At 43.2% G+C, this 45,254-nt stretch carries 37 protein-coding genes and 1 pseudogene; 27 read left to right on the forward strand and 11 right to left on the reverse strand.

The genetic code is table 11. The features are described from left to right. Window positions 1-299: 299 nt before the first annotated feature. The 4 genes from ACOV1R_RS12375 to ACOV1R_RS12390 form a co-directional block, all read right to left on the reverse strand. The gene (locus ACOV1R_RS12375; RefSeq protein WP_003643089.1) at window positions 300-1,388 is read right to left on the reverse strand and encodes a DUF871 domain-containing protein; all 1,089 of its coding nucleotides are present in this window, start codon (window positions 1,386-1,388) and stop codon (window positions 300-302) included. Continuing rightward, window positions 1,385-2,293, reverse strand: coding sequence for an N-acetylglucosamine kinase (locus tag ACOV1R_RS12380; RefSeq protein ID WP_015379554.1), 909 nt, complete (start codon window positions 2,291-2,293; stop codon window positions 1,385-1,387). The genes ACOV1R_RS12375 and ACOV1R_RS12380 overlap by 4 nt, the downstream gene beginning before the upstream one ends. Window positions 2,294-2,304: 11 nt before the next feature. Then, window positions 2,305-3,207 carry an N-acetylmuramic acid 6-phosphate etherase gene (murQ, locus tag ACOV1R_RS12385; RefSeq protein WP_016511062.1) on the reverse strand — a complete coding sequence of 301 codons (903 nt, stop codon included), beginning with the start codon at window positions 3,205-3,207 and terminating at the stop codon, window positions 2,305-2,307. Between the two features lie 204 nt (window positions 3,208-3,411). Next, complete coding sequence (locus ACOV1R_RS12390) at window positions 3,412-4,749, reverse strand: PTS sugar transporter subunit IIC (RefSeq protein WP_128484948.1); 1,338 nt, start codon at window positions 4,747-4,749, stop codon at window positions 3,412-3,414. A 220-nt stretch (window positions 4,750-4,969) separates the two neighbouring features. On the opposite strand from ACOV1R_RS12390, the gene ACOV1R_RS12395 reads away from it, so the two are divergent. Genes ACOV1R_RS12395 through ACOV1R_RS12405 form a run of 3 tightly spaced genes read left to right on the forward strand, consistent with a single transcriptional unit; the run spans window position 4,970 to window position 6,886 of the window. Then, window positions 4,970-5,701, forward strand: a complete 732-nt coding sequence (locus tag ACOV1R_RS12395; RefSeq protein ID WP_003643084.1) for a GntR family transcriptional regulator — start codon at window positions 4,970-4,972, stop codon at window positions 5,699-5,701. A gap of 29 nt (window positions 5,702-5,730) precedes the next feature. Next, window positions 5,731-6,522: an alpha/beta hydrolase gene (locus tag ACOV1R_RS12400; RefSeq protein ID WP_003643083.1), complete on the forward strand. Its 792-nt coding sequence runs from the start codon at window positions 5,731-5,733 to the stop codon at window positions 6,520-6,522. Further along, the gene (locus ACOV1R_RS12405; RefSeq protein ID WP_015379550.1) at window positions 6,515-6,886 is read left to right on the forward strand and encodes a hypothetical protein; all 372 of its coding nucleotides are present in this window, start codon (window positions 6,515-6,517) and stop codon (window positions 6,884-6,886) included. Before ACOV1R_RS12400 ends, ACOV1R_RS12405 begins: the two co-directional genes overlap by 8 nt. 122 nt (window positions 6,887-7,008) lie before the next feature. Here ACOV1R_RS12405 and ACOV1R_RS12410 read toward each other — a convergent pair whose 3' ends face one another. Next, window positions 7,009-8,202, reverse strand: a complete 1,194-nt coding sequence (locus tag ACOV1R_RS12410; protein ID WP_033609081.1) for an MFS transporter — start codon at window positions 8,200-8,202, stop codon at window positions 7,009-7,011. Window positions 8,203-8,499: 297 nt separating this feature from the next. After that, window positions 8,500-9,405 carry a LysR family transcriptional regulator gene (locus ACOV1R_RS12415; RefSeq protein WP_003643080.1) on the reverse strand — a complete coding sequence of 302 codons (906 nt, stop codon included), beginning with the start codon at window positions 9,403-9,405 and terminating at the stop codon, window positions 8,500-8,502. 223 nt (window positions 9,406-9,628) lie between these two features. Here ACOV1R_RS12415 and ACOV1R_RS12420 point away from each other — a divergent pair, with 223 nt between their 5' ends. From ACOV1R_RS12420 to ACOV1R_RS12440, 5 genes are all read left to right on the forward strand, one after another. Beyond that, the gene (locus tag ACOV1R_RS12420; RefSeq protein ID WP_011102192.1) at window positions 9,629-10,480 is read left to right on the forward strand and encodes a sugar phosphate isomerase/epimerase family protein; all 852 of its coding nucleotides are present in this window, start codon (window positions 9,629-9,631) and stop codon (window positions 10,478-10,480) included. Window positions 10,481-10,507: 27 nt separating this feature from the next. Further along, window positions 10,508-11,347 (forward strand): SDR family NAD(P)-dependent oxidoreductase, encoded by an 840-nt coding sequence (locus ACOV1R_RS12425; RefSeq protein ID WP_003643078.1) that lies wholly within the window; start codon window positions 10,508-10,510, stop codon window positions 11,345-11,347. An 87-nt stretch (window positions 11,348-11,434) separates the two neighbouring features. Further along, window positions 11,435-12,319, forward strand: coding sequence for a shikimate dehydrogenase (locus tag ACOV1R_RS12430; RefSeq protein ID WP_003643077.1), 885 nt, complete (start codon window positions 11,435-11,437; stop codon window positions 12,317-12,319). A gap of 17 nt (window positions 12,320-12,336) precedes the next feature. Beyond that, complete coding sequence (gene aroE, locus ACOV1R_RS12435) at window positions 12,337-13,221, forward strand: shikimate dehydrogenase (protein WP_003643076.1); 885 nt, start codon at window positions 12,337-12,339, stop codon at window positions 13,219-13,221. A 1-nt stretch (window position 13,222) separates the two neighbouring features. Beyond that, on the forward strand, window positions 13,223-14,464 hold the full coding sequence (locus ACOV1R_RS12440; protein ID WP_003643564.1) for an MFS transporter: 1,242 nt from the start codon (window positions 13,223-13,225) through the stop codon (window positions 14,462-14,464). Window positions 14,465-14,497: 33 nt separating this feature from the next. Here ACOV1R_RS12440 and ACOV1R_RS12445 read toward each other — a convergent pair whose 3' ends face one another. Continuing rightward, a complete protein-coding gene (locus ACOV1R_RS12445) occupies window positions 14,498-15,427 on the reverse strand; it encodes a LysR family transcriptional regulator (protein WP_003643563.1) in 930 nt (309 codons plus the stop codon). Window positions 15,428-15,565: 138 nt separating this feature from the next. Between ACOV1R_RS12445 and ACOV1R_RS12450 the strand changes: the two genes are divergently transcribed. From ACOV1R_RS12450 to ACOV1R_RS12465, 4 genes are read left to right on the forward strand one after another with little or no spacing between them, the layout of a single operon-like run. Further along, the gene (locus tag ACOV1R_RS12450; RefSeq protein ID WP_015379545.1) at window positions 15,566-16,450 is read left to right on the forward strand and encodes a shikimate dehydrogenase; all 885 of its coding nucleotides are present in this window, start codon (window positions 15,566-15,568) and stop codon (window positions 16,448-16,450) included. Between the two features lie 23 nt (window positions 16,451-16,473). After that, window positions 16,474-17,232: a type I 3-dehydroquinate dehydratase gene (gene aroD / locus ACOV1R_RS12455; protein ID WP_003643072.1), complete on the forward strand. Its 759-nt coding sequence runs from the start codon at window positions 16,474-16,476 to the stop codon at window positions 17,230-17,232. A gap of 33 nt (window positions 17,233-17,265) precedes the next feature. Further along, a complete protein-coding gene (locus tag ACOV1R_RS12460; protein WP_003643071.1) occupies window positions 17,266-18,222 on the forward strand; it encodes an FAD:protein FMN transferase in 957 nt (318 codons plus the stop codon). Beyond that, the gene (locus tag ACOV1R_RS12465) at window positions 18,215-20,506 is read left to right on the forward strand and encodes an FAD-dependent oxidoreductase (protein WP_003643070.1); all 2,292 of its coding nucleotides are present in this window, start codon (window positions 18,215-18,217) and stop codon (window positions 20,504-20,506) included. The genes ACOV1R_RS12460 and ACOV1R_RS12465 overlap by 8 nt, the downstream gene beginning before the upstream one ends. Before the next feature lie 64 nt (window positions 20,507-20,570). On the opposite strand, the gene ACOV1R_RS12470 is transcribed toward ACOV1R_RS12465, so the two are convergent. Further along, window positions 20,571-20,939 (reverse strand): pyridoxamine 5'-phosphate oxidase family protein, encoded by a 369-nt coding sequence (locus ACOV1R_RS12470; RefSeq protein ID WP_011102185.1) that lies wholly within the window; start codon window positions 20,937-20,939, stop codon window positions 20,571-20,573. A 183-nt stretch (window positions 20,940-21,122) separates the two neighbouring features. On the opposite strand from ACOV1R_RS12470, the gene ACOV1R_RS12475 reads away from it, so the two are divergent. From ACOV1R_RS12475 to ACOV1R_RS12495, 5 genes are all read left to right on the forward strand, one after another. After that, a complete protein-coding gene (locus ACOV1R_RS12475) occupies window positions 21,123-22,145 on the forward strand; it encodes an aldo/keto reductase (RefSeq protein ID WP_003643068.1) in 1,023 nt (340 codons plus the stop codon). A 326-nt stretch (window positions 22,146-22,471) separates the two neighbouring features. Further along, complete coding sequence (locus ACOV1R_RS12480; protein WP_003643067.1) at window positions 22,472-23,467, forward strand: LacI family DNA-binding transcriptional regulator; 996 nt, start codon at window positions 22,472-22,474, stop codon at window positions 23,465-23,467. Window positions 23,468-23,589: 122 nt separating this feature from the next. Next, entirely contained in the window at window positions 23,590-24,624 is a 1,035-nt protein-coding gene (locus ACOV1R_RS12485; protein WP_003643066.1) for an aldose epimerase family protein, read from the forward strand. A gap of 327 nt (window positions 24,625-24,951) precedes the next feature. Further along, a complete protein-coding gene (locus tag ACOV1R_RS12490) occupies window positions 24,952-26,910 on the forward strand; it encodes a glycoside-pentoside-hexuronide (GPH):cation symporter (RefSeq protein ID WP_027822209.1) in 1,959 nt (652 codons plus the stop codon). A gap of 96 nt (window positions 26,911-27,006) precedes the next feature. Further along, window positions 27,007-29,223, forward strand: a complete 2,217-nt coding sequence (locus tag ACOV1R_RS12495) for an alpha-galactosidase (protein ID WP_011102184.1) — start codon at window positions 27,007-27,009, stop codon at window positions 29,221-29,223. Between the two features lie 99 nt (window positions 29,224-29,322). Here ACOV1R_RS12495 and ACOV1R_RS12500 read toward each other — a convergent pair whose 3' ends face one another. Both ACOV1R_RS12500 and ACOV1R_RS12505 read right to left on the reverse strand, forming a co-directional pair. Continuing rightward, window positions 29,323-30,282, reverse strand: a complete 960-nt coding sequence (locus ACOV1R_RS12500; RefSeq protein ID WP_011102183.1) for a beta-galactosidase small subunit — start codon at window positions 30,280-30,282, stop codon at window positions 29,323-29,325. Continuing rightward, window positions 30,266-32,146 (reverse strand): glycoside hydrolase family 2 TIM barrel-domain containing protein, encoded by a 1,881-nt coding sequence (locus ACOV1R_RS12505; protein WP_015379541.1) that lies wholly within the window; start codon window positions 32,144-32,146, stop codon window positions 30,266-30,268. The genes ACOV1R_RS12500 and ACOV1R_RS12505 overlap by 17 nt, the downstream gene beginning before the upstream one ends. A gap of 282 nt (window positions 32,147-32,428) precedes the next feature. Between ACOV1R_RS12505 and ACOV1R_RS12510 the strand changes: the two genes are divergently transcribed. The 6 genes from ACOV1R_RS12510 (at window position 32,429) to ACOV1R_RS12535 (ending at window position 38,550) form a co-directional block, all read left to right on the forward strand. Next, window positions 32,429-33,592 (forward strand): galactokinase, encoded by a 1,164-nt coding sequence (locus ACOV1R_RS12510; RefSeq protein ID WP_003643061.1) that lies wholly within the window; start codon window positions 32,429-32,431, stop codon window positions 33,590-33,592. Window positions 33,593-33,656: 64 nt separating this feature from the next. Beyond that, on the forward strand, window positions 33,657-34,661 hold the full coding sequence (galE, locus tag ACOV1R_RS12515) for a UDP-glucose 4-epimerase GalE (RefSeq protein WP_016511056.1): 1,005 nt from the start codon (window positions 33,657-33,659) through the stop codon (window positions 34,659-34,661). Next, window positions 34,661-36,124, forward strand: a complete 1,464-nt coding sequence (locus ACOV1R_RS12520; protein ID WP_003643059.1) for a UDP-glucose--hexose-1-phosphate uridylyltransferase — start codon at window positions 34,661-34,663, stop codon at window positions 36,122-36,124. The genes galE and ACOV1R_RS12520 overlap by 1 nt, the downstream gene beginning before the upstream one ends. Window positions 36,125-36,261: 137 nt before the next feature. Then, window positions 36,262-37,269, forward strand: coding sequence for a LacI family DNA-binding transcriptional regulator (locus ACOV1R_RS12525; RefSeq protein WP_072536239.1), 1,008 nt, complete (start codon window positions 36,262-36,264; stop codon window positions 37,267-37,269). Between the two features lie 238 nt (window positions 37,270-37,507). Then, on the forward strand, window positions 37,508-37,954 hold the full coding sequence (locus ACOV1R_RS12530; RefSeq protein ID WP_016511055.1) for a helix-turn-helix domain-containing protein: 447 nt from the start codon (window positions 37,508-37,510) through the stop codon (window positions 37,952-37,954). Beyond that, the gene (locus tag ACOV1R_RS12535) at window positions 37,951-38,550 is read left to right on the forward strand and encodes a Fic/DOC family protein (RefSeq protein WP_016511054.1); all 600 of its coding nucleotides are present in this window, start codon (window positions 37,951-37,953) and stop codon (window positions 38,548-38,550) included. The genes ACOV1R_RS12530 and ACOV1R_RS12535 overlap by 4 nt, the downstream gene beginning before the upstream one ends. Before the next feature lie 108 nt (window positions 38,551-38,658). On the opposite strand, the gene ACOV1R_RS12540 is transcribed toward ACOV1R_RS12535, so the two are convergent. Next, on the reverse strand, window positions 38,659-39,543 hold the full coding sequence (locus ACOV1R_RS12540) for an AraC family transcriptional regulator (RefSeq protein WP_223843861.1): 885 nt from the start codon (window positions 39,541-39,543) through the stop codon (window positions 38,659-38,661). A 235-nt stretch (window positions 39,544-39,778) separates the two neighbouring features. Between ACOV1R_RS12540 and ACOV1R_RS12545 the strand changes: the two genes are divergently transcribed. From ACOV1R_RS12545 to ACOV1R_RS12560, 4 genes and pseudogenes are all read left to right on the forward strand, one after another. Further along, window positions 39,779-41,056 carry an MFS transporter gene (locus tag ACOV1R_RS12545; RefSeq protein WP_003643054.1) on the forward strand — a complete coding sequence of 426 codons (1,278 nt, stop codon included), beginning with the start codon at window positions 39,779-39,781 and terminating at the stop codon, window positions 41,054-41,056. Between the two features lie 29 nt (window positions 41,057-41,085). Continuing rightward, window positions 41,086-42,663 (forward strand): family 78 glycoside hydrolase catalytic domain, encoded by a 1,578-nt coding sequence (locus tag ACOV1R_RS12550; protein ID WP_016511053.1) that lies wholly within the window; start codon window positions 41,086-41,088, stop codon window positions 42,661-42,663. Window positions 42,664-42,677: 14 nt separating this feature from the next. Beyond that, window positions 42,678-43,958: an MFS transporter gene (locus ACOV1R_RS12555; RefSeq protein ID WP_021357537.1), complete on the forward strand. Its 1,281-nt coding sequence runs from the start codon at window positions 42,678-42,680 to the stop codon at window positions 43,956-43,958. Window positions 43,959-44,034: 76 nt separating this feature from the next. Then, window positions 44,035-45,171 (forward strand): annotated as a pseudogene (locus ACOV1R_RS12560) (alpha-rhamnosidase); the annotation flags it as partial. Window positions 45,172-45,254: the final 83 nt, after the last annotated feature.

A 45,254-nucleotide genomic window follows, 5' to 3' on the forward strand; every position in this document is an offset into this window, starting at 1 on the left:
TAAGCTCGCTCATGTTTATCTGGCTACGGTCTACATTGCCTCAATTTGCATCTTACTTAAGTAGTTTTAAGACGGACCCTAGTTAATGATGGTGAATTTACGTGATATAAGAACTGACTTGCCGCTGGTGTGATCAACTGATGGGAAATGATACTGTTAGCATCCACCCAGTTTAAAATAGCATGTGAATTGCAGAAATTTGCTTTGATAAGTTGGATTAAACTAAAAAGGTCTATCTCGAAATTATTAAAATTTCGAGATAGACTTTTTTATAATCAGTAACATATTTTTTACTATATTCAATCCACAAACCGGAACTTACTCCAAGGCTTAATAAAGTCAAGCAGTAACAGTTCCTCAGGTGCAATCCGACCAATCCGATTCTTTCGGGGTTCACAGTGGGGTTGTAAGACGATTTGCAATTCATTTTTATAAATGCCGAAGTTGTCGTTGCCTACTAATACGTCGCCACGCTGAAATTCCACATCATTATCGTGTGGACTGTTGGGCGTTTCCTTGTAGGTCACACGGGGCATGGTTGAACGGATGACATTTGGGTTAATATCGCCACGGCGAAAATGTTGTGGGGTCAAGGCAATGGTTCTTTCGATTGCATTCGTCTGGGCTTCAAATTCAATGTGAAATTGTACTTGATACCGATTGATTGCTGATAATGCGGCCAGTTCGGCTTCACTCGCATAAGCGTTACCGATAATTACATCGTCGATTAGTCCGGAAGCGAAGAGATGCTTGGCCTGGACGGCGATTGGTAAGCGCCGATCAGCTTCTAATGTTGGCAGACCATCGTTGACGTTCCATGGCCCCATCGTACCAACCTGACTTGCCACGAAAGCGGCGGAGTGAATGCCGAACTTACGAAAACGTTCGCTACACTTAACGAAAAAGTTGTAAGGTAGTGCGGTTCCAACTTGGGGATAGAAATTATGGCAGCCATAAATAAATGGGACGTTTGCTTGGTAGCTGAGAATATTATTCAGATAATCGACGTCATTACTCATATTAAGTTCGATGATCAAGCCGTACGGATTATACGAGAGCAGCGCCTCGGTCGCGCCATCGAAACCCTCATCTAGTCGAATACCGGCGACGTGTAAATCAGCGAAAAACTTTAGATCTTTATAGGAAATTCCTAGTTGTTTAAAAATCCGTGGTGAAACGTCCAAAATCGTTTGGTAACCCAACTGATTTCCAACGTCAATGATTTTCTGGTACTTAGCTTTGGTTTCGGCGACCGTACCAGATACTTCCAGCATGCTCATAAAAATTCGAGTGAAGCCGTAGTGTTGGCCTAATTTGAGATAAGCGGCGTTTTCTTCAAAGTCGCTATGATCGGGATAAATGGATAAACCTAGTTGACGCATTGTCATGAATTAATTTCCTCCTGAGTCCACCGGTGCCAATAGATGACGGCGTGGGCGTTGTTAGTTGTAATATCGTTAAATGCAATTGTTGGTATTGACTGGTGCACTGTCGTCGTTAACGTGTCGCGGACCAGGCGATTGTGTTTTAAAACGGAACCAGAGAGGGCGACCCGTTGTGGCCGGGACTCTGCAAACCGCTGATATAAGGTAACGACTTGTTGTGCCAGTGCTTGGGCTGACGTGACTAATACCGTGATGGCTTCAGAATTTTGTTGCTCGGCCAGTTTGGCGATTAACTGTGCTAATTGAGCGTTAGTTTGTCGATCTTGAGCGTAAAATTTCTGGACGGCGGCAGCAACATCGGTAACTTTAAGTTGTGCCAATAGGGGAGCTGTTAGTTGACTAGTTTGACCGTTATCAGTCTGGGTCAGAACCAGTTTAAGTGCCCGCTTGCTAATGTCGTAGGCACTGCCTTCGTCACCTAAAACGTAACCCCAGCCGCCAACGCGCAGAAATTTCCCGGCTTGGCGGCCATAAACGACCGAACCCGTGCCGGCAATCACTAAGGCGCCGTCTGCTCCTGCAAGACCGTTCAGTAGGGCCAGTTTTGCATCGCTTATGACCTGGGTATTAGCGTGGTAACGTTGGGTGATGGTTTTTTGGACCTGATCAGCCCGGCCAGCAGTTTCAATGCCAGCAATTCCGATTAAAATCAACCCAATCTGACTAGCTGGAATTGCGGCAGTGAGCTGGTCTAAGACAGTGGTTAAGTTAGTAACGGCAGCAGAGTAGTCTAGGACAACGTTACCAGGGCCACCCGTAACGCTTTGGACCAGATGCTCGGGGGCTGTCGTCCAAGTTTGACCAACGATGTGCGTGCCACCACAGTCAACGCCAATTAAATATGTCATTTTAGACCTCCTCATTGCAGTGCGAGTGCGTCACGAACGACACCGTGTGCGCGCTGTAAACGCTGCTCGGCGTCGCTGACAGAGACGCCAGCCAAGTCCATGACAATCGCTGTCTTAACGTTTTGATGAGCTGCAGCGAATAGTTCGCTGGCTTCATCGGCAGAAACGCCGGTGGCCAGTTCGATCATGTGTTTCGCGCGAATCACGAGTTTTTCGTTAGTTGGTTTAACGTCCACCATCAAGTTATGGTAAACTTTGCCGATCTTGGCCATCGAAATTGTCGATAGCATGTTAAGAACCATCTTTTCTGCTGTGCCGGCTTTCAAACGGGTTGAACCAGCGAGAACTTCAGGGCCGGGGGTTACTTCGATGGCAACCTGAGCGTGTTGACTGATTAGTGCCTGATTATTGCAGGCTAGACTGATTGTTGCCGCACCGATTTTTTGTGCGTAGTCCAGTGCACCGATAACGTAAGGCGTGCGACCACTTGCTGCCAGGCCGACCACGGCATCATTAGCAGTTAAGGCCAGATCTTTCAAGTCTTGTGCGCCTAAATTAGGATTATCCTCAGCACCTTCAACGGCGACCGTCATAGCTTGAGCTCCGCCAGCAATGAGTCCTTGAACCATCTCTGGTTCAGTACCAAATGTTGGGACACATTCAGCAGCGTCTAAAACTCCTAGACGACCGCTAGTACCAGCGCCCATGTAAATTAAGCGGCCGTTAGCTTTAAAGGCAGTGACGATAAGGGCAATAGCAGCGGCAATTTGTGGTAGTTCGGGTGTGATGCTTTGACTGACTTTAGCGTCTTCTTGATTCATTAACTGGGCAATTGCCAGGATCGACATTTCGTCTAAGTCGTTACTGGCAGGATTACGACCCTCAGTAGTAAGTTGGTTAATATCAGATTTCAATCGTTTTCCCTCGTTTCTTAAAATATGTACAAAGAGGACTGCAGCCAATGCAGCAGTCCTCCCAGAATCATAATCATAATGGCTAATTACGGTTGGCGCTAAAGTTAGACCGATTGTCAGCAAATAAGCAATCATGTTCATTGAAAGTAGTCGTTAGTTTAAGCATACCGTAATGACAAATCCGTGTGATTTTGGTGCAATCTATTATTCGGCAACGGCTGCTGGAGCTGCTTTTTCAGCATCGGCTTTAGCAGCGTCTTGTTCAGCCTTCAATTGGTTACGATCCCAAATCTTGAAGAATGGGTAATAGATAAAGGTGGCCACAATAATATTAATAATACATAGAACGGCTGCTCGCCAGTCCCAAGCAGTGGTCATCAACGCCCCAATTGGTCCTGGTAATGTCCATGGAACTAAAGCTACCGTCCGACTAACGAGGTGTAGAACAGTTGCAGCCCAAGTGATAATCCCCATGGTTAACGGTGCGAGGACGAATGGGATTGCAAAGTATGGGTTCATGACAATTGGAACACCAAAGATAACGGGTTCGTTGATGTTGAAGATTCCTGGGATAATGGTAACCCGTCCAATTGTTTTACCGTAAGCGGACTTAGAGAAAAATGCTAATAAGATACAGAGAGACAGTGTTGCCCCAGCACCACCAATGTAGACGAACCATTGGAAAAATTGTTCAGTCATGAAGTGAGGAACCGTTGCAGCAGTTGCACCTTTGGAAATGGCAGCTAAGTTATCGTTCAGGTTTGGATACCATAATGGCCAGAAGATTGGGGTGGCTAAAGCAGCACCGTGAATCCCGAATAGCCAAACAATATCAGTTAAGAGGATTGGTACGATAACTGAAAGTAAATTGTCACGACCAAAGTAGGCTAATGGGCTGAAGACCCATTGTAGGAAAGCATTAACGTCAAAGTTCAAACCAACGTGAATGACCCAAGCACCAACGATTAAGAAAGTCGCGGGAATCAAAGCTGAGAATGAAGCTGCAACAGCCGGTGGGACTCCATCTGGTAATGTAATGACGAGGTGATGGTCGCGGCAGATCCGAGTCACTTCGGCCGTTAAAATCCCAGCGAGCATTGCTGTAAATAACCCCGCAGCCCCGAAGTGTGTTAGCGGCACCACGGTGGCAGCGGCCTTTAGTCCTAACGCTTTGAAAGCTGCTGGAGTGGTCGTAATTGGTTTAACTGCCAACAATAGAAAGACCATCACTGAGACGACCCCGGTTGAAATATGATCGAAGTGATAATCTTCAGCTAACCGACCTGCAATGGCAAACGCGGCGTAAATAGCCATAAACCCCATTGAAAAATTAATTGGAATTGCTAAACCAGTGGCATAGGGTTTAATAAAGTTTGTCCAAGCAGTAATAGGTAGTTGCGTGACGATCGTAAAGAATGAGCCAACGATGGTAACTGGAATAATGACGGCCATTCCGTCTCGAATAGCACGTAAATAACGGTTGGCTGCGATCTTACTCATGACATCAATCGTCTTATCTTTCCACGTACGTGAATTATCCATAATTCATTCATCTCCTTAACAAATTAGTAATGACAAGTTAGTGTTGAATTAAGTCCTCCCTTTTTGATTTGAGTTAACACATTAACTTGATTTCATGAGTGAGTATAGCATAATATAACAGTATAGTTAACGCTTTCATTGTTGTTAGTTAATTGACATGGGTAAATTTTGATTAAGTATAGACATTTAATGTATTAAGTTAATAATAAGGGGGGCAGCCATGAGTCGTAAAGAACCAATTTATCAAACCATTTTAAGCGCCTTGATTCTGGAATTGAACACGAACCATTTTCGAAAGAATGATCCGTTTTATAGTGAGAGTGAGCTACGGAAGAAGTATCAAGTCAGTTCCACGACAGTCGTGCGGGTACTGAATATGTTAGCCGATCAGGGTTATATCTATCGTATTCAGGGTAAGGGCAGCTTTGTTTCCAAATTTAATCGGGGGACTGCGGTACGAATTACGGATACCCATACATACGATGTTGATGAGGAACAGGTTGCAATCTTAGTGGCCAATCAGACGACGCCACTACCAACACGGGCTAAGTTTACGGCTGAATCGACAACCTGGTATTTAGAGCGATTACGCGAAATTAGACACGCACCATTTGAATTTTCGCAGTCGTGGTATTTGGCGACGCTGATTCCTGCCACAGCAATGAAGAAGTTACGGGCCGTACATTCGATTTATGCACTAATTAGGAAACATGCGCAGCTTGATTTATCACGCCAGCCCTTTGAGCAAGAATATGCGGCGACCTGCGTTCCTAATCAACGAATTGCGGATTATTTGCACGTGAGTCTGGATACGATGGTGATTAAGATCGAACGGTGGGTATTTCAAGGGGAAGAAACGCTGGAATATACCGTTAGTTACATGTTGCCTAACTATTTTGGGCTGGCGCTAACTAGTGATTCCAAGTCGGTAGATCCTAACCGAATTCGATGATCGATGCATAAAGAGAGGAGTGGCACACAATGTCAATTCATAGCAATAACTTTTATTCCAACGTGTTACGACAGTCAGTGCAAGTCCAAGTTATCTTGCCGGAACCAGTGAACGCGGTCGGACAAATTTTACCAGACTACAGTAGTGGTGAACAGCAACTTCCAACTGTGTGGCTGTTGCATGGCTTAGGTGGGGACGCAACGTCGTGGTTACGGCGAACGGAAATCGAACTACTGGCAACGCAATACCGAGTAGCGGTCGTCATGCCGGAAACGGGGCGGGGATTTTATACGAATATGGTCCATGGTCCACGCTATTGGGATTACTTGACCCACGAGTTACCAACACGAATGCGTTATATCTTTCCGTTGTCGGCACGACCGGAAGACAATTATTTGTTGGGGAACTCCATGGGTGGCTATGGGGCATTACGTTATGCCTTTACCTATCCGCAGCGGTTTGCGGCTGTCGCGGCACTATCACCGGTGACGGATCTCAAAAGGTTTCACGTGGAACAATCGGCAATTATGCCAGACCTTGAGCTGGCTTTCTCACCAGCACAGATGCAAGGGACGCCAGCGGACTTGTCTTACTTGGTACAGCAACCGACAAACTGGGGGACGTTACGTGTTCTAATGGCGACGGGTGATCAAGATATGTTACGGTCAATGGATGAAGCCTTCAAGCCAGAGTTGGCGGCTGTGTTTAAAGACCAGTTTGAATGGCAGTTACAACCGGGTCACCATGATTGGCGGCTCTGGAATCATCAATTACCATTTGCGATGCACTGGTTAATTAAGGGAGGTTGGCGCAATGTTTAATGTTAAAGATGAGCACGGCCACTATAATTTGTGGCGGCAGACGGGATTAGCTTTATTACCGCTATTATTGGCAATTATCGCATATCCATTGCTACCTAATCGTGTCTACGTGCCAACCGCTGTCACCAGTCTGACGCCGTGGGGAATCAAGAGCAATATCTTCATTTATCCCGTCTTTTGCCTGATTCTGTGGTTCTTTATCTGGCTATTTATCTTCTTCAACCGGTTATATGAAAAAAATTTCAAGGTAACCCGCCAAAAATATCGGCCAATGGAGAACTACTATGTGTGGAGCAGCTGGGTGTTGGATATTCTGGCGACTTTGATGGTGGTGGTTCAGATCTTGGTGAGTGTTAGTCGGTGAGTGGTTTGTTAGGTGTGAAGTTGGCACTATGAGATTAACGATATTATTGAATAGTAAAATGGCTACAGATTGAGCAATCAAGTTCCTCAATCTATAGCCATTTTACTAATTTTTATGCTGTTTTACATAGAAAACTTGCGATTTCGAATCATCAAAATGATAACGATTACAAGACTGAGTAGTGTCACGCCAGTATCGATTTCGAAAACATGTAGAACACTGACAGCTGTGTCATCAATGATGAAGCTAGAGACTAATGGACCTACAAAGAATGTCAGTGCAGTAGCAAAACTATAGTAGCCAGTCACCTTACCTTTCTCAGCTGGAAAGTATTGGCTTAGTAAAGTTAATCCTAATTGCCAAATACCTCCGGCTGCGAAGAAGCCAATTGCAATGGCAGTTAACCGAGCACCGTCAGCACTAGGGATAACCACCATTTGGAGTAATGCTAGGAACGAAATCAGAGTGTAAGCAAAGATCAACTTGATTGGCTTAATGCGAGTTACTAATGAGGAGGTAATAAAAACGGATACTAGTGAGGCCATTGCATACCATGAAATTAGTGATTTAGAGCTGTTTAGCCCCAACTTTAAGACGCTACTACCGAAGTTTGGTGCGTATTGAGAGAAAATGTAAAACGTAAATGAAAGTGTAAAACCAACAATTATTAGCAAACTACCATCAATTAACATAGAAGGCTGATTGCCACTAGGATTAATGGTTGTTTTAGGCTCGTCGCTAATTTTAGTGTGTTTTTGAGTTAATGTTTGTGGTGCGAAGCTGGCAAGTCCAATTAAGATGATATCTAAAACCATCACAACTACCATGACGACTAGTGTGATTTGAGCGTTTGGCTGAGCAGCAACAATGAACGGCAGGACGAATTGTGCAAGAGACATGGCCGCTTTTACTAACGAATTCATGCTAGCAGCTTGCTCTTGGAAAGCATCTGTCAGTGCTGGATAACTAGCTGTATCACCAAAGGAATTGGTTGCGCCCATAAAGAGTGCAGCGATGCAAGCACTGATGAGATTAGTACTAAAGAACAGGCCCATAAGAAATAGAATTTGTGCAATCATACCGATTAACATAGTTCCCTTACGCCCCAAGCGATCAGAAAGATAACCCGCAATGAGAATTGTCAATAAGCGGCCAATTCCAATCATTGCAATGACAGTTGAGAGCCCTTTAACATCAGTGTGCCATAGTGCTTGGAATTGAGTCCCGTATTGAGACACAATAATAGTAGCCATTCCTAAAATAGCATAATTTAAATAAATTCCGGCAGCTAATGGTAAATATGTCTTATGTTTCATGGTTATATCCTGCTTTTCTTTAAGTTCCATAGTATCACCCACCAATTCTTATTTTCACAAAGTGTGCATTTTTAAACGTTATAAGCAACAAAAATGGCATTTTTAATATCCAATATAAATGTTGAAAAATCAATCAAGTAAACGGTTTATAATTATTAATATTTTTAATTGATACTAAATTCACAATCGTTGATTCACTTCAAATTTTAACACGGTCTCGAGAAGTGTCTAATAACAAAATCGCATTCAATCGATAGCTAGAAGCTATTAATCGAATGCGATTTTATTGGTTCAGAGTTAAATATTGTTAACAGAGAGTGTTTTGCTTTGATCACGAACGAAGGTGATGAACTCTTCAACAGCGGGTTGAGGTGTACGGTGCTTAAGGGTACCCATGTACAAAATTCGTTGCCATGTTGGAAATGACAATGGAATAATCTTGACTGGCATGGTTTGAAGAATAGACATATTAGGTACAACGGCAATTCCAAAACCGCTGGCCACTAAACCGGCGATGGCCTGATCTTCTTCTACGGCATATGCACTAATGGGTTGACCGCCACAGTCGTTAAATAGTTTTTGCATAATTGGATGAAGTCCACTGCGTTGCGAAAAAGTGATTTGGGGATAGGCTAATGTTTCTGCCAAATTGATACTGGAGCGGTTTGCCAGTGGGTGTGTAGTTGGTGTGATGCAAACCATAGTTTGTTCAGCGACGGGAAAAAACTCGATATCGCTAAAGTGATCCATCTTTGAGCAAAAAGCAACATCATATTTGTTGTTACGTAAACCGTTCAGAATATCTGGGGACAGGCCAGTATCAGTGTTGAATTGAAATTGGACAGCGGCATGGGGGCTTAGTTGAAGAAAACGCTGGGCAATATCTGGCAACCACTTAATACTTAGTGTTCGGAGTGCGGCAATACGAATGGGGGCTTTTTGTTGATCAAAACGTTTAATATTAGTCACACTTTTGTCGAGTAGTAGGAGTGCGGATTCGACATCACTAGCGAAAACCTTACCAGCAGGAGTTAAAGTAACACTACGTCCGGCTTTTTGAAAGAGATCAATGTTCAATTCTGCTTCTAAGGAGTGTATGGCTTTAGTTAAACTTGGTTGTGTAATATGTAACAGCTTGGCAGTTTGTGTATAGTTTTCAGTTCTTGATAATGCGACGAAGTATCGTAAATGATCCAAATTCATGATAGAAATAACCTCCCGAAGTTCATTCTGACGGGTAACGATTGATACTCAAAAGTTAACAACTACGGTTAATATAACAGAATTAATAACTTTTGGCTATGGATAGCCCCAACTAAAAGCAATTGGACGAGTCGAGTGATAGCGATTACATTTAACTTGTAAAATAAATTATGTGAATCACAAAACATGCATGTGTCGAATCCACTATTTGGAGGAAATTATTATGACAAAATCACATCCAATTACAATTAGTTCCTGGACACTTGGTGATCAATGTACATTTGAAGATCGTTGCAAAGCGGCTAGTGCTGCTGGTTACGATGGCATTGGGTTACGCGCTGAAACTTACGTGGATGCCTTGAACGAAGGTTTAACGGACGATGATATTCTCGCTATTTTGGATAAGTATAATATTCGTTGCACCGAAGTCGAATATATTGTTCAGTGGTGTGAAGCAACGCGCACATACGAACAAAAATATAAGGAACAGGCTTGCTTCCATATGTGTGAATTATTTGGTGTAAAGCATATTAATACCGGATTGATGGAAGATTATGATATTGACTATACAGCAAAGAAGTTACAAGAATTAGCAGCCCGGGCGGGTGATTTAATTATTGCATTGGAACCAATGCCTTACAGTGGCTTACCTAACTTGGACAAGACTTGGAAGATTATGCAAAAAGCCAACTGTGACAATGTATATATGTTACTAGATATGTGGCATTGGGTACGAGCCAACCAACCATATGACTTGTTGACCGAGGAACAAGCAAAGCGGGTTATTTCAATTCAAATTGATGATGCATATACTCGGCCATATGCTGATTCTATCTTACGGGATGAATCAATGCATGATCGGTTGGCTCCAGGTGCTGGTGATTTGGATACCGCTGGGTTTGTCAAGATGATAAAAGATGCAGGTGTTGATCCTAAGGTGATTGGTGTCGAAGTAATCTCTGATCAATACATGGCTAAGGGTATTGATTACGTTGCGGATTACACCTATAAGCAGACTGTGTCTGTTTTAAAGGAAGCGTGGCCTGAAATTTTAAAAGACCCAGTTCAAGCTTAGATATTTGATTATAAGGAGTGATTATTAATGAATAATAATTGGTTAGGATTAACGGATAAAGTTGTTGCAATTACGGGTGCTGTTGGTGGTATGGGTACCAAGTTCTGTGAAGAGTTTGCTAAGCAGGGTGCCAAAATTGTCTTGATTGATATGATTGCGGATAAAACCGAAGCGTACGCAAAGAAATTGACAGAAAAGTATGGCGTTGAAACGTTGGCCGTTAAGTGCAATACGACTAACGAAGAGGAAGTTGATGCTGCTGTTAAGGCCGTGACTGATAAGTTTGGTGAAGTCGATGTGCTAGTTAATACGGCTGCTATTTTACGCTTCTCACCACTTGAAGACTTGCGTTTGGATGAATGGCAAGCTGCCTTGAATGTTAACTTAACGGGTTACTTCTTAATGTCACAACGGTTTGGTCGCGTCATGATTCAACAGAAACATGGTGCGATGGTACACATCTCAACCGTAGCGTCACGTTATCCTGAAACATATAGTGGGGCCTATAGTACAACTAAAGCAGCGGTTAATATGATGTCTAAGCAAATGGCTGCTGAATGGGGACAGTATGGTGTTCGGAGTAACTGTGTCTTACCTTGTCTGGTTAAGACGCCGTTATCTGAGAACTTTTACAGTGATCCTAAAGTTGAAGAGGGCCGTGAGCGGTTAGTGGCTAGTCGCCGCATTGGGACTTTGGATGATATTGCTAATACGGTCTTATTCATGGCTAGTGACCGTTCTGACTACACTAATGGTGGTGAAGTGACCGTTGATGGTGGTTTGAATATGATGATTTCTGACATGATTCCAAAGCCAGGTGGTCGTCGTCAATACGCGATTGATCATCATCAACCAGCGAAAAAATAGAAATTAATTCAGTTACATGAACTCGTGGATGAGACTGGGACGACTGTCTCGGTCTCTTTCTTTATTAATTAAGAGGAGATAACAATTATGGAAAAACGAATTTCAGGTACCACTGGTTTATTTACCTTACTCGGCTCTCCAGTAGGTCATTCAGGTTCACCGGCAATGTATAACTTTAGCTTTCAAGAGCAAGGATTAGACTATGCATATTTAGCTTTTGATGTTAAAAAAGCACAAATGCCAGAAGCGATTGATGCATTACGATTATTTAAGGTTCGCGGTAGCAACGTAACGATGCCATGTAAGGGCGTTGCCGCAACACTTGTTGATGAGTTGTCACCGGCCGCAAAGATTGTGGGGGCTATTAATGTCATTGTTAACGATAATGGTAAGTTGACAGGTCATATTACGGATGGCATTGGTTTTGTACGCAATCTGAAAGAGAACGGTGTAGATATTGCTGGTAAAAAGCTAGTCGTGATTGGTGCTGGTGGTGCTGCTACGGCGCTACAAGTTCAATGTGCATTAGATGGTGCTAAATCATTGGCTATTTTTAACCGTGAGGACGACTTTTATGCGAATGCCGAAAACACTCAAAAGAAGATTAAGGAAGCAAAGCCAGAAGTCGACGTTAACGTCTATCATCTAGAAGACCAAGACAAGTTAAAAGCTGAGATTGAGAAGGCTGATATTCTGGTTAACGCTACTATTGTTGGTATGAAGCCGCTGGACGGTCAATCATTAGTCGATCCAAGCTATTTACGTTCAGACTTGGTTGTTGCGGATACTGTTTACAACCCCCTAAAGACCAAGTTAATTGAAGACGCCGAGGCATTAGGATGCACGGTAGCGCCGGGGAAAGGCATGTTATTGTGGCAAGGTGATGCAGCATACACACTCTTTACAGGTAAGGCTATGCCAACGGCCGAATATCAAGCCTACGAGGCACGTCAAGCAGCTAAGCAGCATTAGAAAGGGGCAATAAAAAGATGGAAGCACGAATTGATGGACACACAACTATGCTAGGCCTTTTCGGCTCGCCGGTTGGCCATTCAGGCTCACCAGCAATGTATAACTACAGTTTTGAAAAGGCAGGTATTAATGATGCATACCTGGCTTTTGACATTCAGGCTGATGAAATGGCCAGTGCGTTAACTAAAATGCGCGTTTTAAATATGCGTGGTGCTAACGTAACGATGCCTTGTAAAAAGGTTGCTGCAGAATTAGTTGATGAATTGTCACCAGCTGCAGAATTAATCGGTGCTGTGAATACGATTGTCAATAATGATGGCGTGTTAGTTGGTCATAATACGGACGGTGCGGGCTATGTTGAAAATCTACGCCAGCATGGTGTTGACCCACAGGGAAAGCGCCTTACGGTGTTAGGTGCTGGTGGTGCTGCTACAGCAATTGCCGTTCAAATGGCACTAGATGGCGCTCAGGCGATTCATATCTTTAATCCTAAGGACTCGTTTTATCAAAATGCTGAGTTAACGGCTCAAAAGATCATGGATAAAGTTCCCGCATGCCAAGTTACTGTAGGCGATATTAATGACCAGGAAGTCTTGACACAAGCAATTGCACAAAGTGATATTTTGGCTAACGCAACCAAGGCCGGTATGGCACCGAATGTTGAACAAACTAATATTAAGGATATGACCGTTTTTCGTTCTGATTTAGTTGTGACAGATACTGTTTATAATCCTGTTACCACAAAAATGTTAGCAGATGCAGCTGAACATGGAAGCAAAACAATTGGCGGTAAGGGGATGCTGGTTTGGCAAGGTGCCGCAGCGTTCAAATTGTACACAGGCCAAGAAATGCCCGTTGAAGAAGTAACGCAACGGTTCTTCTCAGATGATGGGGGACGTTAAGATGACAAGTAACACAAATTCAAACCGTAAATATTATGTAACAGCATTGGCATTGTACTTTGCTTACTTTATTTTAGGAATTGCCTCTTCAATAATGGGACAGTATAAAACTGAGTTTGCAAAGGCGTGGGGCGCATCCACGCTGGCTAACGGAACCATTGATGTTAGTATGGTAGTTTCTGTCATTGCTGCCTATGGTCTGGGACGGCTGATTGCTTACCCATTTGCTGGTCCAGTCTCTGATAGGATTGGGCGTCGTATCAGTGGTTTCATTGGAATTGCGTTGTACGCCGTATTCTTTTTTGGGATGATCACAGTTCACAGCATGTGGTGGGCGTATGCTATTGGTATTATTAACGGGATTGCTAATTCGTTCTTGGATACCTGTGTGTCACCAAGTGTGATGGAAATCTTTCCTAAATCGGCCTCAATTGCAAATCTATTTACAAAGTTTGCCATAACGGTTGCTCAGTTTGTATTGCCGTTCGTTATTGGTTTGGTTGCTAGTGCTCAAATGTCATATCGAGTCATTTTTATCGGGTGTGGAATTTTAATGATTGCTGATGCAATCTTAGTTCTGGTTTTACCATTTCCTAAGCAAGATAAAGCAACTGCTGAGGCTAAAACGACTACTGACAAACCGAAGCATCGTTTCACACCAGCTGCGATTGCATCAATTTTAATTGGTTTTACTAGTTCAGCGACGTTTATGATTTGGTTGAATTGCAATCAAGAGCTAGGAGCTAGTTACGGAATCAAAGACCCCAGTATCCTGCAATCATTTTATGCGGTTGGTGCAACGGTAGCGGTCTTATTAACTGCTCAGTTTATCCATATGGGGCTGAAAGAGACGACCGTATTAGTACTATATCCAAGTATTTCAATCGTCATGTTAATGTTATGTTATTTCATTAATAATCCAGTCATTCTCTATATTGGTAGTTTTGTTATTGGTTACGCTGCTGCTGGTGGGGTACTACAATTGGCGACCTCTACGACCATTGGTTTCTTTCCAGATAGTAAAGGTCTAGCGACATCCCTTGTAATGATTGCCTCAAGCGTGGCTAATTATGCTGTATTATCAGCTGCGGCATACTTGACAAAAGTTACCGGTGCTGATGCGCCACGGATGATAATTCTAATGAACATTGTGATTACGTTAATTGGGGTTGGTTTAGCATTGATTGTGAAACATGGTGGTCGGTCAACACGTACGTCGGCTGCTTCCGGTGTTGAAAGTTAATTAAAAATTGCGCCTTCAATAAAGGCGCAATTTTTAGATTGATCGTTCTTGATTAGTGTAATGTTGCCAACAATAACTGCGAATAAACTCTTGGAAACGGTGGACGGCAGGTGTAATAAAACCACTGCGACGAACGACTAAGTAAATTTGATGTTGTAATGGCTGATCAGCTAAGTGTTTGATTTGAACACGCTCGGGATTTAAAAGTGGTAAGTAGGGCATTAACGCAACACCCATATTGTAACGAACAAACCCAGCCATAGTATGATCTTCTTCTACTTCATAAGCTACCTTGGGCTGAACGTGGGCTGCTGATAGGATTTGGTCGATTAATGGTCGCAAGCCGCTATTCTGTGAAAATAAGATCATTGGATAAGGTGCTAGGTCTTCAACGTGTAGCGGATTTTTTTGTACCGCGGGATGATCATTTGGAACAACTGCAACAATTTCTTGTTGAACTAGTGGGATAAAGTCAAAGAGATGGGCAGTTAGCTGCTCACCCAGTCTATCGACGTTAGAGGCTAGAACGATGTCGTATTTTTCATCGGCTAGTGCTTGCAGGAGCACACCGGAGTTTCCTTGACCAAGCTCAAAAGTAATTGCTTGATTTTCGCTTTGATTTTTGAAATGGGACAGTAACTCAGGAACTAGTTGTTGTCCAAGGGTGTAGGTAAATCCTAATTTAACATGACCGGTATCTGGATCCATAAGTTGTTTGACGAGTTCGTTGCCTTGTGATAAATCATTTAAAGTAGCAGTGACGTATTTCAAATAAACACCGCCAATTGATGTTAACTTGATATTACGGCCATCTGCTTCAAAAAGTGGAACACCCAATTCGTGTTCGAGTTTTTTGATGGCATAACTCAACGAAGGCTGTGAGATACCTAAGTTTTCGGCAGCCTTTGCCATATGTTGTGTTCGAGCTAGCTCTTTGAAAAAAACTAAATGTCTTAAATTCATGAGGAATGCTCCTTTACTCATAGATAACTTTGATGATTTAAACAACTCATCCATATTTATTATATTAAACTAATTTGCTAACATAACAAGTGAATTGAGTAACAAACAGATAAAAATAATATTTAGGAGTGGTTTTTCATGGCAGAACGAATTGATGGGCATACTTTACTGATTGGTTTAATGGCGTATCCAATTCGTCATTCAATGTCCCCAACTATGCATAACAATGCTTTTGCTAAATTAGGACTAAATTACGCTTACTTAGCATTTGAAGTGACGAATGAAACGCTGCCAAGTGCAATTGAGTCAATCAGAACACTTGATATGCGTGGCTCCAATATTTCAATGCCAAACAAGCAAAAAGTGATTCCATTGCTTGATAAGCTTGATCCAGCAGCTAAAATGATGGGTGCGGTTAATACAATTGTTAATGATGATGGTGTTTTAACAGGTTATACGACTGATGGCATCGGATTTATGAAAGCGCTCGTGGATGAAGGCTTGGATATTCGCGAACATAAAATGACGCTAGCTGGTGCTGGTGGTGCCGGGACTGCGATCGCAGTGCAGGCTGCATTGGATGGTGTCAAAGAAATATCTATTTTTAATATGCACGATGCAACATGGGCAAATGCCGAACGGAACGTTAAACTAATTAATGAGCAGACCGACTGTCACGCCACTTTACACTCATTAGAAGATCGTGATGATTTCAAACGGGAAATCCAAAGCTCTTATATCTATACTGATTCGACAGGTGTTGGAATGAAACCACTTGAAGATAAGACGCTTGTGGACGATCCTAGTTGGTTCAGCTCAGACCAAATTGTGTTTGATACAGTATATGCACCACGAACGACTAAATTAATGAAGGTAGCTCGTCAAGCAGGATTGAAGCATGTTTACAATGGTTTAGGTATGATGCTTGAACAAGGTGCAGCAGCCTTTAAGCTGTGGACTGGCGAAGACATGCCAGTTGATTACATTCATCAGATTCTGTTTAGTGATGATCAGGATAAATAATTGATGACAGGAGGCAAGTTAAGATGCAACCAGCGATAAAGCTACGAAATATTGAACTTGGTAGTGGTCGACCTAAGTTGGCAGTGCCTATCACAGGAACGACGATTAATGATATTTTAGCAGCGACGACACCGATTTTAGCTGCACAGCCAGATGTCGTTGAATGGCGAATTGATTTTTTCAAGGATGTAATTAATCCAGAAAAGTTGAAATCGGCCGGTCAGCAACTTCGTCAGGCTTTAGGTGATATTGCCTTATTAACTACTTTCCGAACTAAAGGTGAAGGCGGCGAATTAGCACTATCAGATACTGAGTATTTTAAACTGTGTGAGACGGTCTTAGATGGTGGGTTCACGGATGCCTTAGATGTTGAGCGTTACCATGACGAACAAGCTGTTAAACAAATTGTTGCAGCAGCTCATGAGCATCAAGTAGTTGTGATCATGAGTAATCATGATTTTGATAAAACGCCGGCGGTTGCTGAGATCGTTAAGCGCCTTACTAGTATGGTCGATTATGGTGCTGACGTTGCTAAGATGGCTGTGATGCCACAATCGGTGGAGGATGTCTTAACATTACTGACAGCGACTAATATTGCACGCCAAACACTACCACAGCCAGTAATCACAATGTCGATGGGTGACTTAGGAAAAGTGTCACGGCTTGCTGGTGAAGTGTTCGGCTCTTGTTTATCATTTGCAACGGTCGGGGCGGCTTCGGCACCTGGGCAAATTGCACTTGAAAATTTACGGCCGGAATTGGAAGATCTGAAGTTAAATTAAAGCATAACTGAAAGAAATCGTGAGGTCAGAGTGATGATTGGGACACAAAAAAAGTATGTTTCACAATTTACGATGATGGGAACCGTCATCTCGCTGACATTATTTGAGCCGAATCAGTTAGCGGTCGAAGCGGTCTATGATTACTTGCAGCGGATGGATGGTGTCTTTTCTGTCAATCGTGCCGATTCAGAATTAGCTGCGATCAATCAATATGCCGGTATTCATCCAGTTTTGGTTAGCACTGAATGCTTTCAACTAGTGTCGGATGCTATTAAGTACACAAAGCAATATGCGGATAGTTTTAATGTGCTAATTGGACCGTTGGTTAAACTTTGGAAGATTGGTTTTGGTGGGCATCAAGTACCAGCGGCCAAGGGAATTAGCCAACGATTAGCCTTATTAGATACGCACGAAGTTATCCTAGATGAAGCCCAATCGAGTATCTACTTGCGTCAATCTGGCATGCAATTAGATCTTGGTGCGATTGCCAAGGGGTATTTTGCCGATCAGGTCGTTAAGCAGTTACAGCAGGCTGGCATTACCAGCGCTATTGTTAATCTTGGTGGTAACGTTAAGCTATTAGGGGCCAATCCGCTAACCGATAATCGGCGTTGGCAAGTTGGAATTCAAGCACCCGAAGCGCCACGTGGCTATCCAGCGCTACAGGTTGAAACGCCTGCTAGAACGGTAGTGACGTCAGGTATCTTCGAACGATATTTTAAAATTGGCAATCACCGCTACCACCATATCCTTGATCCGCGAACTGGTTATCCGGTTGAAAATCAAGTTGATCAGGTGTCGATTATAACTGAACGGTCAGAATTAGCTGAAGTGTTATCAACGGTGGCCTACTTTGAAGGGCCAAACCGTGGTTGTCAACTAATCGAACAGTTGCCACATACGGAAGCAATTTTTATTGATCATGAACAACAGGTAACAGTTACCAGTGGCTTAACGCCGCGACGCAAAGGAGTGTTTACTATTGAGTAAAAAACAAATTACCGGCCAAGCAATGGGCCACAACGGTATTATCAATTATGAAGTTGACGTGCAAGATAATAAGATTGAGGATTTGAAAATATTAAAGCATTCCGAAACGTCGGGGATCTTTAACCAAGTCATTGATAAATTGAAACAAAATATCATTACGGAACAATCATTCAATGTTGACACAATTAGTGGTGCAACGGTGATGACCCAAGCGTTACTTAAGTCGGCAGATAAGGCTGTAACCGATGCTGGTGTTGATGTGCAGCCAGTTCCTAAGAAAAAAGCCCCCAAGACGCAAAACTTGCGGACCGACGTGCTCATTATTGGTGGCGGAGAAGCGGGCTTAGTCGCTGGCTGTCGAGCGTTGACAATGGGTCAGAAGGTTATCTTAGTTGAAAAGAACGGCTATCTTGGTGGTGCGACGATTCTGAATGGTTCTAACGTTGTTGGTACCGGGTCTGATGTTGCTGCGCAAATTTTTGATAATAATCATGATACGCCAGAAATGTTGGCACAAGATGTTGCTCGTGAAAGCTTGGAGACGAACTATCCAGCTTTGACCGACCTAATGGTGCATAACATTGGTCCAGCCATTGATTTTATTAGTAAGTTTGCAGATTTACATTATCAAAAAGCACAGACGCAAACGCCAGAACATTCGATTAACCGTCAGATTGAACTACCTTCAGCAAGTAGCTATGAATTCATTCAAAAAGTTTCGAAGGCGTTTGCTGCTGCGGGTGGTCAAATTATGTTGGATACTCGAGTCGAGAAGCTTATGTTGGACAACGATAAAAAGTTACGCGGTGTGATTGCTGCTCAAAAGGACCAAACAGTCAACATCAAGGCACGTTCAGTTGTGCTTGCTGCAGGTGGTCATGGCGCTAACCAAAAGATGCGTGGTACTGAAAGCGAAGGCATTGATTATTATGGCCCAATGACTTCCACTGGGGATGCCTATCAATTTAATGGTGATTTGGATTTGCAAACGCACGATTTAGGTTGGTACAAGCTGTATCCACATGGTGTTGAAGTGGAACCAGGCGTTGCTAAATTGACCACGTACGCGTCGAAACAAGCAACTGATATGGGTGCAATTTACGTTAACTCTAAGGGTGATCGAATCGTTAACGAATCAAATGTTTATACGACTTTTCGGAATGCCATCCTTAAACAAGCGGATAAAGTTGCTTACCTAGTAATGGATGAACGGACTTGGAAGAAAGTTTACGACCTACTGATCCTGCATGATTTCACACCAGAAGAAATTAAGAGCTTCTTTGAGAATAAGGGTAAACGGCCAGTATTTGTTAAGGGTTCTTTGGAAAGTGCTGCTGAGCAGGCCGGAATTGTGGTTGATGAATTAGTCCAAACGGTCAAAAATTATCAAGGCTATGTTCAAGATGGTCACGATCATGATTTCGGTCGTGATCCGAAGTACTTGCACCAATTTGAAGGTGAAACATTCTACATCATTGAACAACGTGATCGCTTTGCGACGACTTTAGGTGGCTATAGTGTTGATGCTGATAACTTGCAATTGGTAACGACTAAAAATGCACCGGTAGCTAATTACTTTGGTGCGGGGGAAATCATCGGCGGCGCTAACGGACATGATTCAATGCCAAGTATGATGAATACTTGGGGGATTTCGTCGGGTTACGTTGCCGGCGCCGCGGCTAGCGAAAACGCTCAGCGGCAGGCAACCGCGGGCGATGACGAAGCCAATATTGTGGCTATTGTGGGGACTAACGCTTCAAAATCATATAACCGTAAGTTGTTGTATGCCATGAAAGAATTATTTGAAACGCAAGTTAATTTTGAAATTTGTGAAATTAAAGATTTACCGCTATTCAATGAAGATGATATGGATCGGGAACCGGCAAGTGTAAAAGCGTTAGCCGCTAAGATTGAAGCCGCTGATGGTGTCGTCTTTGGCGTGCCAGAATACGATCATTCGATTCCAGCTGCCTTGAAGAGTGCCATTGAATGGCTGTCCTGTGCAGAACATCCATTCAAAGACAAACCAGTGATGATTGTTGGGACTTCGTTAGGTATTCAAGGTACGGTACGTGCTCAGATGAACTTACGACAGATTTTGGACTCACCCGGTGTGGATGCCAAAGTTATGCCTGGTAACGAGTTCATGTTACCTCAAGCCGGCAATAAGTTTGATGAGAACGATCATCTGAATGATGACGGTAGTGAACACTTCTTGAAGCAGTGCTTTGGGCACTTTTTAGAGGGGCTTGAATTAGCATCTAAGAAGACAGTGACGAATTAACTACTATCTAGACTAAAAGAACGTACACAACTCGTGTACGTTCTTTTAGTCTAGATTTTAGTTGTTAAATCTTTTGTTCCACATCGTCGATTGTGACAACCAGGGTCGCGCGAATCCAATCAAACTTAGTATGCATTTGATCGAAATAAGCGCCACTAGTTTCAAACTTGCCGGTACCATGAATGTGGAAACCACAGCCAGTACCAGTTGTGCCGGGAACCTTGTAACTACCGACAGCAATTGTAATGTGGTTGTCGGTAGCAAAATCGGCCTCAATTGAGTGCATGCCAGCCGATGGGATCAATAGGGTATGATCATCGATAAGTTGCATATAATGACTCCAGGTGTTGACGACGTGTGCTGGTGCGGCGTTGACCGTAACGATGGTTGCGGGGGTCGTGTCTTTGATAACTTCAATAAATTTAGGGTCCATAATAAGTACTCCTTTACGTTTATATTCTCATAATATATTGTAATTGATATATATAAATTATCAAGCGAGAGTGTTCGATGTCTCAATAATCTTAGCGGAGGTAGCATGGTAAAACCAGGCGTTGCTTTTTACTAATGAAAGCGGTAACTTTAACTAGGAACGAATAACGAGAGGGTGTTTAATATGTATCAAGCAAGCCAGAAGCGCTATGACCATATGATTTATAATCGAGTAGGCAATAGTGGTTTGAAGCTGTCAGCAATCGGGCTAGGTCTTTGGAATAATTTTGGAAGCGTTGATCCGATCGCTAATCAAAAGGCAATCATTCATCAAGCTTTTGATTTGGGAATTACCTACTACGACTTAGCCAATAACTATGGCCCGGAGCCCGGCAGTGCAGAAACTAATTTTGGTCGTATTATGGCTACCGATATGCGGCCATACCGTGACGAAATGGTCATTGCTAGTAAAGCGGGCTATGTGATGTGGCCGGGACCATACGGCAATTGGGGGTCACGAAAAAGTATTATTGCCAGTGCTGATCAGAGTCTGCAGCGAACTGGTTTAGACTACTTTGATATTTTTTATAGTCACCGTCCTGATCCTGAAACACCAATGGAGGAGACGGCCACTGCGCTTGATCAGCTAGTACGGCAGGGTAAGACATTGTATGTAGGCATTTCAAATTATAATGGCAAGCAGACGGCTGCTATGACCAAGATATTTGAATCATTAGGAACCCCATACATTATTCACCAACCACGCTATAATATGTTTAATCGACAGGTGGAACAGGACTTGTTCCCCGTTCTACAAGCAACTCATAAGGCGGCGGTTGGCTTTAGCTCACTATCACAGGGGTTATTGACGGACAAGTATCTGCACGGAATCACGACAGATTCACGGGCCAATAAGCAAACAATTCCATTTTTGAGTCCAGTCCAGGTAGAACAGACACTAGCTACGGTAAAGCGCTTAAATGAAGTCGCGCAACAACGGGAGCAAAGCTTAGCTCAAATGGCTTTGGCTTGGAACCTACGTCAGCCAGCCTTAGCAAGTGTCTTGATTGGTGCTAGCCGGCCAGAGCAGGTGGTTAATAACGTTGCTGCATTGGAAAAGTTGAAATTTAGTGAATCAGAATTAGCAACGATTGAACAGATTCTTACCGAACAACCGGCAATTGATTGGAATGCTGGTCGATCATAGCGTTTGCACAATTCGCTATAGTCAATGTTATAGAGCCGCAAAAGAAAGGGCCATATCCGAGGATATGGCCCTTTCTGTACCTAATAGTTAAGTTAATAATAACATAATTTTGCAGATTTGCACGCACAGGGGGGCCTTTACTAAATAAATTAGTGTTTAAATTCGCCAATTTTCACAATTAATGATAAAGTTTTACATGATAGTTATCACGATTATGCGTTGAAGTTCGGCGCAATACTTGAAAATTAAAATAATTTGCAAATAAATCATGCGATAGCGACTTTAGATGGTAGTAAGAATTAGTTTGAATTTAAGGGGGCCAATTCATGGCGGCGACGCTAAAAGATATTGCAAATAAAGTTGGCGTATCATTGGCAACTGTATCGCGCGTGTTAAACAAAGATCAGTCATTGTCTGTTAGTGATACAACGCGCCAACGAATTCTAGATGCAGCAGAAGCATTACAGTATTCAAAAAATAAACGGCATACTGTCACGACGGCGCGTAAGCGACTTGCTATTGTTCAATGGTATTCGGAATCTAAGGAACAAGATGATTTGTATTATATGTCAGTCCGGATGGGGATTGAACGTCGTGGACAAGATAATCAGTTTGAAGTGACTCGGATCTTCCAAAATAATTTACAAGAATTGGGACCAGACGTAGATGCAGTGATTGCAGTTGGAAAGTTCAGCGAGCCACAAGTCAAGGACTTGGCATCAGTAACTGACAACTTAGTATTCGTAGATGATGATCAGTTTGATGCTGGTTTTGATAGTGTCATTACTGATTTTCGGTTGGCCACAGAAAAAGTTGTCGATTATTTTTGGCAACGCAACTTTCATCATATTGGCTTTATTCACGGTCAAGAAATGACAACCGACCATCAGTTAGCGGTAGTTGATCGACGCATGCTAGGTTTTCGGGCCGCGATGGAACGACGGCATGCGTTTGATCCTAAGTTCGTTTTTAAGGGCGATTATACTAGTGAATCTGGGTTTAAAATGATGCAAAAAGCCATTCGTAAGTTGGGAGATCAACTACCAGGAGCCTTTTTTGTGGCAAATGATCCGATGGCGGCAGGTGCGCTTAAAGCGTTGCAAGCTAGTGGCATCCAGGTGCCAGAACGAGTGAAGCTATTTAGCTTTAACAATACTTCGCTGGCGACATTCGTTTATCCCGAATTAAGCGCAGTTAACGTAGATACTGAGTTAATGGGGGCGACCGCAGTTAATTTGGTCATCAGTCGACTAGCAGGGCGAACAACGACACAACGGGTTGAGCTGGGTACTAATCTGGTTGAGCGAGCAAGTTCCAAGTAGTGAAGGGCGATCTGGGATAGAAACCAGATCGTTCTTTTAGTATTTTAACTAAAAGTTTTACTCAACTTCAAGAAATTCTGGTATACTTCTAAATGAAAGCGGTTTAAATAACACGGAGGTGCATGATTTTGGAAACTAAAAAAACGGTGTTTGACCAACTAGATGGTCAAGATGTAATGCGTTATACGCTGGTCAATGACCATCAAACTCGTATCTCGGTCCTTAGTTATGGTGGGACGTGGCAAGAATTCGTCGTCAATGAAGACGGCGTTGAACATCCCTTGATTTGGGGCCTTGATAACATGACTGACTATCAACGAGTGGGATACTGCCTATGTCAATCAATTGGTCGGGTTGCTGGCCGGATTGGCGGCGCTAAGTTCAAAATCGATGATCAATCCTATCAAGTTGATATGAACGAACAAACCCATTCGCTACACGGCGGGAATCATGGTTTTAACACGCTGAACTTTGAAGGTGCTTTTAGCCAAACCAATGATAGTGTCAGTGTGACTTTGAAGAAGCATATCAACGCCAGTGATGATAATTACCCGGGAAATATGGATGTCGCTATCAAGTTTACATTAGATAATCAGGATCAAGTATCCATTGCATTTACCGGTGATACTGATGCAGCAACCCTCTTTAATCCAACTAATCACGTTTATTGGAACACAACTGATGATCGGACCAGTTTGGCCCAACAAAAATTACAGATTACGAGTGCAGCTCACTTGGAATTTGATGATGAAAAAGTCCCAACTGGTAAGAAATTAGCAGTTAAAGGCACAGCGTATGACTTTAACCAGGCACAACCAGTTGAAAAGGCATTAGACCAGCTGAAGACTGAGAATGGTGGCATTGAATTTGACGATGCGTATGAAGTTGCCCCAAGTGCGGCAGAACCAATTGCTATCGTTGGGGATACTGATGATAAGCGCCAAGTAAAAATTTATTCAGATCGCAATAGTCTTATTATCTTCACGGCTAATCCGTTTGATGCTGATAAGGAAGACGCGCATCAATATAATGCGTTAGCGACGGAAGCCCAGACACTTCCTGATGCAATCAATCATCCAGATTTTGGTGATATTGTGTTACGTCCAGGAGCACCAGTGACGCATACGATTCGGTACCAATATGAACGGTTAAATTAATACTAGTTGAGGTGTCAGGCGAGTTCTGCCTGGCGCCTTTTTTGTAAACGTATGAGTAAACAATGTTTAATTTAGTTAACAAAGTCCCGAGCATCTGATTAATACCGTGATTAGTAAAACGATGATCATTGGTAAGATAATGAGTACTATACTGCTTAAGCCCTTGGAAAGCGGGCAATCAGTGTCGATAGGCGCATTAGCAGGTCCTAATCAAAAGCGGTATAGATAAAACTTTTGAACAAATTTTACTAAAAATCATTGACATTACTTCTGAAAACGATTACATTTAAACTTGTAAATTATTCAAGGAAGATGTGAGGCGAGATTATGGATGCAGAGACAAAGCAGAGTAAAGGTCGTAAAATAACATCGCGACTTGCTTATTCGTTTGGGGCGTTTGGGCACGATGCCTTCTATGCCACTTTATCAACTTATTTTATTATGTTTGTGACCTCCCACTTGTTCGATAAGAGTAGTGGGGCTCAAGGAACACAAATGATTGCTTGGATCACCATGATTATTGCAGGTTTGCGGTTCGTGGAACTAGCAATTGATCCTTTGATCGGGAATGCCATTGATAATACTAATTCTCGGTGGGGCCACTTTAAACCATGGATTGTCATTGGTGGGATTATAGGTTCCGTCGTTTTAGCACTTTTATTCACGAGTTTAGGCGGATTAAATACCTCAAACCCCATTCTATATTTAATTATTTTTGCAATTTTATACATTACAATGGATATTTTCTATTCGTTTAAAGATGTTGGTTTTTGGTCAATGATTCCAGCAATCTCATTTGACTCAGCAGAACGTGAAAAGACGGCGACATACGCCCGGGTTGGCTCTAACATTGGTGCCAACATCGTTGGGGTTATCGTTATGCCAATCGTCTTAATGTTTTCTGTTAAGTCTAACAGTGGTCAAGGTGACAACCGTGGTTGGATGGCATTTGGGATCATTATTGCCGCAATCGCTTTGATTTCTGCCTTAGTTGTTGCACTTGGAACCAAAGAAAATGATTCTGAATTGCGTAAGAACACTGAAAAGACTAGCTTCAAGGAAGTCTTCAAAGTGTTAGCCCGTAACGATCAATTGATGTGGTTATCATTGATGTATGGGATCTACACGGCAGGGATTGCCATTACGAACTCACTAGAACTTTACTACTTCACCTATATTTTGGGTGACGCCTCGAAGTTTACACTATTAGGTTCGCTAAATGCGATTATTGGGATTTTTGCCGTATTGGCCTTCCCACCATTAGCAAAGAAGTTTAGTCGTCGTAAAGTGTTCTTCTTAGCAGTTGTTATTATGATGATTTCACTGATCATGTTTGCCTTTGCTGGTCAGTCATTACCAATGATCTTAACAGCGGCCGTATTATTCTACATTCCACAACCATTAATTTTCTTAGTTGTTTTGATGGTTTTGAGTGATTCTGTTGAATATGGGCAGTTGAAGTTTGGTCATCGTGACGAATCTTTAACCTTATCCGTTCGGCCTTTACTTGATAAATTAGGCGGTGCGATTTCTAACGGTGTCGTTGGTTTAACTGCTGTTTGGGCTGGGATGACAGCTGGTGCCACTGCTGGTGATGTGACTAGCCATGGCGCTGCCATCTTCAAGTTAATGATGTTCGGTGTACCTGCTGCTATGATTTTGATTGGGACATTCATCTTCTTCAAGAAGGTTAAGTTGGATGAAAAGATGCATGCACAAATCGTTGATGAACTTGAAAAAACATGGTCAACTCACTTGGAAACCGATGAAATTCCTGCTGAAGTTGAAGCAGAAGCCGATGCCAAGACGACGGTTTATCAAGATCCTGTTGCCGGGGAACTGATCAGTTTGAAAGATGTTGCTGACGAATCCTTCGCAAACGGTAGTATGGGTAAAGGTTTCGCCATTAAACCAACGGATGGTCGCGTTGTCGCACCATTTGATGGTGAAGTTGTTGCAACCTTCCCGACTCGCCATGCAATCGGATTACGTTCTGATACCGGTATTTTAACGCTAATTCATATTGGGATTGGTACCGTTAAGATGCGTGGGACTGGATTTGTTCAGTACGTTGAGAAGGGCGACCATGTCACACAAGGGCAAGAATTAATTGAATTCTGGCAACCAGCAATTGAAAAGGCTGGCTTGGATGATACCGTTATGGTCGTTATTACAAACTATAAAGATATGCCCGAATTTACGTATCTTAAAGATTCAGGAACCACCGTACAAGATGATGAAGATGTCTTACAATTATCGAATGTCGGCTTACCGGATCAAGCATAGTTTCTTTACGAGGAGAGCTATTAATGACGCGAGCCATTAATAGCTCTTTTTGTGAACTGAAATAGAAAAAGCTAATAGCGAAGGGAAGATTTTACTATGGCAGTAACGTTGCAGCAAACTTTAATTGACATTGATGAAGAACAACTTGTCTTTCACCTGCATAACGATCAAATCTCGTATATTCTAGGTGTGGAGACAGGCAACGTGTTGGCCCACTTGTACTTTGGCCCACGGGTTCGGGGTTATCATGGCGAGCGTCAGTATCCCCGGATTGATCGGGGGTTCTCAGGAAATTTACCGAATACGACTGATCGAAGCTATTCCAAGGATGATTTGCCACAGGAATACGGTGGCAATAATACCGGTGATTATCGGCAACCCGCCGCGATTATTCGCGCGGCCAATGGTGCTCGAACAGTTGATTTTCGTTATCAAGACTGCCGGATGGAAGCCGGTAAGCCGGAACTTAAGGGCTTGCCACAAACTTATGTCGAAGATGAGGATGAAGCCCAAACTTTGATTGTGACGTTGCGAGATGCCACATTAGGCGTGACACTCGAATTAGCCTACACGATTTATCGGGATCGGCCAGTTATCACGCGTAGCGCCCGGTTGATTAATCACAGTGAGCAAGCTGTCGACTTAGAAAAAGTGGCTTCGATGCAGATGGACCTGCCAACCCAACCATTAGATGCCATTTCGTTACCTGGAAGCTATGCGCGTGAGCGCCAGCTTAGTCGTGAACGGCTCCATCGAGGTGTAACTCAGTTTGAAAGTCGCCGGGGTGCTAGTTCTCATCATATGAATCCTTTTGTGGCGCTAGCTGATCCGAATACTAATGAATTTCAAGGCAATGTCCTTGGTGCATTGCTAATTTATTCAGGTAACCACCAGATTAGTTTAGAACGGGACCCAATTGGTCAGACACGCTTGACTATGGGAATCAATGAATATAACTTCGACTGGCGATTGGCGGCCGGTGATAGTTTCCAAACGCCCGAGGTTGCAATGGTATACTCGACGACGGGGCTTAATGGTATGTCGCAAACCTACCATGATTTATTGCGTGATCGCGTGGCGCGCAGTCGTTACAAGCACGATCTCCGGCCGATCTTGATCAACAATTGGGAAGCCACTTACTTTGACTTTGATGCGGACAAGATTCAATCAATCTTGGATGCTGCAGCACCACTGGGTATCGAAATGTTTGTGCTGGATGACGGTTGGTTCGGTCATCGAAATGATGATAATAGTTCGCTAGGTGACTGGTTTGTTAATCGGAACAAGTTACCAGGAGGCTTAGCGGATATTAGCAAACGGACCCATGATAAAGGGATGCGGTTCGGACTTTGGTTCGAGCCAGAAAATATTTCAGCCGATTCCGATCTTTATCGGGCCCATCCTGATTGGGTGTTAGGCGTACCAGATCGTGGCCGAACGTTATCGCGGAACGAATACGTGCTTGATTTCAGCCAGCCGGATGTTGTCGACAATATTTTTGAACAAATGACCGCAGTTCTTGATAAGGTGCCCATTGATTATATCAAGTGGGATATGAACCGCAATTTAACGGAAGTCTATTCGCCACATAGCGATTCAACTCATGAAGGTGAGACTAGCCACCGCTTTATCTTAGGTGTATATGACTTGATGGAGCGTTTAACAAAACGCTATCCACAGATCTTATTTGAAGGCTGCTCTGGCGGTGGTGGCCGCTTCGATGCTGGTTTAATGTATTATATGCCACAGAGTTGGCCATCAGATAATAATGACCCGATTGAACGGCTCAAAATTCAATATGGGACTTCACTCGTTTATCCAATTTCTGCAATTACCGCCCATGTTGGGACGAGCCCGGATGAATTGTTAGGACGGTCGACGTCGATGAAGATGCGTGGTGCTGTGGCAATGAGTGGTACCTTGGGCTATGAACTGGACGCGGCCCAACTAAGTGATGCGGACAAGCAGGCCGTTAAAAGACAGGTTGCCTTCTATAAGCAGCACCGTGAGTTAGTTCAATACGGGACCTTTTATCGATTAGAGAGCCCGTTTGAATCTAATACGGTGGCGTGGATGTTTGTTAGTCCGGATCAGAAAGAAGCCTTGCTGTTCACCTTCGTTATTTTAGGTGCAGTTCAACCAGAACCGCATATTACGAAGTTAGCGGGATTAGACCCTCAGCAGACCTACGTTGAGACCGACACAAACAAAATGTACGGTGGCGATGAATTGATGCAACTAGGACTCTACACGACTCCCGTTCAAACTAGTGACTTTACGGCGCAGGTACATTACTTCAAGGCTAAGGACTAAGCTCAGCCATTAAACATATTAAAACTTAATCATCGTTAATCTAAAAGAACGCTCTGGCAAATAACTCGCCGGAGCGTTCTTTTGAAATCAAAATAACTTTTAGAAATGAATATTAAAGCTGAAGTCAATGTCTTGATCAGCGGGGATATGATATGGGGATTCTACGTCTGTTCCCCAACTATCAATGCCACCGACCCCACGAACGGCACCGTAGATTGATAAGACCGTTCGCCGTGCTAATGGTAATTCTTCCATGTGCGTTGCGTTTTCTAGTTCAGCGGCGGTATAGGGAAGGCAGCTGAAGGCGAATGGTGCATCGGCTTGGCTAAATGTCAAACTGAACGGTGTGTTGTCGTGGTCAGCGTTATTTTGTGTTGTTGATCGCGTTACTGTCACTTGTTCAGTTTGCATGTGCATGCCGCATTCTTGTGGGACCAAGTATGGTGTGACTGGCAGACTGTCAACGTGGAATCGCCCGTGCGTTGCGCCGGCCAGCCGGTCAGGATAAGTCTCACCGGACAAACCGGTATAGTCGAAGCCGGTCGCGGTAGTTGGTATGATAAACCGCAGACCAAATGCGGGTAGCTCTGGCAAATCAGACTGACCGCTATAATGGGTGGCGATATTGATCTGACCGTCTGCTGTCACCGTATAAGTCACTGTGACGATGGTACTAGGAACGGTCGTGGTAACGAAGTGGTAAGCCAGTGAGACTTTCGTGGCGATTTCGTGATCCGTGTATTTGTTATTGAGTGGCGCGATTGGTAACGGTGTGACTGGTTGGTCGTCAACCGTCAATTCGATATCTTGACAAGTTGAGAACTTATCGGCCGCGTACCACTGTGCGGATTTGACTGAAAAGCCGCTACCGTGATCATTATCGGTTGTCGCCCGCCAAAAGATGGGCGTGGGTGTACGATAGAGCCATTCTTTATCGTTGACGACGAGTGATTCAAGTCCGCCACGTTCGTAGCTAAAGAGGTAGTGGAAATTAGCCCCCTGTAGTCCTAAACTCCCGTCGCCGTAAATAACGTGTAGTTGATTATTTGTGTAAGCCATAATAATATTTCACCTCTTGCATTGCTGGTTTTGGCGTCCGGTCAGCAAACATTAAGCCGTCACCGGAGAATTCATAATCGGAGTGGCGTTCGTCGAAATCACCGCCATACCGGAGCACGTCTTGGTCGGTAATTGGGTCATGAACGAAGAGGGCTTGATCAATAAAGTCCCAAATAAAGCCACCTTGATACATCGGATACTTGTCGATCAAATCATTATATGATTGCATACCGCCCAGAGAATTCCCCATGTCATGCATATATTCACAATCTAGGAAAGGTTTGGTTGGGTTATCTTCCAAGTAAGCTACAATATTTTGGGGTTTTTCGTACATCCGACTTTCAACATCAGAAATGCGATCTTTTAATTCTGGTGTGTGGACAACACCTTCGTAGTGGACGAGTCGTGAATCATCGTGTTCTTTATAAAAAGCCTGCATCGCCGCGATATCTTCGCCAGCATACGATTCATTGCCAAGTGACCAAAAAATGATCGATGGGTGGTTTTTAAACCATTCGTAGTTTGAACGGGCCCGGTCGATCACCGCTGCTAACCAGTGTGGATTATCGCCAGGAACATTGTAAGAAGGCTCGATAGCCCCTATCTTTTGCCATGACCCGTGCGATTCGAGGTTGTTTTCGGCCATTAGGTAGATACCGGCCTCGTCACATAATTGATACCAAGGTAATTGATCAGGATAATGGCAGGTCCGATCGGCATTGATATTGTTAGCTAACATGGTTTGGATATCAGCGCGCATATCAGCCATACTGATAACGCGACCGGTGTGGGCGTTCCATTCGTGCCGGTTAACCCCGTTGATCACCAACCGTTTATTGTTGACGTAAATGACTTTGTCATCGCGCAGCTCGACCGTCCGGAACCCAAACTGATATGGGACGACTTCCAAGAGTTGGTGATCAGCATCGTAAACTTCAATTGTCAATTGATAGAGATACGGCGTTTGTGGTGACCACAAGTGCAGTTGGTCGAATAACATGGTATCAAAGGTTACACTGCCACTACCGGTTTGCGTTTGACTCGTCAGTACTCGCCCGTCATGGTCTTTAACGGTCAGCGCTAAAGTGGCTGGTTCGCCGGTTACTTTAGTAGTGATGTTGAGCTCACCACTTTTGAGATTGGCATTTGGAACTGGTCGGATGTCCAAATCAGTAATATGGCTAGCAGGCTCCGCCAGTATATTGACGTCACGGAAAATACCAGAGAAACGGAACATATCTTGGTCTTCAATAAAGGCAGCAGTACTGCGTTTGTAGACCCGAACCGCTAAAACGTTACCTTGGTCCTGAATATACGGCGTCAAATCAAATTCAGAAGGGGTGAAACTATCTTCAGCGTAGCCAATAAAATGGCCATTTAACCAGACGTACAGGGCTTCTTCTACCCCTTGGAACTGAATGATAATACGTTGCCCTTTAAAAGCATCGTCGAGATCGAAGGTTTTGAGGTACGAGCCGACGGTGTTGTCCGCAGCGTCACTGAATAGGCCTGGTGTTAATTGATCTTGATTGAGGGTATACGGTGGGCGACGGTAAATTTTACCTTCCCATGGGTATAGCGTGTTAATGTATTGAATTTGACCATAGCCGGCTAGTTCAATATGACCGGGAACCTGAATCGTATCAAAGTCGGTTGCATCGAAATCGGGTTGATAAAAATCAACTGGGCGTTCAGCCGGTGTCTTGGCGAAGTTAAAACGCCAAGCGCCATTGAGACTCTTGATGAAGCGACTACCCGTTTTGAATTCTGCTGTGTCGTGATAATAATGGTGATCACTATGTGCAGGTAATTGGTTGACCCGGAAGACTTCTGGGTCATCTAACCATTGAAGATTAGCTTGCATGAGGAAGCTCCTTTCAAAGTTACATAAATAAAACGCTTACAATTATCATAAAACAAAATATTAAATTTGTATATGTCGTTTTAGTTAAATTTTAACTAAATGACAACAACTACTGACAACGACAACGGGCGATAAGAAGAATTTGAATCGATAACGTGATAAATTTGTAAAGCGTTACCAAATCTTGTTCTAAAGGCCTTATGGGGTGTTGACAACAATCAAAAAAAGCATTATAGTCAAACTAATAAAATTTTAGTAAAACTATTTACGGAGGGATTTTTCATGAATACTAGCGACTTAAAACAGGAGTTTACCGAAGCCTTTGATACCAAGCCAGAACGGGTCTTTTTCTCACCTGGTCGAATCAACTTGATCGGTGAACATACTGATTATAACGGGGGCCATGTTTTCCCATGTGCGATTACAATCGGGACATATGGTGTTTATGCACCCCGGACAGATACGACAGTGCGGATGTACTCAGCTAATATTCCAGATGCTGGGATCGTCACGTTTGATGTCAACGACCTTTCATATGACAAAGCCGCTGGTTGGACAAATTATCCTAAGGGAATGATGGACGAAATCGCGAAGACCGGCGTTAAATTCGATCATGGTTTTGATTTCTACGTCCATGGCAACATGCCTGATGGTGCTGGATTATCATCATCTGCGTCAATTGAGTTATTAACTGGAATCATGTTAAACACTGGTTTTAATCTCGGTATTAGCCAATTAGATCTTGTTAAGATTGGTCAAAAGTGCGAAAACAACTATGTTGGTGTTAACTCCGGGATCATGGATCAATTTGCTGTTGGAATGGGTAAAAAGGACCAAGCAATTTTACTTGATACCAACACCATGGACTATTCTTATGCACCCGTAAAGTTAGGCAACAACGTAATCGTTATCATGAATACGAACAAACGGCGCGAATTGGCGGATTCAAAATATAATGAACGCCGCTCCGAATGTGAAGAAGCATTACGCCGATTACAAACTAAGTTAGACATCAAATCACTTGGCGATTTAACTAACGACCAGTTTGACGAAGCGGCCTACTTAATCAATGATGAAACCTTAATCAAACGTGCCCGGCATGCCGTTTTCGAAAATCAACGGGCCATTCGCGCAACTAAGGCCTTGGCTGACGATGATTTAACGACCTTTGGCGAATTAGTGACGGCTTCCCACGTTTCACTACACTTTGACTATGAAGTGACTGGGAAAGAATTGGATACGTTGGCCGAAACAGCTTGGAAACAACCAGGCGTGCTTGGTGCGCGGATGACTGGTGCTGGCTTTGGTGGCTGTGGTATTGCCATCGTTGATAAGGACCAAGTCGATGCCTTTAAGGAAAACGTCGGTAAAGTTTATCGCGACACGATTGGTTACGACGCTGATTTCTACATTGCTGAAATCGCAGACGGCCCTAAGGAACTTTAATAAAAGAATTGATTTAAAATACAAATTAGCAGTAAGCATTGAGAAATATTGAGGAGGAATTAGAATGGCAGTTTTAGTTTTAGGTGGTGCCGGCTACATCGGTTCACACGCAGTTGATCGGTTGGTTGCAAAGGGGTATGACGTGGCGGTTGTTGATAACTTGGTCACGGGGCACCGGGCAGCGGTCAATGAACACGCGCGTTTTTATGAAGGTGATGTCCGGGATACGGCGTTCATGAATACCGTGTTTGACCAAGAAAACGTTGAAGGTGTCATTCATTTTGCAGCTTTCTCAGTTGTTCCTGAATCGATGAAGGATCCGCTCAAGTACTTTGATAACAACACGGCAGGGATGGTTAAGTTGCTCGAAGTGATGGCTAAGCACGATGTGAAGAAAATCGTCTTCTCATCGACCGCAGCAACTTATGGTGAACCTAAGCAGGTGCCAATCAAGGAATCGGACCCACAAGTGCCAACTAACCCATACGGTGAAAGTAAATTAGCGATGGAAAAGATCATGCACTGGTCAGATGTGGCTTACGGGATTAAATTCGTGGCCTTACGTTACTTTAACGTGGCGGGGGCTAAGCCTGACGGCAGCATCGGCGAAGATCACGCACCAGAAACGCATCTCGTCCCAATTATTTTACAAGTAGCTGCTGGTGAACGGGATCAATTACAAATCTTCGGTGACGACTATCCCACTCCAGACGGGACCAATGTTCGGGACTATGTTCACGTTGTCGATTTAGCTGATGCACATATCTTAGCCTTGGAATACCTAAAGCAGGGGCACGATAGTGATGCGTTTAACTTGGGTTCTTCAACGGGCTTCTCCAACAAACAAATGTTGGACGCTGCTCGTGAAGTCACTGGTAAGCCAATTCCAGCAATCATGGCACCACGCCGCGCTGGTGATCCAAGCACATTGGTTGCAGCTAGCGACAAGGCACGTACTGTTTTAGGTTGGACACCTCAGTATGATGATGTGAAAGAAATTATCAAGACGGCTTGGACTTGGAAAGAAAGTCATCCGGCCGGCTATGATGATCGGGGAGGCCAAGCATAATGACGAGTTTGGATCAATTTGTCACGGCGGTGATCGCGTCGCCTTCGCAATATACTGAATTAGATCGAATCTATGTGCATAACCGGGTTCTTGGTTTGGTCGGCGAGGGTGATCCGATTGCGGCAAGCGATGACCAATTAACAAGTTTAACCGATGCCTTGGTTAAAACGGCGATTCAAAATGGCAAGATCGAAGCGACCCAATCGGATGAAGATATCTTAGCGGATCAATTGATGGATCTTGTGACCCCGTTACCATCCGTATTAAACCAACGTTTTTGGGATAAGTATCAGGTTAGTCCGCAAACGGCAACCGACTATTTCTTTAACTTAAGCAAAGCTAATGATTATATCAAGACGCGGGCCATTGCGAAAAACGTGGTCTTTCCAGCAAAAACGCCATTTGGTGACTTAGAGATTACCATCAACTTATCAAAGCCTGAAAAGGATCCTAAAGCGATTGCGGCAGCGCGTAACCAACCGCAAGATGGCTATCCACTTTGCCAACTATGTATGCAGAATGAAGGCTATCTAGGCCGGCTCGGTTACCCAGCACGGAGCAATCACCGAATTATTCGGTTAACACTTGGTGGCAATACTTGGGGTTTCCAATATTCTCCATATGCTTACTTTAATGAACACTCGATTTTCTTGGATCAAGAGCACCGGCCAATGGTCATTAACCGGCAAACTTTTACCAACTTACTTGAAATTGTTCAGCAATTTCCACATTACTTTGTGGGCAGTAATGCGGACTTGCCAATTGTTGGTGGTTCAATGCTGTCACACGAGCATTACCAAGGTGGTCGGCACGAATTTCCAATGATGAAAGCGCCAATTGCACGCACGATTGACTTAGGTATCGCGGGTGTTAAGGCTGGGATTGTTAAATGGCCAATGTCGACGATTCGGCTGACGAGTCAGGACTTGGTTGCATTAACGGATGCCGCTGTGAAGATTCATGAGACGTGGAAGAATTATTCGGACGAGAGTGTGGATGTTCGTGCTTATACGGATGGCACACGTCATCACACAACGACACCGATTGCACGCAAAGTTGGCGATGACTACGTATTAGATATCGTTTTGCGTGATAATCAGACGTCTGCTGAATTTCCAGATGGCATCTTCCATCCACATCAGGATGTTCAACATATCAAGAAGGAAAATATTGGCTTGATTGAAGTGATGGGCCGGGCCATTTTACCAGCCCGGTTGAAGACCGAATTAGCTGAAGTCGGCAAATACTTGTTGGATCAGCCTAATCAAATGGTCGCAATGCATCAAGCATGGGCTGATCAATTGAAGGCCACTAATACCATCACCGCTGACAATGTGACGACTGTCATTGATACGGCGGTCGGCAACGTCTTTGCCCGGGTCCTGGCCGATGCTGGGGTCTTTAAGTGGGATGACGCTGGTGAGGCAGCCTTTGATCGTTTTGTCGCAGCAATGCACGATTAAGTTGTTAATCAAATGAAGACGTGGGGCAACGGGGTGTTGCAGACGCGATTTACCGATGAGTCATGATTGGTGAATAGTGTCACGCCCAGTTGCCCCACGTTTGTTATTCAGTGCTAATTAATTAAGAGAAAAGAGGAATGACGATGGCCGTAACGTTAAAAGATATTGCGCAACGAGCAGATGTCTCATTGGCGACGGTATCGCGGGTCTTAAATTATGACAAGACACTATCAGTGAGCGAGCAGACACGCAAGCGCGTGTTTACGATTGCTGGCGAGCTGCGGTACAGTAAGCGTAAACGTCAGCATATAAAGGCGCTAATGCGGAAAAATATCGCTGTGATTCAGTGGTACTCTAAGATTCAAGAACATGATGACTTATATTATTTAGCGATTCGTAAAGGAATTGAGCATCAAGCTCAAGTGTGTGGTTTTACGACGACTAGTATCTTCCAGAATAATTTAGATCAGGTTGGCGATGATATTGATGCAATCGTGGCGGTGGGAAAATTTAGCCCTGTCCAAGTACAACAGTTGAGTCGTTTGTCAAGCCAGCTTGTTTTTGTTGATGACGATCACTTTGCTCAGGGATTCAGCAGTGTGGTGACTGATTTTACGTTTGCTACTAACCGCGTCGTTGATTATTTTTGGCGGCGTGGTATCCGAGATATCGGTATGATTTATGGCAAAGAGTGGTCCACTGATCAGCAGGTGGAGATTCCCAATCAACGTCAGCAAAGCTTTGAACAGGCGTTGCAGCGGCATCATGCCTATCATGCTGAGTATGTATTAGCTGGTGATTACACTAGTCAATCTGGTTATCTGATGATGAAACGGGCCATTGAAATGTTAGGTGACCGCTTACCACACGCTTTCTTTATCGCTAATGATCCGATGGCAGCCGGTGCGCTCAAAGCGTTACAGCAAGCTGATATTGCTGTGCCACAGCGGGTCAAGTTGTTTAGTTTCAATAACACGACGCTGACCGAATATGTGTATCCAGAGATTAGCTCGGTCAATGTTGAGACTGAACTGATGGGAAAGACGGCCATCGATTTGTTGGTGAGCCGATTCCAAGATGATCGTCAAGCAGCCCAGCGTATTGAACTGGGAACGACGTTGGTAGAACGTGAAAGCACCAAATGAAATCATCGAGTGTTCGTGAAATTTGGCAGAAATATCGTAATTAATTAATGTGCCACCCGATTGTTAAAAAGTGGTGCATGACTTTGATGGGCACTGGTTGGTATTGAATAGCGCACGTGAATGGGTTGATTGGTCATGCTACTACTTTCTGATTAGTTGGTCTGTTTTGCTAAGGTGTGAGGCCATAATAACGACAATTGTACCCTTCAAGGGTATAATTGTGAGTGAGGTGATGAAAATGAAAACAACTGCCACAATCCTTAAGGAGATTCGGCAACATTACCAAATTAGTCAGGCAAAGCTGGCAAAGTTACTCAACACATCGGTTAGAACGGTACAGCACTGGGAACAAGCGGACTACCAACCAAGTGGCACCGCGGTACGTTTGATTCAGATTTTGGCTACGGACGATGCGGTGTATACCGCACTGACAAACCTCGAGGAGGAGAATACGATTATGTATTTAGAACACGATGATCAGAAGTTCACCATCATGGGTGTGCAGTTTCGGAATCAAGAGGAATACCGGGCGACCATGAATGCAATTATCAGCAATATGTATGAGGGTTTTGAGCCGACTAAGGAAGATGTTCAAGACGCTCGTCGTTTCTATGACGAAGGCCCGATTAGCGCACAAGAGATGCTAGCAAGAATACGTACTTCGACCAATCGTAAAGCCGAATGAGAAAGGTATGGGCGGACTACCTACAACCAAACGGTACTTTGAAAAATCGCTTAGGCATTACTGAAGCGGCTACTTTGCAGAAAATTGAGTACAAAGTGAGTACGCAACGGCAACAGCAATTATCCCGCAATCACTATCTTCTGCCAGACTCTCATCAATTGACAGGACGTCAAATTGGAGAGCTAAAATTGATCAATGGGTTTTTGCTCGGTGAAATTTACGACTGGGCCGGTCACTATCGCGAAGTTGATTTCAACAAGACCGCGAATGGCGTAGTGACGTTTTTTCACCCGGTGGCTTTATTTGGTAATGCTGAGATAGATATTCAACGCCAACTCGATAATTTTGCGCTGTTACCGGATGACCGGGAACAAGTTGCACAGGCGTTAGGGCAAGTTGTCACCGAAATCAACATGTTTCATCCGTTTCGGGAAGGTAATGGCCGCACGACGCGGCTGTTTACTGAGGTTTTGGCTTGGCAGCATGGTTTTGACATCAACTATACCCAGGCACAGCAGGATGCTTACATGCAAGCGTCAATTCAAGATGATGCTGAGATGATGGCACAGGTGTTCCTGGAAGTACTAACCAAATAGATCAATTATTGTTAGTCGTGATACTAAGAATGGTCTTAAATTAAAACAACAAGTGCACTTGTTGTTTTAGCTTAGTGAGATATATGACGTTTGTCGCAGCGGTCAATTTTACTGCTTGAGTGGGCCACTAACTTTTCGTTTATATTCGGATGGGGTGGTCTTTAGGTATTTTTTAAACAGACGAAAGAGTGATGAGGTGTTTTGATATCCGATGATGTCGCAAATGTCAGCGAGTGTACAGTTAGTTTTGATCATCAGATTTTGGGCAGCAGAAATTCGGCGGCGGTCAACAAGTTCTTTAAAGGTCTTGCCCGTCGCTTCTTTTAATTTGTTACCCAGATAATTCGTATTATAAGAGAACTTGGCGCTGACATCACGTAATGTCACGCTGGCGAAATTCTGATTGATGTACTGAATGATTGGCAAAAGATTGTCGTCCGTATTGTCAGAAAAGTTAATGTATTCTTGCTCAATCGATTGCGATAATTCAAGAATTAATGTAGATAGCAGCAGGCCCATTGATTTATTACGTTGGCGGCTCTTTGTAAGGCCCTTGATAATTAAACTTTCAACTAAATTGATGGCAACTTCTTGGTGTGTTAAGTCAAACAGAATAAAGTTGTTGTGCAACGTATTGATGTGGGATGCATTATATAAAAATTGAGTGATTTCATTGGTTGAAACGGCAATATAGTCGAAAAGTTGGTTCATCGTTGAGTCATTCTTGAGCAAGATGTTAATCAAAATATCATTACTGCCCGTTGATTCAATTTGCTGAACAATGTCTTTATCCATCAAAATTAGGTTGTGCTGATGGAGGGTCACTTTTTCGCCATTAATATACTGAGTACAAGTGCCAGCATACATATAATTAAGCTCAATAAAGCTATGCGTGTGAGCTGGAACATAGGAAAAGCGATTATTTTTGGTAACAGCAATATCACCGTGCTTAAAAAAATCTGAGCGGGGCATCTGGGGAATCGGATTATTCACATAGTCTAAGTCCATGTAGTTAACGTTACCATGTGATTGGCGTTGCTTTAGCTCAACCGGTGTCAGAGCAAATAATTCGTAATTGAGAAATTTACTAGTCATTAATACTAACCTTCTTTAATATTTATCGTTTAGTACAACCTGTGATTTTGCACGATCATTCATGTAGTTGAGATATGGTACCCCTTACAGTAATCGCTTACAATATTCGTATAAATAAAGGGAGGTTCTTCATATGAATAACGGCGAGACGTCAACTTCAATGGTGAAAAAATATCGGCCATTAGCAGTAGCTGCAGGAATTGGTTCCATTCTAGGATCAGGAATTATCGTTGGCTTATCCGCGACTATTACAGTGTGGCAGAACGGACTAGGTCTTACTAACAGTCAAGTTGGTATTATTTCAGGTGCACTAACTTTTGCAATTGCAATTGGATCCTTATTAGCAGGACAGATAACAAAATCTTTTGGTCTGGTTAAATCGTTTAATTGGTTAAACCTGATTTATGCGATTGGCGCCTTGATCTGTGTTTTCTCGAATAATTATATCATGCTTTTGATTGGCGTCATCATTACCGGGTTAGCTTCGGGTGCTGATTTACCAATTAGTTTAACCGTAGTTTCGCATGATGCACCGGATGATAAGACCTCGGCTAGTTTAGTATCGTCGACGCAGATCTTCTGGCAAATTGGGGTTTTCATGTCTTATGTTTGTGCCTTTATTGTTTCTAAAATGGCCGGTGCTTCCGGTGCTCGGATTGTTTTTTCGATTTTAGCAATTTTTGCCTTGATTACTTGGGCATGGCGGACTTTTTCAACTAAGTTTCGAGCATTTCATGAAGAAGGTGAACAACGGCGTATTGATCGCGAAGCAGCTTCACAGACAACAGAGAAGGTCTCGATTAAGACGGTCTTCGCTGGTGCCAACAAGGGACGCTTTATGGCATTCTTCTTCAGTATTTTAATCTTCTATGTTTGCTGGAATCTACTGGCCAATACGTTCGGACAGTTTCAAACGTTTACGCTGGTTCAAGCACATGCGAGTCAAAGTTTCGCAACTGGTGCTGGGATAGTCCTAAACTTTATCTCGTTGTTGGCAACCATGGCTTTTGCATCAGTCGCTGGGGGTAAGTATCGTAATAAGTTCTTCTTAGTTGGGATTACCGTTCAATTTTTGGCAATGCTCGGACTAGCAATGAGTAGTCATTCGTTATGGCCAATTGTCATCACGATTGGCTGTTACAACATTGGGAATAATATTGCTGGTGAAGCGATGTATAAAGTTTGGACACAGGAAGCATTTCCAGTTGAAGTTCGGGCATCAGTTCAAGGATTTATTAATGGCTTTTCACGGGTATGTTGTGGCCTATTTGCCTTAATTACACCTGCGTTAGTTGTGCCATCAGCAATTCGTAACACGATGTTTGGGTTCGCTGCCATTGTCTTTATTAGCTTTGTAGCAGGGCTGACAATGATGCGATTGGAAAAGAAACATGGTATTAATAACTTTTAAACAAAGTATTTAGAAAGCGAGTGGAAGAGATGGCGTTTACTTTTCAAATCAATAATGATGTTCAATTTCGGCATAATCAAGCATTATTAGACAAGTCGGCAAGCTATCGGCCAATACTGAAAGAAACCCAAGTTAAGGCGGCATCGATTGTGGCGCTCGAGCGTGATACGCAATACCTTGAAGGATGGGGTGTTAAACAAATTGCACCTATTGAACGATTATCAAGTTATGAGTTGAAACGTGACGACCAAATTATCATAGATTTTGGCGATCATCAGGTTGGTCAATTTAGTATTAATATTAACGCTGTTGGTTCACCAATGGATGCACCACTATGTTTTAAGATTAAGTTTGCTGAAATGCCTGCAGAATTAGCACGCAAGAGTGAAGATTACGACGGTTGGTTGAGCAAATCTTGGATTCAAGAAGAAACTGTTCACTTAGATGTGCTGCCAACCACGCTGACGTTACCACGACGCTATAGTTTTCGTTATGCTGAGATCACAGTTGTTGATACGTCACCAAAATGGCGAGCTGTTTTTAGCAATCCAGTGGTCACGGCGACAAGTGCGGTAGACACTGCGACAGTTCATCAACCGGAATTAGCCGATGCACAATTACAACGGATTTATGAGGTTGGCTTGAAAACATTAGCTGATTGTATGCAGGATGTCTTTGAAGATGGACCAAAGCGCGATCGGCGATTATGGATTGGTGATCTTCGGCTACAAGCATTGGCCAATTATGCAACGTTCAAAGATACAGATCTGGTCAAGCGGTGTCTGTATTTGTTCGGTGCGATGCCTACAACGGCTGGCCGGATTCCTGCCAATGTTTTTACTAAACCAACGGCAGTTCCAGATGACACCTTCTTGTTTGATTACAGTCTATTCTTTATTTCAATTTTGGCTGATTATGAGGCGTTTAGTTCTGATAAAACAGTTTTGAATGATTTATATCGTGTTGCTAAAAATCAAATGGATTTGGCGTTGGCACAAGTTACTTCTGAAGGTAAATTGAAATTGACTGAAGAAAATCCGGTTTTCATCGACTGGTCAAATGATTTTGACAAAGAAACGGCTGGGCAGGCCATTATTATTTATACGCTAAAACAATTTATTACGCTTGCGGAACTGGTTAATGATACAAGCTTAGAGACCTATACAGCGATACTGCGTAAATTAAACCAGTACGCTAAAACTCAATTGTTTGATTCGCAATCGGGGTTATTTGTCTCAGGGGATCAGCGTGAAGTTAATGTGGCAAGCCAAGTGTGGATGACACTAGCACATGTTTTGGATCCTGAGCAAACCACGGCGCTTATGCAAACGACCGTCACGAAACTGTTTCCAATTACTGGTATTGCAACGCCGTATATGTATCACCATATTACGGAAGCATTATTTGAAGCAGGCTTAAAGCAAGAGGCCGTCCAATTAATGAAAGATTACTGGGGCAAAATGATTACGCTAGGTGCGGATACTTATTGGGAAGCATTTGATCCTAATCAACCTGATTATTCGCCGTATGGGAGTCCCATTTTAAATAGTTATTGTCATGCTTGGAGCTGTACACCGGTGTACTTGATTAATAAGTACCTCGTTTAGGAGGAGTGTCTGCGATGGTTGACGAAAAAGTAAAGCTGAGTAAAGCAAACGTACTCTTAATAATTGTTGCTGGTCTAGCTTCCTATATGGATGCAGCGTTGCTCGTTAGTCTGGGAGTAGCGCTACCTATCTGGACAAAATATTTAGCACTGAATAGCTGGATGGTCGGACTACTAAGTACTATGCTGACGGTCGCGGTTGCAATTGGTTCATTTGTGGGCGGCTGGCTGTCGGATAAATTTGGCCGGGTCGCGGTGTTTAATGCTGATATCTTTTTTGTCGCGATTGGCTCGTTTATTATTGCGATTGCACAAAATACGACGATATTGATTATTGGTGTTGTGATTGCTGGTTTGGCCTCTGGTGCTGATTTACCAACGTCATTGGCGGTTATTTCGGAACGGATGTCTAGTAAAGTTTATGGTCGGGCAATTTCTTCAACTCAGATTTTTTGGACGATGGGCATTTTGTTGTCACAGTTTATTGGTTTTATAACTGCTAACAGTGGTATGGGAAGCCCGGCAGCCTTATTTGGTTGGATTGGATTAGTGGCAATTATTAATTGGTGCGTGCGGGTCTTTTCAAAGCGTTTTAAACAGATTGAAACAGACTTAGTTGACCATGAACATGTGGACTGTGCATCTAACGGTCAATCGGTTAAGAAGTATCGATTAGGTCAGCTATTGCGAACAGGTGGTTTGTTAGTACCAATGATTCTACTAACTGTTTTTTATCTATTTTGGAATTTGCCGGCCAATACGTGGGGGTCATTTGTTAACTATTTCTTAGTGACTGTTGATGGCCGTACGCAAGCCTATTCGACAATCGTGGCATTAATTGCCAATATTGTGTGTCTGTTAGTTAACCTGATCTATTTAAAGGTTTCAGACACTAGGTATCGCTACCGAGTGATGTATTTAGGTATTGCCGTAGCATTGCTTTCCTTTGTGACTGCAGGGATCTTTAGCGATGACTGGCAGATTTTCACCGTTGTTTATATTTTCTACTCTGGTAGTACAGTATTATGTGGTGAGGCTCTTTATAAAATTTGGAGTCAGACTTTCTATCCAGTGGATGCACGGGCAACGATGATGGGCTTTTCTTATGGCTTAGTTCGGGTGCTGACCGCTGCTTTCTCGCTAGTAACGCCAACATTAATGGGATATTCGCCGCAACTATTATTATGGATTATGGTTGGATGTACGGTGCTATTCGGTGCCTGTGCAGTGATCATTGTCGCTATTATTAAGAAGACCGGTTTAAAAGACCCAACGATGAAAACGGTTTCTGAATAAACTGATTAATATTACTAAGAATTAAAAATGTAAGCCGGGCATTGCCGGGCTTATTTATTTAAAATCAAGGAGGATAATGCTCATGTCAAAAGAGGCTGTTTGGTTATGGTATCCTGGTGATTTTGAAATCCACCAAGGGATGTTACAAAATTTTAAACGTGAAGAACGTGGGATGGGTTGGCCTGCCTATTGGTATATTGATGATTGCAACCGTAATGTTAATTTTAAACGGCACTATGATTTAAAAGAATCCACACAATTTACAGTACTCGCCAAAGGAACGGGCTATGTTGATGTTAATGGCACTAAGTATCGCTTAAATCATGCGATTAATTGTGATGCGGGTGCGACTGATATTCAAGTGTTTGTTGGTAACGTTCAGGGATTGCCGACGATTTATATTGTTGGTGAGATTATCAAATCTGATAGTGGTTGGCTAGCTAGCAATTTTGTCACCACATTACCCGCTGGTCACGATATTCTCTACACTGACCGTAACCAGGATCCTAATGTGATTGAATATCGGACAGAAAAAGTAGTGGCCAAAGCACAACAAGCAGTTGATGGTGGCGTTTTATATGATTTTGGTCGCGCTGTGAATGGAACTGTCACAGTCAAAACGAATGGGCCAGTTACACTATGTTACGGGGAGTCCGAAACTGAAGCACGGGATGTTGAGATGTGTTATTACAAGCAGTCGGACGTTACAGCTACAACAAAGGTTCGTAAACGTGCGTTTCGATATGTCTTTGTGCCTCATTGTCAGTTAGGTGACATTGAATTAACTGCTATGCACGAATATATTCCTAAAAATAATCCCTCCAGTTTTACCTCTGATAATAAGTTGATCAATCAAATTTGGAATGTAGCGACGGAAACGTTAAACCTTTGCAGTGACTTGTTCTTTATCGATGGGATCAAACGTGATCGGTGGATTTGGGCTGGTGACGCGTACCAAGCTAATTTTATCAATCAATATTCTTTCTTCAACGAAGATATTGATAAACGGACGTTATTAGCGTTGCGTGGGCAAGATGATATTAAGCAACATATGAATACAATTGTTGACTATTCCATGTTGTGGGTGATTGGTGTTCTAAATCATTACCAGATGACGGGTGACCGTGAATTTCTCAAAATTATTTACCCTAAGTTAGAGAGTATGGTGCAATACTTTATTCAACAGACAAATGAGCATGGTTTTATTTATGGGACGAATTTACAATTGAAGTGCAACAAATGATCAAAAAGAAGACTCACAGCCTGAGTCCTTGTAAAATATAGTCACCACAACTT

Origin of the sequence: Lactiplantibacillus sp. YT640 (assembly GCF_049745435.1) — a bacterium.
Lineage (GTDB): Bacteria > Bacillota > Bacilli > Lactobacillales > Lactobacillaceae > Lactiplantibacillus > Lactiplantibacillus plantarum.

Excerpts from the sequence above, each read along its gene's own strand:
- ACOV1R_RS12505 (WP_015379541.1), bottom strand. The coding sequence starts at position 32,146 with ATGCAAGCTAATCTTCAATGGTTAGATGACCCAGAAGTCTTCCGGGTC.
- ACOV1R_RS12500 (WP_011102183.1), bottom strand. The coding sequence starts at position 30,282 with ATGGCTTACACAAATAATCAACTACACGTTATTTACGGCGACGGGAGT.
- ACOV1R_RS12495 (WP_011102184.1), top strand. The coding sequence starts at position 27,007 with ATGGCAGTAACGTTGCAGCAAACTTTAATTGACATTGATGAAGAACAA.
- ACOV1R_RS12390 (WP_128484948.1), bottom strand. The coding sequence starts at position 4,749 with ATGGATAATTCACGTACGTGGAAAGATAAGACGATTGATGTCATGAGT.
- ACOV1R_RS12485 (WP_003643066.1), top strand. The coding sequence starts at position 23,590 with ATGATTTTGGAAACTAAAAAAACGGTGTTTGACCAACTAGATGGTCAA.
- ACOV1R_RS12440 (WP_003643564.1), top strand. The coding sequence starts at position 13,223 with ATGACAAGTAACACAAATTCAAACCGTAAATATTATGTAACAGCATTG.
- ACOV1R_RS12460 (WP_003643071.1), top strand. The coding sequence starts at position 17,266 with ATGATTGGGACACAAAAAAAGTATGTTTCACAATTTACGATGATGGGA.
- ACOV1R_RS12405 (WP_015379550.1), top strand. The coding sequence starts at position 6,515 with ATGTTTAATGTTAAAGATGAGCACGGCCACTATAATTTGTGGCGGCAG.
- ACOV1R_RS12400 (WP_003643083.1), top strand. The coding sequence starts at position 5,731 with ATGTCAATTCATAGCAATAACTTTTATTCCAACGTGTTACGACAGTCA.
- ACOV1R_RS12475 (WP_003643068.1), top strand. The coding sequence starts at position 21,123 with ATGTATCAAGCAAGCCAGAAGCGCTATGACCATATGATTTATAATCGA.
- ACOV1R_RS12550 (WP_016511053.1), top strand. The coding sequence starts at position 41,086 with ATGGCGTTTACTTTTCAAATCAATAATGATGTTCAATTTCGGCATAAT.
- ACOV1R_RS12410 (WP_033609081.1), bottom strand. The coding sequence starts at position 8,202 with ATGAAACATAAGACATATTTACCATTAGCTGCCGGAATTTATTTAAAT.
- ACOV1R_RS12395 (WP_003643084.1), top strand. The coding sequence starts at position 4,970 with ATGAGTCGTAAAGAACCAATTTATCAAACCATTTTAAGCGCCTTGATT.
- ACOV1R_RS12480 (WP_003643067.1), top strand. The coding sequence starts at position 22,472 with ATGGCGGCGACGCTAAAAGATATTGCAAATAAAGTTGGCGTATCATTG.
- ACOV1R_RS12415 (WP_003643080.1), bottom strand. The coding sequence starts at position 9,405 with ATGAATTTGGATCATTTACGATACTTCGTCGCATTATCAAGAACTGAA.
- ACOV1R_RS12470 (WP_011102185.1), bottom strand. The coding sequence starts at position 20,939 with ATGGACCCTAAATTTATTGAAGTTATCAAAGACACGACCCCCGCAACC.
- ACOV1R_RS12545 (WP_003643054.1), top strand. The coding sequence starts at position 39,779 with ATGAATAACGGCGAGACGTCAACTTCAATGGTGAAAAAATATCGGCCA.
- ACOV1R_RS12535 (WP_016511054.1), top strand. The coding sequence starts at position 37,951 with ATGAGAAAGGTATGGGCGGACTACCTACAACCAAACGGTACTTTGAAA.
- ACOV1R_RS12525 (WP_072536239.1), top strand. The coding sequence starts at position 36,262 with ATGACGATGGCCGTAACGTTAAAAGATATTGCGCAACGAGCAGATGTC.
- ACOV1R_RS12490 (WP_027822209.1), top strand. The coding sequence starts at position 24,952 with ATGGATGCAGAGACAAAGCAGAGTAAAGGTCGTAAAATAACATCGCGA.
- galE (WP_016511056.1), top strand. The coding sequence starts at position 33,657 with ATGGCAGTTTTAGTTTTAGGTGGTGCCGGCTACATCGGTTCACACGCA.
- ACOV1R_RS12450 (WP_015379545.1), top strand. The coding sequence starts at position 15,566 with ATGGCAGAACGAATTGATGGGCATACTTTACTGATTGGTTTAATGGCG.
- aroD (WP_003643072.1), top strand. The coding sequence starts at position 16,474 with ATGCAACCAGCGATAAAGCTACGAAATATTGAACTTGGTAGTGGTCGA.
- aroE (WP_003643076.1), top strand. The coding sequence starts at position 12,337 with ATGGAAGCACGAATTGATGGACACACAACTATGCTAGGCCTTTTCGGC.
- ACOV1R_RS12520 (WP_003643059.1), top strand. The coding sequence starts at position 34,661 with ATGACGAGTTTGGATCAATTTGTCACGGCGGTGATCGCGTCGCCTTCG.
- ACOV1R_RS12510 (WP_003643061.1), top strand. The coding sequence starts at position 32,429 with ATGAATACTAGCGACTTAAAACAGGAGTTTACCGAAGCCTTTGATACC.
- ACOV1R_RS12380 (WP_015379554.1), bottom strand. The coding sequence starts at position 2,293 with ATGACATATTTAATTGGCGTTGACTGTGGTGGCACGCACATCGTTGGT.
- ACOV1R_RS12430 (WP_003643077.1), top strand. The coding sequence starts at position 11,435 with ATGGAAAAACGAATTTCAGGTACCACTGGTTTATTTACCTTACTCGGC.
- ACOV1R_RS12555 (WP_021357537.1), top strand. The coding sequence starts at position 42,678 with ATGGTTGACGAAAAAGTAAAGCTGAGTAAAGCAAACGTACTCTTAATA.
- ACOV1R_RS12445 (WP_003643563.1), bottom strand. The coding sequence starts at position 15,427 with ATGAATTTAAGACATTTAGTTTTTTTCAAAGAGCTAGCTCGAACACAA.
- ACOV1R_RS12420 (WP_011102192.1), top strand. The coding sequence starts at position 9,629 with ATGACAAAATCACATCCAATTACAATTAGTTCCTGGACACTTGGTGAT.
- ACOV1R_RS12530 (WP_016511055.1), top strand. The coding sequence starts at position 37,508 with ATGAAAACAACTGCCACAATCCTTAAGGAGATTCGGCAACATTACCAA.
- ACOV1R_RS12425 (WP_003643078.1), top strand. The coding sequence starts at position 10,508 with ATGAATAATAATTGGTTAGGATTAACGGATAAAGTTGTTGCAATTACG.
- ACOV1R_RS12375 (WP_003643089.1), bottom strand. The coding sequence starts at position 1,388 with ATGACAATGCGTCAACTAGGTTTATCCATTTATCCCGATCATAGCGAC.